Origin of the sequence: Streptomyces sp. SudanB52_2052 (assembly GCF_964272415.1) — a bacterium.
In the GTDB taxonomy this organism is placed as follows: domain Bacteria; phylum Actinomycetota; class Actinomycetes; order Streptomycetales; family Streptomycetaceae; genus Streptomyces; species Streptomyces olindensis.
In genome coordinates, this window is sequence record NZ_OZ186796.1 from 6,481,272 (window position 1) to 6,537,880 (window position 56,609).

Sequence of the window (56,609 nt, forward strand, 5' to 3'; positions counted from 1 at the left end):
TCCCGGTGGCGCAGCGGGATGAACCCCGAGGGGTCGGGGCCGGCGCCGTACCCCTCGGGGAAGCCGGGTGGCGGGGGATCGACCAGCAGCTCGGTCACCGGGCGGCCGACGGTGTCCTCGGCCGTCCAGCCCAGCAGCAGCCGGCCGCCCTCACTCCAGCCGCTCACCACGCCGTCCGGGCCCACCACGACGACGGCAGTGGGGGAGTCCTGCTTGTCGGCCATCTCCACGCGCCACGCCTCCGTCCGGACGGCCGTGCCCCTCGGGGCCGGATTCCAGCGGTTGCTTCCAGCGTAGATCGGCCCCCGCTCCCCGGCGCCCCGGCCGGTGCGTGGCCGGAGGAGCCGCCCTCGCTCAGTAGCCGTAGATCATCTTGTAGGCGACCTCCGGGAGGAACTGCCCGGCCGAGGAGCCGGCTCCGACGCCGCAGTTGCCGTCGGACTCGCCCGGCACCTTGATCCACAGGAGCATCTCGGCGCCTCCGCCCAGCTGGGTGGGGGTGCCGATACGGCGGCCTGAAGGGTTGCACCACTGGCCGTTGGAGCCGTTGCCGTTGCGGCTGGTGTCCACGACGAACGGCTTGGTGTAGCCGTACCGGGCACTGAGTTCCCTGTTGACGGCGGCGCCGTACGCGGTGTTCTCGGCCGTGGTCAGGTAGTTGGAGACGTTGAGCGAGAAACCGCGGGCCTGCCGGAGGCCGGCTCCGTGGAGGCGCTGGGCCATGGTCGCCGCGCTCGCCCAGGCCGGGTTGCCGGCGTCGAGGTAGACCCAGGTGTTCGGGGCCTGACGGTTGAACTCGGCGAGCGCGCCGGTGAGCATGCCCCTGCGTTCGTCGATCTGGGCCTGGGTCATGCAGCCGTAGTCCCCGAGGGAGTCCGGTTCGAGGACGACGACGGCCGGGCGGCCCGCGATCCCGCCCGCGAACTGGGCGATCCAGTTCGCGTAGGCGGACGGCGAGGACGCTCCGCCCGCCGAGTGCCCGCCGCAGTAGTCGCGGTTGTAGATGTTGTAGGCGACGAGGACGGGCAGCTTGTCCCGGGCGTCCGCGGCGCCCACGTACGCGCCGGTGGCGGTGCCGATGGTGCCGCTCCAGGAGCCGAACCAGCGGGCCGTCGGGGTGTTGGCGATGGAGGCGTTGATCGCGGATGCCCGGCCGTCGCCGGGGTTGGCGGCGACCCACCGCTTCGCACTGGAGTCGGGGTCCGCGTAGAACCCGTTGGTCATGGTCGTCGGGTCGGCCGCGTGGGCGGACGGGGCGGCGGTGAGCAGGAGCGGCAGCGAGGAGAGTGCCGCCGCCAGGGCGAGGAGTCTGCGGCGCATGACGGGTACCTCGGCTTTCTGACAGGGGTGCGTCCGAAGGTCGGTGAGTGGGACGGGAGCGCTCCCATGAGAAGAGCTCCTCGCGCTCGGTCGGTCAGAGTCGGTCGGGGATTGATGGGTCCATGACACGCTCAGGGCGGTCGAGTGCCCGGGCAACCTGGATGATAGGAGGCCCGGGGTACCCGTCAATACCTCTCGCATTATTCGGTCTGGCCCTCGAAACATTCGAAGGCCAGGACCGCGCCTACCGGCTGGGGGAGGCCGTCACTTCCCTCAGCACCTGTGTGAAGGACCGGCCCCACTCCGCCACCGTCTCCGCCCTGAACAGGTCCGTCGAGTACTCGAACGTCACCGTGATGGTGTCCGCCTCGGGGGCGATCACCACGTAGAGCTCGTTGCGGGCGACGCCCTCGGCGGGGAGGGCCCGGACGGTCGTCCGGGTGTCCTGGAGGTTCAGGGTGGGGGGCTCTGTGGTGATGACCGTGAACAGGACCGTCGGGAACAGGGAGTCCGCCAGGTCGGGTGCGACCAGGGAGACCACGTCCGTCAGGGGGAGTTCCTGGTGGTCCAGGGCCGTGAAGAGGGTGGTGCTCAGTTGGTCGACGAGGGCGGGGAAGGAGTCGGCCTCGGACAGGCGGGCGCGCAGCAGTACGGCGTCGCCCAGGATGCCGACGATGTCCGAGCGGTCGTGGCGGACGCGGTTCGCGCTGGACGCGGCCAGGACGATGTCGCTCCGGCCGCCGCACAGGGTGCCCAGCCAGGTGGCGAACGTGGCCGCCAGGACCGTGTAGGGCGTGGTGCCGAGGCGGGTCGCCGTGGCGGTGAGGCGGGCCGGGGTGTCGTCGTCGATCGTCCAGGTGTGCAGGGCGCCGCGGCCGGACAGAGCGCGGGGACGGGGGTGGTCGTAGGGGAGGGGCGGGCGCAGGGGGATGCCGTCCAGTTCCGTGCGCCAGAAGTGTTCCAGGGTTTTCCGGCGGTCGTCCGGCAGGGCGTGCTCCGCGCGGGCGAAGTCGGTGAACTGGGCTGTGGGGGCGGGGAGTCGCGGGGGCGTGCCGGTTCGGTGCGCGTGGTACAGGTCCGCCAGGTCGCGCCTGATGATGCCCAGGGACCAGCCGTCGCAGACCGCGTGGTGGAAGACCGTGACCAGGACCCAGCGGTCCGGTGCGACGCGCGCCAGACCGAAACGGAACAGGGGCGGCTGGTCCATCGTGAACGGGACGGACACCTGCTCGCGGCACCAGCGGTCCAAGGCCTCCTCCGGGTCGCCGGCGTGCGCACGGAGGTCGCTCACCGGCAGGGACACGGGGACTTCGGCCAGCACCTCGACCTCGTACCGTCCGTCCTGCCGGCGCACCGGCCTGCCGCGCAGCGCGTGATGGCGTGCCACCAGGTCCGTGAGCGCCCGGTGCAGGGCGCCGGGGTCCAGGTCGCCGTGCAGGTCCACGCGGTGGGCGATGTTGTAGACGCTCGGGTCGGCGAGCGCGTGGTGGCGGCGCCACAGACGGCGCAGGGTGGACGGCATCGGAGCGGTGTCCACGACCCGGGCGCGGTTGGCGATGCCCCGGATCGTCGGGTCCAGGAAGAACTCCGCCATCGTGAGGTCGACGTCCGCCGCCTCCCGCATCCGGTTCAGCAGCCTGATCGCGCTGAGCGAGTGGCCGCCGAGTTCGAAGAACGGTGTCGTGACCGGGACCGGCCGGGTGTCCAGTTCCTCGCACCACAGGTCGTGCAGGGTCCGTTCCAGGGCCGTCGCCGGCTCCGATCGTGAGGGCGCCGCCGAGCCGTCCGAGTCGTCCCCGGGTTCCGGCAGGGCCGTGCGGTCCAGCTTGCCCGAGGCGTTCACCGGGAGGCGGTCCAGGGTCACCCAGCGGCGGGGGACCAGGTGGTCGGGGAGCCGGGCCGCCAGCGCGGCGCGGACAGCGGGTCCGGACGTGCCGTCGTCCAGGACCACGTACGCCACCAGCTCGGTGTCGCCGTGGCGGTCGCGGCGCGGGAGCACCGCCGCGTCCCGGACGGCCGGCAGTGCCGTCAACGCCGCCTGGACCTCGCCCGGCTCCACCCGGTGGCCGCGGACCTTGACCTGGTCGTCGGCCCGGCCCCGGTACTCCAGGGTGCCGTCCGTACGCCAGCGGCCCAGGTCGCCCGTGCGGTACAGCACCCCGCCCTCGCCGTCGTCGAGGAACGCGGCGGCCGACTCGGCGGGGCGGTCGTGGTAGCCGTGCGCCACCGGTACGCCGCCCACGTGGATCTCGCCGACCGCTCCGACCGGCACCGGCCGGCCCGTGCCGTCCAGGAGGCGGATCCGGGCTCCCGGCACCGGCGTGCGATCGGGGGCCACTCCTCACCGGCCGGATCGACGCGGTGGGACGTGACGATGATCGACGTCTCCGTGGGGCCGTACTGGTTGTGGAGCGCGCAGTGCGGGTGCGTGCTGAGGAAGCGGCGGAAGGCCGGCGTGAGCTGCAGGGCCTCGCCCGCCGAGAACAGCTCGCGCAGGGACGGCAGTTCGGGGGCCGTCTCCATCAGGTACTTCAGCGGCGTGCAGGGCATGAAGAGCCGCTGCACCTCATGGCGGCGTACCGTCTCGGCCACCGCCGCCGGGTCGTGCCGTACGGCGTCGTCGACGAGGACGAGTGCCGCCCCCGAGGCGAGCGTCGTGAAGATCTCCTGGACGCTCACGTCGAACGCCGGGGATGTCCACTGGAGGGTGCGCAGCGCCGGGTGGCGGCTCAGGTGCTGCCGGACCAGGTTCGCCGGGCCGCGGTGGGGTACGACGACGCCCTTCGGCCGACCGGTGGAGCCCGAGGTGTGGATGCAGTAGGCCGGGTCCTGCGGGCCGGCGCCGTCCGCGAGCGGGGTCGACGGGAGGGTGTCGTCCACCGACTCCACGAGCTGGACGGGGAGTTCGAGGTCCGGGCGGTCCGTGGCCTCGGAGGTGAGGAGGAGTACCGGTTTCGTGTCGGCGAGGAGCAGGGAAAGGCGCGGGGCGGGCAGGGACGGGTCCAGCGGGACGTAGGCCGCTCCCGTCTTGAGCACCGCCAGCAGGGCCGTGATCAGTCGCGGGCCCCGGGGCAGCAGGACCGCCACGCGCTGTCCGCGGTGCGCGCCGCGGGTGCGGAGCAGGTGGGCCAGGCGGTTGGCCGCCGCGTCCAACTCCGCGTAGGACACCCGGCCCTCGTCGCCGAGGAGCGCCACGGCGTCCGGCGTGCGGCGCGCCTGCCGTTCGAACAGGCCGTGCAGGGTACCGGGGCCGGCCAGGTCGGTGTCCGTCCCGGTTTCCGTCCCTTCTCCGGTGTGCTCCAGACGGGCCAGTGCGGTGCGGTCGGCCGCCGTGAGGGCCGTCAGAGCCGCGAGTGGGGCGTCCGGCGTGTCCAGCGCCCGGCGCAGCACCTGCTCGACGTAGTCCACGAAGCGGCGCACCGTGGCCTCGTCGAACAGGGCCGTGTCGTACTCGACCATGAAGCGGACGCCGCCCGGATGGCGGGTGAGGTAGACGCTCAGGTCGAACGGGGCGCGGTCGCTCGGGACGTCGAGCAGGGTGGAGGTGACGCGGGGCGGGTCGAACTCCGCCTCGCCCTCGTTCTCGTACTCCACCATCACCTGGAACAGCGGGTTGCGGCCCGGGTGGCGACGCGGGTTGAGGGCGCTGACCAGTTCGTCGAAGGGGACGCCGCTGTGCTCGTACGCCGCGGTGCTGCTCGCGCGGACCCGGCCCAGCAGGGTCGCGAAGTCCGGGTCGCCGCTGAGGTCCAGGCGCAGCGGGACCGTGTCGAGGAAGAGGCCGACGTGGTCCTCGGCACCGGTGGGGCGGGACGCCACCGCCGTGCCGATCACCACGTCCCGCTGCCCGCTGAACCGGCCGAGGACCGCGCCGATCGCGCCGGTCAGCGTCATGAAGAGGGTGGCGCGCTGCCCGGCCGCCCACTTCTGCAGGCCGTCGGCCAGGTCGGCGTCCAGGGCGTGGGTGAGGCTCGCGCCCGCTCCCGTCCTGACCGGGGGGCGGGGGCGGTCGGTGGGCAGGGTCAGTTCGGGTGCGTCGGCGAGGTGGTGCCGCCAGAAGTCCAGGGACGCGGGGTCCGGCGGAGCGGCCGCCGGCAGTTCGGGCAGCGGTCGTGGTTCGGGACCTCCGCCCCGCCGGGCGCGGTAGTACGCGGCGAGGTCGCGGGCCAGCACGGCCGTGGAGGAGGAGTCGAAGACGATGTGGTGGGCGAGGAGGAAGAGCAGGTGGCGGTCGGGGGACAGGCGCAGCAGCCGGGCCGCGACCAGGGGGCCCGAGGACAGGTCGAGTCCGTGGTCCGCCGCGAGCACCGACCGCAGGGCGGCCTCCTCCGTCGCACCCGTGTGATCCTCCACGGGGCAGTCCAGCGGCATGCGGTCGCGTATCTCCTGGTAGGGGACACCGTCCGTGTCGCCGAACACCGTGCGCAGCGCCGGGTGCCGGTCAGCGACCCGGTCCAGCGCCCAGCGCAGGGCCGGGACGTCCAGCGGGCCCTCCAGGCGGATCGCCTTCGGCTCGTGGTACATGGCGGTGCCGGGGTGCAGTTGCTCCAGGAACCAGATGCGGCGCTGGGCGGGGGTGAGGGGCGCCCGGCGGGGGGCCGAGGGGGCCGGAGGCCTTGTCCGGTGAGTGGCCGGGGCGCTGCCCGCGGCCCCCGAAGGGGCCGGTGCCGCCCTGCGGACCCGGTCCAGGACCGGCAGCGCCCCCAGCACCTTCTCCTTCGGCACGCCGAAGTCCACGAAGCAGGCGATCTCGTCCGCTCCCGCGGCCAGCAGACGCCGTACGGTCTCCGCGGCCGTGCGCTCGTCGCCGATCAGGGCGCGGGAGTCGCAGTAGCGCTCGTAGGCCCGCCCGAGGAGGAACTCCACGTCCTCCTCCGGGGTGTTCTCCAGGTCCACCCGGAAGCCGAGACTGTTGGTGACCTGGTCGAAGAGGGAGAGCGAGGAACGCAGATACGACAGGAACGGCCGGTACGCCTCGGCCCGCGCCCGGTCCGCGTCCTCCTCGAGGTAGGTGTGCACGAGCACCACCACCCGCCCGGCCGCCGGGTCGAGACCGTGCTCGGCACGGCAGCGCCGGTACAGGGCGATGTTCTCGGCCAGTTGCTCCACCGTCTGCGTCATCAGGTTGGTGACCACGCCGAGGTCCTCGGCGGCCGCCCGGCGGTAGCTGTCCGGGTTCCCGACGACGGCCACGTACATCGGCGGGCTGTCCTGGACGGGGCGGGGGTGCAGGCGGATCTCGACGGGGGTGCCGTCGCCCGCCGTGGTCTTCAGCGGCTCGCCCGACCAGAGGTGCCGTACGGTCTTCAACTGTTCGTACATCACCTCGCGGTGGCGGCCGAAGTTCTGCGGGGCGAGCGCGAAGTCGGTGGCGTGCCAGCCGCTCGCGAAGCACAGGCCCGTCCGGCCGCCGGAGATGTTGTCGACGACCGACCACTCCTCGGCGACCCGGGCGGGATGGTGCAGCGGCAGGACGACGGACCCGGCGTGCAGCCGGACCCGGCTGGTCCGGGCGGCGAGGGCCGCGGCCAGTACGGAGGGGTTCGGGAACAGCGCCCCGAAGGAGTTGAAGTGCCGCTCGGGGAACCACAGGGCGTGGAAGCCGTGCCGGTCGGCGAAGTCCGCGGCGGCCATGATCAGGCCGTACTTGTCGTGGTCGCCGTCCTGGGGGTAGTCGCCGAAGAAGTAGAGGCTGAAGTCGGTGTTTCCGGCGGGTGAGGTGGAGGGGACGGGGGCTGGGGCGGTGCTGACGGCCGGGGTGGTGTCGACGGCCGGGGTCGTGTCGAGGGCGGTGGGCTCGGGCGGTGGTGTCGCGGTGGCGGTCGTCGCGAGGACGTCGAGCTGGCGGGTGATCATCTCGCCGACCTGCTCGACGAGTTGTCCTGCCAGTTGCAGCTGCTGTCCGAAGAGGGCGGTCAGGCCTTGGGTGGACTCCTGCGCGGCGGCGGGCGCCACTGATGGCCGGACCACGGGCTCCGCGACCACCGTTGCCGATTCCTGAACCACCGTCGCCGCTTCCTGGACCACCGTGTCCGAGGCGCGGCCCACCGGCCGCCCGTCCCCCCGCAGCTCCCCGACCCGCTCCGCCAGCCTCCGTGGTGTGTCCGCCGTGTCGAAGACCTCGCGGACCGGGACGCGGACGCCGTACCGCTGCTCCAGTTCCGTCGTCATGCCCATCAGGGACAGCGAGTCGGCGCCCAGTTCGAAGAACGAGCTGTCCGGTGCGACCTCGGCGAGCGTCCGGCCGAGCTTCTCCGCCGTCAGCTCCCGGACGGTCTCCAGGACGTCGAGAAGCTCACCGTCCGCGGAGCTCTCGGGCCGCTCGGGAGCCGCGACCGGCACAGCGGCCTCGTACGGCACCTCGTACGGCACCCTGCGCCGGCGCAGCGGATGCCCCGGCAGCGGGACCCGGCCCCCGTCCGTGACGAGCGCCCGCCAGTCCAGGTCGGCGCCCCTGGCGTACAGCGAGCCGAGGGCCGTCAGGAAGCCGTGCGCCTGCTCGGCGGCCCCGTCCCCGTCGCCCTGCCCGCTCAGCCAGCGGCTGTCGGGTACGCAGTGCCGGCCGAGGCCGGTGAGCGTCCGCCCGGCGCCGAGCTCCACGAAGTCGCGGCAGCCCTGCTCCACCGCCGCCTCCATGGCGAGGTCGAAGCGGACCGGCTGCCGGGCCTGGCGGCAGAGGTGGTCGGCGTCGACCGTCCAGCCCGGCCGGCGCAGCTCACCGTCGGCCGTGGTCACCAGCGGGGTGTGCAGCGGGCGGTACGTCACCTCGCGTGCCCGGGCGCGGAACTCGTCCAGCGCGCTGTCGACGTCCGCCGAGTGGAACGCCCGGTCGACCGGCAGCGCACGCCACCGCAGACCCTCCTGGTCGAACAGCCGCGCCGCCTCCTTGAGTGCCTGGGGCGAGCCGGAGAGCACCTGGGCCCGGGGGCCGTTGACCGCGCCGAGCTCCGCACCGCACGCCGAGGCGACGCGCTCGGCGGTGGCCCGGTCGGCCCGGACCGCGAGCATGCCCCCGGCCGGGCAGCGGAGCTGCATCAGACGCCCGCGCCAGGCGGTGAGGCGCAGCCCGTCCTCCAGGGTCAGGGCGCCCGCCGCGTACAGGGCGGCGTACTCGCCGACGCTGTGGCCGAACAGCAGTTGGGGCCGTATCCCGGCCGCCCGCCAGGCATCCGCCAGCGCCGCCTGATGGGCGAAGAGGGCGGCCTGCGCGGTTTCGGTGGGCCAGGGCCCGTCGGCCGCGGGGGAACCGGCCGTACCGGGAGCGGCCAGCAGCGGGGCGAGCAGGCCGCCGCCGAACTCAGCGGCGTGGAGCGCCTCGCACCGGTCGAGCGTGGCCCGGGCGGCGGGGCTCACGGCGTACAGGCCGCTCGCCATGCCGGGGCGGGCGGTGCCCTGGCCCGCGCAGGCGAAGGCGACCGGGCCGACAGGGGCCGGCGTGAGGCGTGCCGCCGCGCTCGGTTCGGCGTGGCGGTGTTCCTCCAGCGCGCGGGCGAGGTCGCCGGCCGTGCGGCCCGCCACGGCGAGGCGCGCCGGGCGGTGCGGCCGGCCGAGGGCCAGGGTGGCGGCCACGTCGGCGGCGGGAAGGTCCGGGTGGGCCAGGAACCGGTCACGGAGGCCGGCCGTCAGTTCGTCCAGGGCCTCGGTGTCGCGGGCCGACACGGGGACGAGGGCGGGCAGTTCGGGCACCGGGCGGGGCCGAGGCGGCGGGGCCTCCTCCAGGACCACGTGGGCGTTGGTGCCGCCGACGCCGAGCGCGCTGACGCCGGCCCGGCGGGGCACGCCGTCCGGGACCGTCCAGGGCCGCAGCTCCGTGGCGAGCGTCAACCGGCCGTCGTGCAGGGGGAGGTCGGGGTTGGGTCGGGTGAGGTGGGGTGTCGGTACCAGGGTGCGGTGGCGGAGCATCAGGACCGTCTTGATGAGCCCGGCCATGCCCGCGCAGCTGTCGAGGTGCCCGATGTTCGGCTTCACCGAGCCCACGGCGCAGGAGCCGCCGCGGTCACCGCCGTCCGAGCGGAGTGCCCGCGCCAGCGCCGTGAGTTCGACGGGGTCGCCGAGCCGCGTTCCCGTGCCGTGCGCCTCCACGTAGGAGATCGTCTCCGGCGGTACGTCCGCCCGGCGCAGGGCCTGGCGCACGACGTCGGCCTGGCCCTCGACGCCGGGGGCGCTGAAGCCGACCTTGGCGGCGCCGTCGTTGTTGACCGCCGAGCCGAGGATCACCCCGTGCACGGTGTCGCCGTCGGCCAGCGCCCGGTCGAGGCGCTTGAGCAGCACGGCGGCCACGCCGTTGCCGCCGACGGTCCCGTCGGCCTCCGCGTCGAAGGCGCGGCACCGCCCGGTGGGCGACAGGATCGACCCGGGGTGGCTGTGGTAGCCGGTCTGCTGCGGCAGGTGCACGGCGGCGGCGCCCGCCAGCGCCAGGTCCGCCTCACCGGTCACCAGCGCCTGGACCGCGAGGTGCACCGCGACGAGGGACGTCGAGCAGGCCGTCTGCACGCCGATGGCCGGCCCGGTGAGGCCGAGCCGGTAGGCGACCCGGGTGGCGAGGAAGTCCGGCTCCTGCCCGATGGCCGACTGCATGCCGGCGGCCGGGTCCGCGGGGTCGTACGGCGAGCCGGTCGCGGACTGCTGGTGGTCGTAGAGGTTCATGCCCGACCCGGCGAACACCCCGACCCGGACGCCCGGCGCGGTCGCCGCGTGGCCGCCGTCCTCCAGGGCCTCGTGGCAGCACTCCAGGAACAGCCGGTGCGCGGGGTGCGTGAGCCCGGTCTCCTTGGGGCTCATGCCGAAGAAGTCCCCGTCGAACTCCTCGACGCCGTCGAGGACCCCGGCGACGGGCACGAGGCCGGGCGCGCGGCGCTGCTCCCGGGTGAGGCCTGCCGCCTGGAGCTCCCGCTCGCCGAACACCCGGACGCTGTCCACGCCGTCCCGCAGGTTCGCCCAGAACCCGTCCACCGAGTCGGCGCCGGGGAAGCGCAGCGACAGCCCGATGACGGCCACGCGGCGGTCGGTGGAGCCGTCGTCGCCCCGCCTCTCGGGCACGGTCACGCGGCGGTCGGGGGAGCCGTCGTCGTCCCGCGTCTCGGGCACGGCCGCCGCCGTCGTGCCGCCCGCGAGGTGTGCGGCGAGCGCGGCGGCCGTCGGGTGCTCGAAGAACGCCGTCTGGGCGACCGGTGTTCCCAGGCGCTCGGACAGCCGGTTCCGTAACCGCACCACCAGCACGGACGTCAGGCCGAGTTCGTAGAACGGCACGTCCACGTCGACCGGGCGGCCCAGCACGGCGCCCAGTTCCTCCCGGACGGCACGGGTCACCGCGTCGGCGTCCCGGTGCAGCCGCTTCGGAAGCTCGGCGCGCCGCACCTTGCCCGCCGGTGTCCGCGGGAACTCGTCCTCCGGGACGGGCAGCACGTACGCGGCGGTGAGCCGGAGGCGGGTGAACAGCGCGGCCCTGACCTCCGCGGCGATCCGCGGGTCCTCGTCGGCGCCGCGGCTGACGAAGAACACGGCGAGTTCCTCCGTGCCCCGCTCGGCGTCCGGGATGCCGCAGGCGGCGACCTCGCCCTGCCGGACGCCGTCGACGGCGGTGGCGGTCTCCTCCACCTCGTGGCAGTACACGTTGTGGCCGTTGAGGATGATGACGTCCTTGCGGCGGCCCGTGATGACGACCTGGCCCTCGTCGAGGAAGGCCAGGTCGCCCGTGTCCAGCCAGTCGCGTCCGGCCGGGTAGGCGGCGGCGTCCGCCTCCGGGTTGTTCACGTAGCCGGGGGTGAGCCGCGCGGGCGAGTGGACCTGGAGCCGGCCGATCCGGCCCGGCGGGGCGAGGTCGCCGCGGTCGTCGACGATGCGCAGGGTGACGCCGTGCGCGGGCGAGCCGGAGGCGACGAAGGTGACGCAGTCCGCGTCCGGGGCGTCCTCGGCGGCCCGGAGCAGATCGCCGCCCAGGCTGCTCTTGAGCAGGCGGTGCACGGTGCCCGGCCGGTTCAGCCGGCCGTAGGTGACGGCCGTGACCGTCTCGGCCATGCCCCACACCGGGGCGATGTGCTCCTCGCGCACGCCGAACGGGGCCGTCGCGTCGAGGAAGCGGCGCAGCACCGGCAGCACCACCCGCTCGCCCCCGCACAGCAGGGACTTCAGGCCGCTCAGGTCCCAGTGGCGGCCGGGCCGCTCGGCGAGCGCGTCGGCGACCAGCCGGTAGGCGAAGGTCGGGGCCCAGCTGTGCCGCGCCCGGTGTTCGTGGAGGAGGTCGAGCCAGCGCAGCGGGTCGGCGAGGACCCGGTCGGTGGGCGCGTGCACGTTGGTGCTGCCGGTGAAGACGGCGAGCACGTGGTAGAGCAGGAAGGCGCCGCTGTGGTCGACGGGAAGCCAGTTGACCAGGGTGTCGTCCGGGCGGACGTCGAGGACGCGGCGGCTGCTCGCCGCGAAGTCCGCGAGCCCGGCGTGCGTCAGCCGCGCGGCCTTCGGGACGCCGGTGCTGCCGGAGGACAGCATCAGCAGGGCCGTGTCGGACGGGTCCGGCTCGACGTGGTCGTCCGCGGGCGGCGCGTCCAGGCAGTCCCGGGCGAGGGCGACGCGCGGCGCGGGCGTGGCACCGGCGAGCGCCGCCGCGCCGGGCGCGTCGGTCAGGACGAGCGGCCCGTCGAGTAACGCGCAGGCCTGCCGCAGCCGTTCAAAGGCGGGGGAGCCCGGCGCGGGATGCTCGGCGATGGCCACCGGGAGGGCGCCGCCGAGCACACAGGCCCAGAAGGCGGGGAAGAACTCGTCCAGGGGCAGCCCGCACAGCACCACCGGATCGCCGCGCCGCACCCCTCGGGCGCGCAGGCCGGTGAGCATGCGGCGGGCCGCGTCCAGCAGTTCGGGGTACGACCGTGAGCCGGTCGTGCCGTCGGCGGCGACGGTGACGACGGCCCCGCCGGGTGCCGACCGGGCGGCGCCCAGCAGCGCCCGTACGGCGTCGACCGGATCGTCCTGCGTGCGCTCGGGCTCAGGACCCGTGCAGATGGCTTGCCCCCGTAGACGTTCCATGCGTGTTCTCTCCCGTCTCTCCGCTGGTGGACGAACGATCCTCGGCCTTGCGTGTGTGGTGCCTTCGTACGGTGAGCAGCAGCAGAACCAGCGCCCCGCACGCCGCCGCCCCGTGGAAGGCCCCCACGACGGTCAGTGCGGGCAGGGCTTCGAGGGCGGCCGCCGCGGCCACCGTGCCCAGGGCGAACCCGGACTGCTCGGCGGTCGCGGACAGCCCGAAGAGCCGGCCGCGCTGCCGGTCGGGGGCCGCCTGGAGCCGCGAGGTGTAGACGATCTCGGTCCAGCCGTCCGCGAACCCCGCTGCCACGGCCGCCGCCATCAGGGCCGGGGCGGGCAGCCCGGTGAACGCCACCACGAAGCAGAACGACATCGCGCAGGTGCCCGCGGCGAAGGCGCGCTCGCCCCACGACGTGCCGCGCGACCGGCGTTTGAGGACCTGGTGGGCGAGCAGGGTGCCCACGGCCCACGCCGACCAGAACCGGGTCATGAACACCGCCGGTTCGGACGGCTCGGCCGCGTGCGCCGCCAGCGGCAGCGCCACGTTGTGCGACGCGGACGCCAGGGCGTCCAGGCCCCGCAGCGCGATCAGCCCGAGCAGCGGCCCGGCGAGGCCCGCCACCCGGCGCCGCAGCCGCCCGCCGCGGACCGGTACGGGCTCGCTCCGCTCCCCGGCCGGCGGGTCGTCCTCGCCGGTGGAGTCGGTGCGCGGCCGGAGCACCAGCACGGCGGCGCCGGACACCGCGAAGCTCGCCGCGTTGACGGCGAACGCGACGCCGAACCCGCCGAGGGCGATGACCGGCGCGGCCGACGCGAAGCCCAGCACTGTGGCGACGGACCGGGCCGTGACCAGCACGCCGTTGGCCCGCGCCCGGTCGTCCTGCCCGACCATGACCGGGACCGCGCTGCGCAGGGCGACGTTGAAGAGCGTGTTGCCCGCGCCCAGCACGACCACCGCGCCGAGCAGCACGACCAGCGGTGTGCCGGAGGACCAGAGCGCGAGCAGCACCATGGCGAGCGTCTGGGCGAGGTCCGTGGCCATCATGACCGTGCGGCGCGTGACCCGGGCCGTCAGGGCCCCGGCGGCGAGCCCGGCGGTGACCCCGGACAGCAGCCGTACGGCCATGACCACGCCCACGCCCCAGGCGGTGCCGGTGACCTCGTACGAGAACAGGCTGAGCGCGATCAGGTTGAGATAGGTCCCGTAGGCCGACACGGCGTGCGCGACCACCAAGGACCGGAACCGCCAGTCCACCCCCGTCACCGGACTCCTCGACCTGTTGGGCCAGTGTCAGCCGCCCGGCGGCCCGGGCAGCGCGTTCGATCATTGCAGAGGTGTTCGACCGGCGGGTGAAAACACGTCTGATCGCAGGTCAGGGGCTGTCCGCGGCAGAGCGCGGCCGTCAACTCGGGGTCCGCGAGCGCCGCGTCACCCGCTCCAGATGGCGGGCGAACACCTCGCGCGCGTCCGGCGTCAGGGTCCGCAGCGCCACCAGCGCCGTGACGGCGACGTCGCACAGCTCCGACTGCACGTCGTCCCAGGTGTGCGTCACGCCCTTGCGGGGGTTCTGGCCGGTCGCGCCGATGACGGCCTCGGCGACCTCGCCGACCTCCTCGTTCAGCTTCAGGATGCGCAGGAGCACGCCGTCGGGGCCGTCGATCGGGCGGCTGTTGTCGAGCCACTCCCACAGGGCGTCGATGGAGGCCCACAGCTCGGGCCCGGGCGGGGCGTGATCGCTCAGCGGGGCGTGATCGCTCAGCGGGGTCTGATCGCTCATGGGGGCAGCCTGTCACGGGGGTCTGACAACGCCCCGGGGCCGCCCGCGACCCCCTGCTCCCGGCCCTCCTCCTCCAGGTACTCCCCCTACTCCGGGTACTCCCCCTACTCCAGGTACTCCTCCTCGAACAGCGGGTCCTGCTCGCCTTCCTTGGCCTGGCGCAGCCGCCTGGCACGCGCCCCCACCACCAGCGCGGTCCCCGCCGCCGTCGCCGCGAACGCCACCGGGATCATCCAGCTCCGGTTCACCGCGTGCCCGAGCGCGTGGTCCAGGGAGAGCCGCCCGGGGCCGGTGACGGCCAGGCCGGCGGCCGTCAGACCGAGCGTCGCCGCGTACTCGTAGCCGCCGCTCTGGTTGAAGAACCCGTTCGGGGCGTGCACCGCCGCGGCCCCCGCCATCGCCCCGGCCGCCGCGGCCCCGGCGGCCGGTGTGGCCAGGCCCAGGGCCAGCAGCGCGCCGCCGCCGGTCTCGGCGAGACCCGCCGCCGTGGCGCTCGCCTTGCCCGGGGCGTAGCCCACGGACTCCATGAACTGCCCGGTGCCCTCGATGCCGTGTCCGCCGAACCAGCCGAACAGCTTCTGTGTGCCGTGGGCGGCCAGCACACCGCCCGTCCCCAGCCGGAGCAGCAGCAGGCCCAGATCACGTCGGTGGTAACGCCTCACGTCGTCTCCCGGAGCAGACAGCAGGAACAGAAAATGAGCCGACCGCAGGAACAGAGCGGACAGCAGGAAGGAAAACCACTTCTCCTCCTCGCGTTTCCACCGTCGCACTCCTGACACCCCCCGACACCCGGCGGGCCCGCCGGGGACGCCGTTCGGGTGGCACCGGTGGCGGGGCTCGGCGGCCGGTACGAGGCTGACTCGCATGACGATTCAGACCACGCGCCTCAGCGACCCGGCCGTCCGCGCCTTCGTGACCGCCGTGAACAACCGCGACCGCGAGGGCTTCATGGAGCTCCTCGCGCCGGGCGCGACCATGGCGGACGACGGCTCCGACCGCGACCTCGCCGACTGGGTCGACCGGGAGATCTTCTCCTCCCACGGCCACCTGGAGGTCGACAACGAGTCCAACGGCGGCCGTTCCCTCCTCGCCCGCTACAGCAACGACACCTGGGGCGAGATGCGCACCCGGTGGAGCTTCACCGTGGACGAGGACGGCCGGATCACGCGCTTCGAGACCGGACAGGCCTGACAATCACCCCCGCAGGGGGGCTTGTCTTCGAGTGCGCTCCAACTCCTAGCATCCCCGGGCATGGAGATCACACGCCCGCTGGGACGCAGCGGCATCGAGGTGAGCGCCCTGGGCTTCGGCTGCTGGGCCATCGGCGGCGAATGGCAGGGGCTCGACGGGCAGCCGCTCGGCTGGGGCAAGGTCGACGACGAGGAGTCGGTGCGGGCGGTGCGGCGCGCCCTCGACCTGGGCGTCACCTTCTTCGACACCGCCGACGCCTACGGTGCCGGGCACAGCGAACGCGTCCTCGGCCGGGCCCTCGGCAAGCGCAGGGCCGACGCCGTCGTCGCCACCAAGTGGGGCAACGTCTTCGACGAGGAGACCCGGACCCTCACCGGCAGCGACGACTCCCCGGCCCAGCTGCGCCGCGCCCTGACCGCGTCGCTGCGCCGGCTCGGCACCGACTACGTCGACCTCTACCAGTTCCACCTCTCCGACGCCGGCCCCGAGCAGGCCGCCCTGCTCCGGGACGAGTGCGAGAAGCTGGTCGGGGAAGGGCTGATACGCGCCTACGCGTGGAGCACCGACGACCCCGCGCGCGCCGCGGTGTTCGCGCGGGGGCCGCACTGCGCGGCCGTGCAGCACGCCCTCAACGTCCTCCAGGACGCGCCCGCGATGCTCCGGCTGTGCGAGGAGGCGGGCCTGGCGAGTATCAACCGCAGTCCGCTCGCCATGGGGCTGCTCACCGGGAAGCGCCGGGGCGGGCAGCCGCTGGAGGCCGGGGACATCCGCAGCAGGCCCCCGGCCTGGCTCCAGGGGTTCGGGGACGGCTCCGGCGCCGACCCGGAGTGGGTCGCCCGCGTCGACGCCCTCAGGGAGGTCCTCACCAGCGAGGGCCGCACGCTCGCCCAGGGCGCCCTGGCCTGGCTGTGGGCGCGCAGCCCGCGCACGATCCCCATTCCCGGCTTCCGTTCGGTCGCGCAGGCGGAGGAGAACGCCGGGGCGTTGGAGAAGGGGGCGTTGACCGGCGCGCAGCTGGCCGAGGTCGACCGGCTGCTCGGGCGGTGATCTTCGCGGGCTCTCGGGCGGACGGCCCGTCGACGTGTGCGGCAGTCGTTCCACGCGCACCGGTGCGCACCCCGCGGTCCCACGCGGGGCCCACCCCCACCCGGTGCCGTGGAACGACTGCCGCCTCCCCCCTGGGTGTGGCCTGCGGAAGCCTTCTGCTCCAACTGTGAAGCTTTCGTGTAGACGAGTTGAGCATAAGCGCCCGACCGGCCGCAATGGTGCGGACGTTCATATTCCGCTTGTGTAGGTTGACGGATTGACGACCGTGGGGGCCGCCCTCAGCCGCGTCCGACGTACGGCATGGTCGTCGCGAGTACCGTCGCGAACTGCACGTTCGCCTCCAACGGCAGCTCCGCCATGTGCCGCACCGTGCGGGCCACGTCCGCGACGTCCATCACGGGCTCGGGCGCGACCTCCCCGTTCGCCTGCAGCGCCCCCGTCTGCATACCGGCCGTCATGTCGGTCGCCGCGTTGCCGATGTCGATCTGCCCCACGGCGATCCGGTACGGCCGCCCGTCCAGCGACAGCGACTTGGTCAGGCCCGTCAGCGCGTGCTTCGTCGCGGTGTAGGCCACCGAGTGCGGCCGGGGCGTGTGCGCCGAGACGGACCCGTTGTTGATGATCCGCCCGCCCTGCGGGTCCTGCTCCTTCATCTGCCGGTACGCCGCCTGCGCGCACAGGAACGCCCCGTTGAGGTTGGTGTCCATCACGTGCCGCCAGGCCTCGTAGGGCAGCTCCTCGACCGGGACGCCGCCGGGCCCGAACGTGCCCGCGTTGTTGAACAGCAGGTCCACCCGCCCAAACCGCTCGACGGTCGCCGCGAACAGGCCCGTCACGTCCTCCGGGCGTGAGACGTCCGTCCGTACCGCGAGCGCCGCGCCCTCGGGCGCCAGGGCCGTCGTCTCCTCCAGCGTCTCGACACGCCGGCCCGCCAGCGCCACCGACCAGCCCGCGCGCAGCAGTTCCACGGCGACCGCCCGGCCGATGCCGGAGCCCGCCCCGGTCACCACCGCGATTGAGTTTCCCTTCGCATTCATGGGCCCGCAGCGTACGGGAGGGCCCGGCATGCGGAACTCATCCATCCGTCACGCGAGTGCTGTGTACGTGTCAATCGGGTGTCGTCCCCGGCCACTCCAATGCCCCCTGCAGCCATTCGCCAGGGGAGGACCGGATGACACCCGCAGCACACCCGTCCCAGCACGCCCCCGAACTCCGCGCCGCCGCCCGCCACATCGGCCGCCGCCGCTTCCTCACCACGACCGGCGCCGCCGCCGCGCTGGCCTTCGCGACCAACCTGCCCGCCGTCGGAGTCGCGGCCGCCGCCGAACTCGACGCCGCGCGGATCACCGAGAACCCGTTCACGCTGGGCGTCGCGTCCGGCGACCCGCAGCCCGGTTCGGTGATCCTGTGGACCCGCCTCGCGCCCGCCCCGTTCCAGGCCGACAGCGGACTGCCCGCCGAACGCGTCACCGTCCACTGGGAACTCGCCCACGACGAGCGGTTCCGCCGCGTCGCCCGGCGCGGCACCGCCACCGCGCACCCCGAGTTCCACCACACCGTCCACGTCGAGGTGGACCACCTGGAGGCCGGCCGCGTCTACTACTACCGCTTCCGCGCGGCCCGCTGGACCAGCCCCACCGGCCGCACCCGCACCGCCCCCGACCCCGGCAGCCGCGTGGCGTCCCTCACCCTCGCCGCGGTCTCCTGCCAGGCCTACCACGACGGCTACTACACCCCGTACGCCCACCTCGCCGCCGACGACGTCGACCTCGTCCTCCACCTCGGCGACTACCTCTACGAGTACGCCGTCAACGCGGTCGGCGGTCAGCGCAACTACACCGACCGCACGCTGCCCGACCTGTTCAACCGGGAGACGCTGACCCTGGAGGACTACCGGCTGCGGTACGCCCTCTACAAGTCCGACCCGGACCTGAGCGCCGCCCACGCCGCACACCCCTTCGTCGTCACCTGGGACGACCACGAGACCGAGAACAACTACGCCGACGACATCCCCGAGAACAGCGTCCCGCCGGAGGAGTTCCTGCTGCGCCGCGCCTCCGCCTACCGCGCCTACTGGGAGAACCAGCCCCTGCGCCGGCCGCAGCGCCCCACCGGACCCGACATGCGGCTCTACCGCCGCCTGACCTGGGGCCGGCTCGCCCAGTTCGACGTCCTCGACACCCGCCAGTACCGCTCCGACCAGGCCTACGGCGACAAGGCGCACGTGCCCGGCCCCGAGTCCGACGACCCGGCACGCACCATGACCGGCGCCACGCAGGAACGGTGGCTGCTCGACGGCTGGCGGGCCTCGCGGGCGCTGTGGAACGTCGTACCGCAGCAGGTCCTCTTCGCCCGGCGGCACATGGACGCCACCACCCCGTCCCGGGTGTCGATGGACGCCTGGGACGGCTACAGCGCCTCACGCCGCCGCGTCCTGGACGGCGCGAAGGCCGCCGGGGTCGAGAACCTGATGGTGCTCAGCGGGGACGTGCACTCCGCGTACGCCTTCGACATCAAGGACGACTTCGACGACCCGTCCTCCGCCACGCTCGGCACGGAGATCGTGGCGACCTCGATCTCCAGCGGCCGTGACGGCGCCGACAAGCCCGCCACCTGGGACACCTACATGGGCGCCAACCCGCACCTGAAGTTCTTCAACGGCCGGCGCGGCTACGTCACGGTCGCGCTCGGACGGGACGCGGCACGCGCCGACTTCAAGACCGTGCCGTACGTGACCCGGCAGGGCGCGCCGGTCACGACGGCCGCGTCCTTCGTGACCGAGGTGGGGGACCAGGGGCTCAAGCCGGCGTGAGCTCCGCCGTGAGGTCCCCGTCCGGGGCCTCGCCGGGGTAGCGGACGCCGACGCGGTCCCGGATCGCGTCGAGCGTCCGCATTACGGCGAGCGTGCCGTCGAGCGGGACGAGCGGGGACTCCGTCTCGCCGGCCCGCAGGGCGCGCATCACCTCGGCCGCCTCGTGGCGGAGGCTGTTGCGCGGCCCGTCCGCCGGGTCGGCCGTGAACTCCTCGGCGTCACGGCCGTCCCGGTGCAGCACGAAACGGTCCGGGAAGAAGAAACCGTTCGGAATGTCGATACGGCCCTTCGAGCCGGTGACCGAGGCGGAGGTCGCCGTACCGCCCACGATGGAGCAGTGCACCGAACCGAGAGCGCCGCTCTCCCACGAGAGCACCGCCGCCGTCTGGAGATCGACGCCCTCGTCCGAGAGCACCGCTCGCGCCACGACGTCCGACGGCTCCCCGAGCAGCAGCTGCGCGAACGACACCGGATACACGCCCAGATCGAGCAGCGCGCCCCCGCCCAGCTCAGGGTTCCGCAGCCGGTGCGAGGGCGGGAACGGCCCGGCCAGTCCGAAGTCGGCCTGCACGCTGCGCACTTCACCGATCGCCCCGTCGTCCACCAGCGTCTTCAGCCGCCGCACCAGCGGATTGCAGTACATCCACATCGCCTCCATCAGGAAGCGCCCGTGCTCCCGCGCCAGCGCGACGAGTTCCTCCGCCTCGCGCACGTTCAGCGTGAACGGCTTCTCGCACAGCACGTGCCGCCCGGCCGCCAGACACAGCCCGGCCGCCGCCCGGTGCGCCGTGTGCGGCGTGGCGACGTAGACGACATCGATGTCCTCGTCCCGCGCGAGCGCGTTCCAGTCGCCGTACGCCCGGGGGATCCCGAAGCGTTCCGCGAACGCCTTCGCCGACTCGTCCGACCGGGACGCCACCGCCACGACCTCCGCGTCCGGCAGGTCGACCAGGTCCGCCGTGAACGCGGCCGCGATCCCTCCGGTCGCCAGGACCCCCCACCGCACCGTGTCCGCCGTCATTCCCGCCCCGCCTTCACCTCGGTGACCCCTAGCAGTCCGTACGAGCTGAGAGCATAGGTGGCGATCGACTCGAAAAGGGAGGGACTCATGCCCGAGGGTGGGGCGTCCATATCGAAGACCGCGCAGGGGGCCGCAGCCGGGACGGAGCGGCCCGACCTCACACCGCACCGCCGCACCGGGCTCCTGGTCACCTTCCTCCTCGGCAGCCTGACCGCCGTACCGCCGCTGGCGATGGACATGTACCTCCCGTCGCTGCCGGAGGTCACCCGCGCCCTGCAGGCGCCCGCCGCGACCGTCCAGCTCACCCTCACCGCCTGCCTCGCCGGCATGGCCCTCGGGCAGCTCGTGGTCGGGCCGATGAGCGACCGGTGGGGGCGCCGCCGCCCGCTGCTCGCCGGGCTCGCCGTCTTCGTCGTCGCCACCGTCCTGTGCGCGCTCGCCCCCACCGTCGAACTCCTCGTCGCCTTCCGGCTGGCGCAGGGACTCGCGGGCGCCGCCGCGATCGTCATCGCCCGGGCCGTCGTCCGCGACCTCTACGACGGCATGGCCATGGCCCGCTTCTTCTCCACCCTCATGCTGATCTCCGGGGTCGCCCCGATCGTCGCGCCCCTGATCGGCGGGCAGGTCCTGCGCGTGACGGACTGGCGGGGCGTGTTCGCGGTCCTCACGGTCATCGGCGTCCTCATCGGCGTCCTGGTCTGGACGAAACTCCCCGAGACCCTGCCGCCCGCCGAACGGCACAGCGGCGGCGTCGGCGAGGCCCTGCGCGCGATGCGCACCCTCCTCGCCGACCGCCCCTTCACCGGCTACATGCTCACCGGCGGCTTCGCCTTCGCCGCCCTCTTCGCCTACATCTCCGCGTCCCCGTTCGTCATCCAGGAGATCTACGGCGCCTCCCCGCAGACGTTCAGCCTGCTGTTCGGGGTCAACTCGGTCGGACTGGTCGTCGTCGGCCAGATCAACGGCAAGATCCTGGTCGGCCGGGTCAGCCTCGACCGGGTGCTCGGCATCGGCCTCGCGATCGTCATCACCGCCGCGACCGCGCTGCTGCTGATGTCCCTCGGCGTGTTCGGCGAGGTCGGTCTCGCGCCCGTAGCCGTCGCGCTGTTCGTCCTGATGTCCGCGATGGGCATCACCCTGCCCAACACCCAGGCGCTCGCCCTGATGCGCACCAAGCACGCCGCGGGCTCCGCCTCCGCCCTGCTCGGCACGTCCTCCTTCCTCATCGGGGCGATCGCCTCCCCGCTGGTCGGCGTGGCCGGGGAGGACACCGCCGTCCCGATGGCCGTCGTCCAACTGGCCGCCGCCCTGGTGGCACTGGCCTGCTTCGTGGGAATGTGCCGTCCCTGGAGGGCCCGCGCGAGTGTGGAGGGAGCGGACAGCTGAGCGCACCGAGACTGCGCGACGGCACGCCGGAACGGGCCGGACTCGACCCCGCGGAACTGCGTCGGCTCGTCCGGGAGGTCCACGTCCTCACCACCGGGCAGCGCCCCTGGGCACCGGGCGCCGTGGTGGTCGTCGGACGCGGCCCCGTGGTCGCGGTCGAGGAGGCGGCGGGCTGGGCCGTCCGCTACGCGGCCTACGACGAGGACGCCGACGCCGGCGTGGAACTGCCCCCCGAGGAGCGGGTCCCGATGACCGTCGCCACGCCCTTCGACCTGGCGTCCCTCACCAAACTGTTCACCTCGGTCGCCGCCGTGCAGCAGATCGAGCGCGGCACGCTCGGCATCGACGCGAAGGTCGGGGCGTACCTGCCCGACTTCACGGCGGCGGCCCGGCACGGCATCACCGTGCGGCAGCTGCTCACCCACACCTCCGGGCTGCGCCCCGAACTCCCGCTGTACGACTACGCCGACGACGCGCAGCGGCTCGCGGCACTCCAGGCTGAGGCACCGGCCGGCGCGCCCGGCACGTACCGCTACTCCGACCTGAACATGCTGCTCCTCCAGCACGTCCTGGAACGCGTCACCGGCCGCACGCTGGACGTCCTCTTCCACGACGGCATCACCCGGCCGCTGGGCATGACGGCGACGGCGTTCGGGCCGTGCCCCGGGGCGGCGGCGACGGAGGACCAGCGGCGGCCGTGGGCCAAGTCGGACCGGGGGATGCTGCGGGGCGAGGTGCACGACGAGAACGCGTGGGCGCTCGGGGGAGTGGCGGGCCACGCCGGGCTGTTCTCCACCGGCCGGGACCTCGCGGTGTTCTGCCGCACCCTCCTCGCCGGCGGCTCCTACGGGCCCGCCCGCATCCTCGGTCCCGACTTCGTCGACCTCCTCTTCACCCCGCCCGGCCTCGGCTTCCTGCTCGACCAGCCCTGGTTCATGGGCGACCTCGCGGGCCGCGGCGCGGCGGGCCACACGGGCTTCACGGGCACGTCCCTGGTCCTCGACCCGGCGACGGACACGTTCCTGATCCTCCTCACCAACGCGGTCCATCCCCGTCGGCGGCGTCCGGACAGCGCGCCCAGGGCAGCGGCGGGATCACGGGTGGCCCGGGCGGTGCGGGGGAGGTGACGGGGAGGCCTGGACGTTGCTCCCAGGCAGCAGTGTCCCCGCACCCCGCTCCAGGATTCGGCGACCAGCTTCTTCTCAGCGGTGGCCGTCCGACAACAGGCGTCAGATCTCTGCCGGCGAGCTCAGGATCAGACGGCGGTGCACAGTCCGGCAGGCCCGGACGGGCGAGTCCCGGTGCCGGGCCCTCGTAGAATCGCCGGGTGAACGCCCCCGCACCCCCGGCCGAAACCCTCCGTGCCGCACTCGCCGGTCTGCTCGACGGGCTGCCGCCCCGGCAGGCCGCGCAGGCCGTGGAGCGGCTGATCGCCAGCTACCGCGGGGCCACCCCGACCGACGCCCCGATCCTGAGGGACCGCGCCGACGTCGCCGCCTACGCCGCCTACCGGATGCCCGCCACCTTCGAGGCGGTGCGGTCGGCGCTGGAGGCCTTCGCGGAGGCCGTGCCCGAGTGGGTGCCCGGCGGGCACCTGGATCTCGGCGGCGGCACGGGCGCCGCGGCCTGGGCCGTGAGCGCGACCTGGGGCGGGGAGCGGCCCGTCACCGTGCTCGACTGGGCCGAGCCGGCCCTCGCCCTCGGCCGGGAGATCGCCGCGGCCGACCCGGCCCTGCGGGACGTCCGGTGGCAGCGCGCCCGGATCGGAGCGGCGCTCACCCTGGAGAGCACCGATCTCGTCACCGTCTCCTACGTCCTCAACGAGCTGACGGCCCCCGACCGCGCCGCCCTCGTCGACGCCGCCGCTGCCGCCGCCCGGGCCGTCGTGATCGTCGAGCCCGGCACCCCCGACGGCTACGCCCGCGTCATCGAGGCCCGCGACCGGCTGGTCACCGCCGGGTTCCACGTCGCCGCCCCCTGCCCGCACAGCGCCGCCTGCCCCATCGCCCCGGGCACGGACTGGTGCCACTTCTCCGCCCGGGTCAGCCGTTCCTCCCTGCACCGCCAGGTCAAGGGCGGCTCCCTCGCCTACGAGGACGAGAAGTTCAGCTACGTCGCCGCCGCCCGCTTCCCCGTCGCCCCGGCACCCTCCCGGATCGTGCGGCGCCCGCAGATCCGCAAGGGCCAGGTCCTCCTCGACCTGTGCGAGACCGAACCGTCCCTGCGCCGCACCACCGTCACCAAACGCCACGGCGACCTGTACAAGGCGGCACGGGACGCCGACTGGGGAGACCCCTGGCCGCCCGCCGACCCGGCCGCGTGACCTACCCCCGGCCCGCCCAGCGGTGCAACGCCCCCTCCGCCCACGCCCGGTCGGCGGGGGACAGGTCCGCGATGCCGACGCTGTGGTTGCCGCCCGGCACCCACAGGAGCCGTGAGTCGGCACCCCCGGGACGGAAGTGCTCGGCGACCGAGGGGTCCTGGGCGCCGTTGACGAACAGCATGCGGCTGCCCCGACGGCGGACCCAGCGGTCGATGTCCGGCATGGCCGCGCTGTCGAACACCATGGGGACGTCCCGGGGGACGAAGGTGCGCGCCGCGATGCCGTCGGGGTGGCGCAGCAGGTCCGCCACGTGGCCGGTGGGGATCTCGCCGTACCCCAGCTGCGTGCCGATCTGGTACCAGTACGGGACGTACCGCCGCGCCGCCGTGTCGGCGTACAGGGGCAGCCCCGCCCATGCGTCCAGCCACGCGTACAGCTCGTCGGCCGTCGCCTCCGGGCCGGGGATCGTGGCGACGTCGGCCGGTGTCGCGCGCTGCCAGAACATGAACAGCACGCGCACGACGGCGATCTCGAACGCCTTGTCGGCGCTGCCGACGAGGCGGAAGGTGTCGCCCTTGGCGGCGGCCCAGGCCTCGTAGCGGGCGACCATCTCGGTCCGGCGCAGCAGCAACTGCCGCTGGGCGGCCTTGACGGCCTCGCGGCCGGGAGCGGTGCCGACCGTCTCCAGGAAGCGGAGGTAGCAGGAGTCGTCGCGGTCGTCGGTGTTGTTCGGCGCCGAGTAGACGACCGTGCCGTCCACGTCCCGGGGGTGGAAGCGGCGGTGGTAGACGCTCGTCATGCCGCCCTTGCTGCCGCCGGTGGAGAGCCACGCGCCGGGGTAGAGCCGGCGGAAGAGGCCGACGACGCGGTGGTGGTTGTCGGCGGCCTGGCGGATCGTGAGGTGCGCGTAGCCGGGTCCGGCGGGGAGTGAGGTGCCGAAGTAGCGGTGTTCCACCTGGAGTTGGTTGGCGCCCAGCAGCATCGCCGGTTCGCTCCGCCGCGGTGTGAGGACCGCGTGGTAGCCCGTGCTGAACAGCACCGTGGGCCGGTCGGCGGCGGTGTGGAGCAGGGTGAGGCGCTGCTCGAAGGTGCCCGCCGCGGGGTCCGTGTGGTCGACCGGCTGGCGCAGGCCCAGGACGAAGTGCCGGTACCCGGGCTCGGCGTCCTGCCGTTCCTCGACCAGCCGCAGTCCGGGCAGGGCCCGTAAGGCGTCGGCCACGTCGGTGTTCCCGGTGCGGGCCTTCGCTGCCGCCGCCCGCGCGGGCGGGGCCGCCGCGGTGGCGAGGCCCGCCGCAGGGAAGGCCGTGGCCGCCGCTGAGGTGAGCAGCCGTCGTCTGGTCCATGCGGTCATGAGCCGAGTCCTCCCGGGGGTCCGTGCGGCGGGGGTGCGCCGGTCGCGGGCCGCGACCGCCTCAGTACATCCGCCGCACGCCCCGGGAGGATCCCGCGTGCGGGGGTCCGCTCTCCCTCGCGCGGGGGAGGCTCATGACTCCTCGCCGGCCGTGCCCTCCTCCCGTCCTTCCCGCTGCTGTCGTCGCTCCTGGAGCTTGCGCAGCAGTTCGCGCTTCTGCGCCTGCGGGTCGAGACCGCCGCCGATCCGGCCGGCCCGGCCGCCGCCGCGCAGCGCCTCTCGGCCGAGGTTCCGGCGCGATCCTCCGACGCCCAGCATGTTTCCGGCTCCGCCTCGGGTCATTCCGGGCTCCTTCCCCGACTACCGATACGTGACGAGACGGTGCGTCTCGCCTAGCCTCCACTGTCAGCGAGACGCTCCGTCTTGTCAACCTGATAAGTTCGTCCCATGGCCGTCCAGAAGTCCGAACAGTCCGCACAGTCCGCCCCCGCCAAGTCCGCCCCCGACGCCACCCGGCGCAGTGAGAGGTCCCGCCGCGCCATCTACGACGCCGCCCTCGCCCTCGTCGCCGAGGCCGGCTACCCGAAGACCACCATCGAGGGCATCGCCGCCCGCGCCGGTGTCGGGAAGCAGACGATCTACCGGTGGTGGTCGTCCAAGGCGGACGTGCTGATGGAGGCCTTCCTCGACCTGGCCGAGCAGTCCACGCCGGAGGCGGGGCCGGTGGCGTACACCTTCCCGGACACCGGCGACGTCGCCGCCGACGTCAAGGCCGTCCTGCGCGCCACCGTCGACCAGCTGCGCGACCCGCGGTTCGAGGTGCCGTCCCGCGCCCTGGCCGCCGAGGGCGTCGTCAACGAACAGCTCGGGCGCGAGCTCGTGGCCAAGCTGATGCAGCCCTCACTCGACCTCTACATCGGCCGGCTGCGCGCCGCGCAGGACGCCGGGCAGGTCCGGGCCGACATCGACCCGCGCATCGCCCTGGAGTTCTTCATCTCCCCGCTCGCCCAGCGCTGGCTCCAGCACACCGGCCCGATCTCCTACGAGTACACCGACACCCTCGTCGACTACGCCCTTCACGGCCTCGCGCCGCGCTGAGCGGCCCGGGCCAGCCGGCCCGGCGCGTCCGTGATGACCCCGTCGCAGCCCAGCGCCAGCACCCGGTCCCGCTGCGCGTCCGTCACCACGGTGTGCGCCCACACCCGCGGGATCCCCGAGCGCACCGCCCGCACCAGGTCCGCGTCGCGCGCCCGGTGGTCCACGTCCAGCAGGTCGACGTACGACCGCCAGCGCTCGGGGCGGTCCGTGCGCAGCTGCTCCGCCGAGCGCCACAACTGCGCCAGCAGGCCGAGGCGGTGGACGCGTCGGGCCACCTCCGGGTCGTTGGAGTTCACGAACACCGAGCGGGTCAGGCCGCGGTCCCGGATCAGCGCGGCCAGCCGGTCGATGCTGCGCGGGTCCTTCGCCTCCAGCATCAGCACGATCCGCCCGCCGAAACGATCCAGCACCTCGGCGACGGTCGGCGGCCGCTCCGACCGCCAGCTCCCCGGGAGCCGGTCCATCGGGCGCAGTCGTACGCCCTGCCACTCCCGGGCGTCCAGGCCGCGCACCGCGCCGCCCAGATGGGTCGTGCGGTTCAGGGTCTCGTCGTGGAACACCACCGGCGTGCCGTCGCGCAGCAGCCGCGTGTCGAAGTCCAGCACCTGCGCCGTACCGCGCGCGTAGGCGGTCATCAGCCCCGACATGCTGTTCTCGGGGACCTCGCGGGCGCCCCCGCGATGGGCGACGTAGGTGATCCGGGGGAGTGCCGCCACGGTCAGGGGGCCCGCGCCCCACTCCAGCGGGGCCGGGGCGCGGCCGCCGGGTCCCGTGAGGGTCAGCGAGACCACGGAAGCCGCGGAGGCCAGGCCCGTCAGCGCGATCCTTGTGACCATGGCGACCACGGTAGGACGCCATGTCATGGCAAAGCGGGCAATGACACCCGATGGTGCGCGAAGTGCGCCTCGTCCTGGCGGCATATGCCTCGCCCCACCGGTCCCCGTCTCGGCCCTCCTGCCCCGGATGTGGGCACTGGCCCCCCGGTGCGCGGGAAGATGGGACCATAGGGCATGCTGTTCCGCACGACGGCGAGGCGAGGGGATAGATGAGCGCGGAGTTCGGCGGCCGGACCGGCCTGCAGGGCAAACTCACCCAGTGGCTGCGCGCGGGGCGCCGGCCGAAGGAGACCGCCGGGGACGGCGGCCGTGAGGTCCTGCTGCTCGCCGCCGCCGGCGCGGGACTGCCTCTGGCGCCCGCCGCCCACCCGGCCGGATACCGCTGCTCCTGCGACCGCGTCGGCTGTCCCACCCCGGCCCGGCACCCGGTGTCCTTCGCCTGGCAGACGCAGTCGACCACCGACCGCGCCCAGATCGAGCGCTGGGCCCGCCACCAGCCGCAGGCCAACTTCATCACCGCGACCGGCATGGTGCACGACGTCCTCGACGTGCCCCTCGACGCCGGTCGCGCCGCGTTGGAGCGGCTGCTCTCCGAGGGCGTCGAGGTCGGGCCGGTCGCCGAGAGCGACGACGGCCGCATGCTGTTCTTCACCCTCACGCGCGGCACGCCCGAGGACGAGGACGAGTGGTGGCCCTGCGAGCTGGACTGCCACCCCGAGACGATGGACGAGCACCCCGGGCTGCGCTGGCACTGCCGGGGCTCCTACGTCCTCGTCCCGCCGGCGCGGTTGCCGGGCGAGGACCAGGCGGTGCGCTGGGTGCGCGGGCCCGAGCACGCCCTGCCGGATCCGCTGAGCCTGCTGGAGGTGCTCACGGAGGTCTGCGCCCGGTACGTCGGTGAAGAGGCCGACCCCGCGGGCGCGGGCTGGCCGCTGCGGCACTGAGTCCTCTCGGAACCGGGCCGCGGCCCACCGAACCGTGCGGCCCTCGGCTACGAGCCCTCCGCGGACGTCATGCCCTGGATCCTCCCCAGGATCGTCACCTTGCCCTGCCCCTTCGGGTCCAGCGCGACCTCGTTCGAGACGAACTCCATCATCAGGGACTGCTTGATCTCGCCCTTGGTCAGCGCGAGGACGTCCTTGTTCGGGACGGGGAACGACGTGCCCGTGTGGGCCGTCTGCTTCTCGTAGTGCCGCGTGGTGAAGAACACCAGCGCGCCGCCGTCCGTCGTGCGCAGCGCCAGCGGCGCGTAGTCGCCGTTCGTCAGCGGCTCGTCGATGTACTGGGTGACCAGGCCCGGCTTCTTGGCGTTCTTCTGCCGCAGGGCACGCCACTGGCTGGTGTGCGGGCCGTCCGCGAAGGTCTCCCCGCCGTTCTTCAGGTACGTCGTGTAGGTCTGGCTCAGGCCGCCGGGGTCGGCGGCCAGGTCGGTCGCGTCCACGGGGACCGGCTCGGCCCAGCCGTCGGCGTCCTTCTTGAACGCGGGGACCTTGCCGGGCGCGACGAGCGTCAGGTACGCCACCTGGAACGGGTCGTCCAGGCTGCTGCGGGTGAACACGAGGAGCCAGCGGGCGGTGCCACCCTTGTTGCCGGCTGCGTCGACGAGGAACCAGCGGGGCCAGCCGGCCTTCTTCGGGATCGTGAACTTCGCGTCCGTCAGCTCCAGGGGGGTGTGGTTGGGGTTGCCGTCCGGGTTGTTCGCCTTCCCGGCCTTGAGGCGGGCCGAGTCGATGTCGGCGAGGGCACCGGTGGTGTGCTCGGCGTCCAGGCCGCCGTCGTAGGCCTTGTCGGCCGCGTTGTACGCGGCCGTGAACTCCTCCAGGGCCTTGGCGGCTTCCGCGCGGGTGGTGGACGGGAGGATCTCCCGTTCGCCGTGCACCACCACGCATCCGCTCGCCGTCATCGACAAAGCGGTCACTGACGCTGCTATGAGGGCGCTCCGGGCGGGCCTGCGGAGCGTTCGAGGGTCGCGATCCCTGCTCATCGGGTTCCTTCACCTTCCCCTTTCCGGAGGCGAACCCTACCGGGTGCCTCCGGCGGTCGGGCGGGGGTGGGGTGGCGGGGTGTGGTGGTCACGCCGTGTCGCGTGCCGGGGTCACCGCCGGTGTCCGGCTCGGGGCGAGGAACAGCGCCAGGGTCGGGATCAAGTACAGCAGCCACACCGTCACTTGGAGGGTCGTGGGGTCCGGCTGGAAGTTGAACACGCCCTTCAGGAGGGTGCCGTACCAGCTGTCGGGCGGGATGGCACCGGAGATGTCGAAGGCCTTGTCGCCGAGGCCGGGCAGGAAGTCGGCCTCCTGGAGGTCGTGGAAGCCGTACGCCAGGACGCCCGCCGCGACCACGACCAGCAGCGCGCCGGTGTACGTGAAGAACTTGGACAGGTTGATGCGCAGGGCGCCCCGGTAGAACAGCCAGCCCAGGAGGACCGCCGTGAGCAGGCCCAGCGCCACGCCGAGCAGGGGCTTCGGGGTGCCGTCGCTCGCCGCGTGCACCGACGCCCAGACGAACAGGGCCGTCTCCAGGCCCTCCCGGCCGACCGCCAGGAACGCCGTGGCGACCAGCGCGCCCGTGCCCACCGCGAGCGCCGCGTCCAGCCGGCCGTGCAGCTCCGCCTTCAGGTGCCGGGCCGTGCGACGCATCCAGAACACCATCCACGTCACCAGGCCGACCGCGAGGATCGACAGCGAGCCGCCGAGCGCCTCCTGCGCCTGGAACGTCAGCTCCTGGGAGCCGAATTCGAGGGCGCAGCCGAAGCCGAGCGCTCGTCCGTGGCCGTCACGGCGATCACGTGGTCGCCGTCCGTCGCGCCGCTCTTCTCGGTGCAGCCGGTGACGGCGGTCAGGGCCGCCGCGGCGGCTGTCACGACGGAAACGGGGCTGGCGGGTCGCATGAGAGCTCCAAGGGACAGTTCCGTCGTCCGCCCCGGCTGACCTGTGCGGCCTCGGGCGCCCGGGCGATGCTTGAATGCCCCCGTGACTGACTACGACGTGCTCCGCGTCTTCTGCGGCCCGAACGGCGGATACGGCAACGAACTCGGTGTCGTGCGCGACGGCTCGGCGCTGCCCGAGCGGAACGACCGGCAGGAGCTCGCCGCGAAGCTCGGGTTCAGCGAGACCGTGTTCGTCGACGACCCCGAGCGCGGGGTGATCGACATCTACACGCCCACCTCGCGGCTGCCCTTCGCCGGGCACCCCTGCGTCGGGACGGCGTGGCTGCTCGACGTGCCCGAACTGGTCACGCCCGCCGGAGTGGTCGGCGCCCGGCAGGACGGGGAGTTCTGCTGGATCGAGGCGCGTGCGGACTGGGCGCCGCCGCGCACCCTGCGCCAGTACGCCACCGCCGCCGAGGTCGACGACCTGGCCGTACCGCCGCCGGGGGAATGGGTTTACGCCTGGGCGTGGGAGGACGAGCCCGCCGGGCGGATCCGGGCCCGGGCCTTCCCCGGCCGGGGCGACGGCATCGACGAGGACGAGGCGACCGGGGCCGCGGCCCTGCTGCTCACCGACCGGCTGGGCCGGGCCCTCAACATCACCCAGGGCGCGGGCTCCCAGATCCTCACCGCGCCCCAGCCGGGCGGGTGGACCGAGGTCGGTGGCCGGGTGCACCTCGAACGCTGACCCGGGCGGCGCGCGCCCGTACGGGTGGAACAGCGTGTGTGCGCGGCGGCGAACGGGACCTCCGGGCGTGACCAAGCACCACCGCGAGAGGATTCTCATGCGCATTCGATCCGCTCTGGCCGTAGCCGCCCTGACCGTCTCCGTGACCGCCGTCGGCGTGGCCACCGCCGCCGGCGACGGCCAGGGGCACCGCAAGGACCACCACGTGGCGTGCAGCCCGTACTTCGGTCAGCTCGAGGCCGAGACCGCCGAGACGGAGTGGGGCGGCGCGGTCTGCCACAACGGCCCGTTCGACATCTGAGCAGGACGGACCCGACGCTCTCCGGAGCGGGCACCGGGGCCCTCCCGACGCGTGCGAGGGGCCCCGGCCCGTTCACGCCGACAGCGGGAACTCCTCGCCCAGCGCCTGGAAGACCGCGTTGTTCAGCGCGTAGGCCCGCTTGCACTCAGCGACGACGCGCTGCCGCTCCAGCTCGTCCCCGGGTACCGCGTCCAGCAGCTCCCAGTAATCGCGCTTGAAGGCGGCCGGGTTGGGGATCTCCTCGAAGACGTAGAAGCGGACGCCGTCGCCCTTGCTCGGGAAGCCCCACGTCTTCTCGGCCGTGGCGCGGATGATCTGCCCGCCGGAGAGGTCGCCGAGGTAGCGCGTGTAGTGGTGGGCGACGTAGCCGGCCGGCCAGGTGCGGGCGCACTCGGTGATCCGGTCCGCGTACTCCAGCGTCGCGGGCAGCGCGCTGATGCCCGACCGCCAGCCCGGGCCGCGCAGGTACTCCAGGTCCTGCTCCAGCGAGGCCATCCGGAACAGCTCCGGGCGGACGAACGGCCCGGCCACCGGGTCCGCGGCCAGTTGCTCGGCGCCGGACTCCAGCGCCGTGTACACGAACCACAGTTGCTCCGTGTAGCGCGCGAACGCGTCGACCCCGAGTTTGTGTCCCAGCAGGTCGCTCAGGAAGGTCGAGGCCCTGACCTCCTCGTGCTGCTCGCGGGAAGCGGACCGGATGACGGTCGAGAAGGAATCCATGGGCCCACTTTCTATGGTTAGGCTAACCTAAGTCAATAAGTTTGCCGACTGGTCGTCGGTAACCTTCCCGACGCACTGTCGGTAAAAACCTCAGCAACGGAATCACACAAGGCCACGGAATCACACAAGGCCACGGCATCACACAAGGCGACGGCCCGCCCTCCGAGGAGAGCGGGCCGTCCGACGGTCTGTGTGCGGTCCTACGGCAGCGTGAGGATCTCCGCGCCCGTGTCCGTCACCACCAGCGTGTGCTCGAACTGGGCCGTCCGCTTCCGGTCCTTCGTCACGACCGTCCAGCCGTCGTCCCACATGTCGTACTCGTGCGTGCCGAGGGTCAGCATCGGCTCGATGGTGAACGTCATGCCGGGCTGGATGACGGTCGTCGCGTGCGGGCTGTCGTAGTGGGGGATGATCAGGCCCGAGTGGAAGGACGAGTTGATGCCGTGTCCGGTGAAGTCCCGGACCACCCCGTAGCCGAAGCGCTTGGCGTACGACTCGATGACCCGGCCGATGATGTTGATCTGCCGGCCCGGCTTGACCGCCTTGATCGCCCGGTTGAGGGACTCCCGGGTCCGCTCCACCAGCAGGCGCGACTCCTCGTCGACGTCACCCACCAGGTACGTGGCGTTGTTGTCGCCGTGCACCCCGCCGATGTACGCCGTCACGTCCAGGTTGATGATGTCGCCGTCGCGCAGCACCGTGGAATCCGGGATGCCGTGGCAGATCACCTCGTTGACGCTGGTGCACAGCGACTTGGGGAAGCCGCGGTAGCCGAGCGTCGAGGGGTAGGCGCCGTGGTCGCACATGTACTCGTGCGCCACCTTGTCCAGCTCGTCCGTGGTCACGCCGGGGGCGATCAGCTTCGCGGCCTCCGCCATCGCCCGGGCGGCGATCCGGCCGGCGACGCGCATCGCCTCGATCGTCTCGGGCGTCTGCACCTCCGGCCCGGTGTACGGCGTCGGCGCGGGCTTGCCGACGTACTCGGGGCGGCGGATGTTTCCGGGCACGGAACGGGTGGGGGACAGCTCCCCCGGGACGAGCAGCGACTGGCCAGACATGCCAGCGAGTCTAACCAGCCCCCGTGGGGGAACATGTCGGTGGCGAGAGGAGCTGGTCATGGCCCTGTTCAAGAAGCGGACGGTCGGCAAGCCGGGCGAGTGGTACTACTGCCTGGAGCACAGGAAGGTCGAGGAGGGGCCGGAGTGCCCGGGCAAGGACCGCTTCGGCCCGTACGCGAGCCGCACCGAGGCCGAGCACGCGATGGAGACCGCCCGCGAACGCAACCTCCAGTGGGAGAACGACCCCAGGTGGCACGACGCCCCGGCGGGCGGCCGCGAGGAGAACTGACACACCCGGACGCCCAGGCCCGATGCCGCCCCGGTCGTCCGTCCCGCCCGCACTCCGCGACGCGGTCGCCGTGAGCGACGGGGGACGGACGGCCGCCCGGGCCTGTTGATGGGCAGCCGGTGGGATCGGATGCCCGCCCGGGGGATCCCGCCCGGGGGTATCTCGGGGGTATCGGTGGGTCGGCGGCGGGCTCTGGACACCCCCCTAGTGGTGGGCAGGCGGCGGTGTCGGACGTCCGCCCGGTTCTGCCGGTGGGACCGCAGCGAGCCCCGACGCGCGCCCGGGCCTGCCGACGAGCAGGCGGTGGGGCCGGGGCGCCCCGGGTCATCGGCGGGCTGGCAGGGGGGCCCGGATGCCCGCCGGGGCTACCAGCGGGTCGGTGGTGGGGCCGTCAGGTGTTCTGTCAGTCTCGACAAGCGGTCCCGGAAGCGGCGTCGGCCCCGCGGTGGGGTCGGGAGGGCGTTCTCCCCGGCCGCCGCGCTGACCAGGTGTTGGACCGTGTCCAGGTCCAGCTCCGAGCCGTCCGGGACGGCCAGGGCCTCGTGGGCCATCGCGGGCAGCTCACCCCGGCCGGGGCCGAGGGCCAGGACCGTCGCCCCGGCCCGGCGGGCGTCGGACACCCGCTCCAGGAGGGGCGCGCAAGGAGCCCCGGGGGCCACCACCAGAAGCGTCTCGCCGCGCCGGGCCGCCTCCAGCCGGCCGAGACCCACCGCCAGATGCGCCGGGTCCGAGGGGCGCGCGTCGTGCCGTACCAGCGTCGGGGCCAGCTCCGGCATGCCCGACCAGGCGGCCTCGTCCACCAGATGCGCCGCCAGGTGCCACGGCTCGTACTCCGGCGTGCCGACCAGCAGCAGACCGCCCCCGTGCGACATCACCGAGCCCCGCAGCGCCCCGGCGAACCGCCGCGTCGCCCCCAGCCACTCCGTCCCGGCGAGCACTTCCCGCAGCAGCGCCACCCGTACCGCATCCATACGACCGCATCCTGCCCGAACCGGTCACTCGTGACGTGGAGTTCACCACCCATTCGCCCGGCCTGGGTAGGCAGACCGGTCACCCGTTCCGTCGTCGAACGACCGGAGGAACCCGCCGATGACCGAGACAAGCGTCCCCTTCCGCGCCGGCCGGGAGGGGTACGCCAGCTTCCGTATCCCCGCCGTCGTCGCCACCGTCCCCCACTCTCGGCTCCGCTCGAGCGGGGGCACCCCCATCGGCACCCTGCTCGCCTTCTGCGAGGGCCGGGTCGGCTCCCGGGACGACTTCGGGAACATCGACGTCGTACTGAAGCGCTCCACGGACGGCGGCCGCACCTGGGGCCCGCTCCAGGTCGCCGCGCGCAACGGCGACGCCCTCGCCGGCAACCCGGCCCCCGTCGTCCTCCACACCGGCCGCGTCGTCCTCGTGCACGTACGCAACGCGGCCCTCGCCACCGAGGACGCCATCCGCCGCGGCAAGGTGGCCGCGGCGGACGGACGCCGCGTGTGGGTGCAGCACAGCGACGACGAGGGCCTGACGTGGTCGGCGCCGCGGGAGATCACCCAGGAGACCAAGAAGCCGCAGTGGCGCTGGTACGCCACCACCCCCGGGCACGCGATCCAGCTGAGCACCGGACGGATCGTCGTCCCCGCCAACCACTCCCTGCCGCCCACCGGCACCGACAACGGCACGGAGGGCAGTTACAACGGCGGCCACTGCCTGCTCAGCGACGACGAGGGTGCCACCTGGCGCATCGGCTACGTCGACGACAACACCGACGGCTACATCAACGCCAACGAGACCACCGCCGCCGAACTCCCCGACGGCCGCGTCTACTTCAACACCCGCAACGACTCCCCCTCGCCCGGCACCCGCGCCGACGCCCACTCCGCCGACGGCGGGCAGACCCTGCTGAAGCCCTTCCGTCCGCAGGCGGGCCTGTCCGCCCCCGTGTGCCAGGCGAGCGTCCTCCAACTCCGCGACCCCGACGTGCTGCTGTACTCCGGGCCCGCCGACCCGGGCTTCCGCGCCCTGATGACGATCCGCGCCTCCATCGACGGCGGCACCACCTGGTACCCGGCCCACACGGTGGACGGACTGCCCGCCGCCTACTCCGACCTGGTCCGCGTCGACCCGGACACCGTCGGACTGCTGTACGAGACCGGCGACTTCAGCGCCTACGAGACGATCACCTTCCGGCGGGTGCCCGTGACGGAGCTGACCTGAGCCGGTCGGGGCGGGACCGCGGTCGTAGAGTCGGGGCCATGACCTCTACCGACAGTGCTGCCACCGACCGCGCCCAGAAGGCCCCCGCCAAGGACCCCTGGGACCTGCCCGACGTCTCCGGACTCGTCGTCGGGGTGCTCGGCGGGACCGGACCCCAGGGCAAGGGCCTCGCCTACCGGCTCGCCAAGGCCGGGCAGAAGGTGATCATCGGCTCCCGGGCCGCCGACCGCGCGCAGGCCGCCGCCGAGGAACTCGGCCACGGCGTCGAGGGCGCCGACAACGCCGAGACCGCGCGCCGCAGCGACATCGTGATCGTCGCCGTGCCCTGGGACGGCCACGGCAAGACCCTGGAGTCCCTGCGCGAGGAACTGGCCGGCAAGCTCGTCGTCGACTGCGTCAACCCGCTCGGCTTCGACAAGAAGGGCGCCTACGCCCTCAAGCCCGAGGAGGGCAGCGCCGCCGAGCAGGCCGCCGCCCTGCTGCCGGACTCCCGGGTCACGGCCGCCTTCCACCACCTGTCGGCCGTCCTGCTCCAGGACCCGGAGATCGACGAGATCGACACCGACGTCATGGTGCTCGGCGAGGTGCGCGCCGACGTGGAGATCGTCCAGGCCCTCGCCGGGCGCATCCCCGGCATGCGCGGCATCTTCGCCGGGCGGCTGCGCAACGCCCACCAGGTGGAGTCGCTGGTGGCGAACCTGATCTCCGTGAACCGCCGGTACAAGGCGCACGCCGGGCTCCGGGTCACCGACGTGTGAGCCGCTGAGGCGCATGGGGGACACTGGACGGCACCAGCAGTGCCCGCAGTGTCCCCCGACAGGAGTCGACCGAGATGCCCCGCCTTGCCCTCTACGCCCTGATCGTCTGTGTCCTCTCCGTGGCCGCGGCCGTCGTCTCCTTCACCCGGGGCAGCTTCCTGGGCATCGTGTGGGTGCTGCTGGCGGGCCTGTCGTCCAACATGTGCTGGTACTACCTCAAGCGCGCCAGGCAGCAGAAGTCCGTCACGGGCTGAGCCGTCACGCGCCGAGCCCTCAGGGCGCGGCCGAGCAGAACTCGTTCGAGCCCTGCCAGAAGCGGTACAGCTCCTGACCGCAGTAGGTCTCGACGTCGCTGATCCCGAGCGACTTCAGGATCGAGTCGATCACGTCGAAGAACACGCCGTTCACCGCGGGCAGCCACAGCAGCGCGAACACGAACAGCAGGCCGAACGGCGCGAACGGCTCCACCTGGCGCCGGATGTTGTACGACAGCCACGGCTCGATCACGCCGTAGCCGTCCAGGCCGGGCACCGGCAGGAAGTTCAGCAGCGCGGCCGTCACCTGGAGCAGCGCGAGGAACGCCAGCGCGAAGCGGAAGTCGCTCGGCACGCCGTCCAGCGCGTCCAGCCAGAACGGGGCCGTGCAGACCACCGCGAACAGCACGTTCGTCAGCGGGCCGGCGGCCGAGATCAGGCTGTGCTTCCAGCGGCCCCGGATCCGCCCGTGCTCGATGAACACCGCGCCGCCGGGCAGGCCGATCCCGCCCATGATCACGAAGATCACCGGCAGCACGATGCTGAGCAGCGCGTGCGTGTACTTCAGCGGGTTCAGGGTCAGATAGCCCTTGGCGCCGACCGAGATGTCGCCGCTGTGCAGGGCCGTGCGCGCGTGCGCGTACTCGTGCAGGCACAGCGAGACGATCCACGCCGCCGTCACGAACAGGAACACGGCGACCCCGGGCTGCTCGGCGAACCCGGTCCAGGTCGCCCATCCCGTGACCGCCGTCACGGCCAGGATCCCGACGAAGACGGGACTGATCCGCCGCTCGCTGTGGCGGCTGGTCGCGGTGGTCATGGGACTCCCTGCACTCTCGAACACGCGGTGGGACGGCCCGACCGTACCGGGCGCAGGGGGAAAACGTCTCGCGCGGGGCGGTCGGTTCCGGGGAGGGTGGGCGCATGGGGCTCTGGCACGTGATCTACGAGGACTGGCAGATGGAGTGCTGCGGCACACCGTTCTCGGTGGGGGACGAGGTGAGCTGGCCCCTGCTCCTGGAGGACGCGGACCACGTGTTCGGCGGCGGCTGGCACGACCAGCTCAGCAAGGTGTGCGGGCCGGTGGAGGACGTCGGCGGCGTCCGGGTCGTGCGGGAGGAGACCGGCCTCACGGTCGCCCTGGGCGCGGACCCCGACGACGAGGAGGACCGGCGGCCGAAGCCGGGGGACCGGATCCGGTCCGTCGGGCTGCTGTCCGTCGAGCGGCACGGCGCGCGGTGGCCGGAGGTCCGCGGCCGGGTCCGGGCCGTGCAGGTGCTGTCCCAGGCCTACGCCGAGACCGCGCCCGGCTCGCGCACGTGGGAGCCGGTGGCGGGGGAGCGGCGGCTGCGGCTGGTGGAGCGGTGCGCCGGGCGGTTCGCCGCGGGCCCGGAGGAGCAGGGGCGGCAGTGGAGGGAGTCGGGGGTGGTGGTCACCCTGGAGGTGCCGGGCACGGACTCCTGGCTCTCCCACGCCCTCCGCGAGGCCCGGTGGATCCCCCACCAGGGTGCCGGGCCCGGCACGGAGACCGAGGGCCTGCCGGCGGCTGAACTGGCGGGCCTGCTGGAGAAACTGAGCACGGTGACGGCCCCGCCGCGGGACCGGGGCCGACCGAGGCGGCGGCATGGGTGAGGGGCGGGCGCGAGAGGCCCGGGGGTACCCCTCGGCCCGGCCGCCTGCGACACGAGCCTGCCGACGCCCGTCGCACCGTCGGGCCGTCGTGACCGTCCCCACGTCACCGGAGACAATGGACCCCGTGCGCTACCGCATCCTCGGCACCACACAGGCGCTCCGCTCCGACGGCACGGCCGTCCCGGTCGGCGGGGCGCGGCTGCGTGCGTTGCTGACCGTGCTCGCCCTGCGGGCGGGCCGCACCGTGCCCGTGGCGCTGCTCGTCGACGAGGTGTGGGACGGCGATCCGCCCGCCGACGCGCCGGGGGCGCTGCAGGCGCTGGTCGGACGGCTGCGGCGGGCGCTCGGGGCGGACGCGGTCGCCTCCGCCGAGGGCGGGTACCGGCTCACGGCCGCCCCCGACGACATCGACCTGCACCGGTTCGAGCGGCTGGCCGGCGAGGGGCTGCGAGCCCTGGCCGACGGCGACCCCGCCAAGGCGGCCGTGGTCCTCGACGACGCCCTCGCCCTGTGGCGCGGCCCGGCCCTGGCCGACCTGCCCGACCGTGCCGCCGAGGCGGCCCGCTGGGACACCCGCCGCCTGGACGTGCTGCGGGCCCGCCACACCGCCGCCCTCGCCCTCGGTCAAGCCGAGCAGTCCCTGCCGGAACTGACCGCCCTGTGCGACAGCCACCCCCTGGACGAGCCCCTCCAGGCGCTGCGCCTGCGCGCCCTGCGCGACGCGGGCCGCACCGCCGAGGCCCTCGCCGCCTACGAGGACGTACGACGCCTCCTCGCCGACCGGCTGGGCACCGACCCGGGACCCGAACTGCGCGCGCTGCACACCGACTTGCTGGACGCCCCGGGCCCGGGCGGCTCCCCGGTGGCCCACCGGGCAGCGGTGCCCCCGGAGTCCCCGGTCGCCCCCGCCCCCGGCAACCTCCGCGCCCGCCTCACCTCCTTCATCGGCCGGGAGACCGACATCGAGACCATCCGGGCGGATCTCACGGCGGCCCGCCTGGTCACCCTGCTCGGCCCCGGCGGCGCCGGGAAGACCCGCCTGTCGCAGGAGGCCGCCGAGGCCGTGCGGCACGCCATGCCCGGCGGGGTGTGGCTGGCCGAACTCGCCCCCGTCGACGACCCCGCCGCCGTCCCGGAGGCCGTGCTCACCGCCGTCGGCGCCCGCGAGACCGTGCTGTACGGCGCCGGCGCCGAGGGCATCCGGGCCGCCGTCGCCGACCGGCTCGACGACCCCGTCGATCGGCTAGCCGAGCACTGCTCCCGCCCCGACATGCTGCTGATCCTCGACAACTGCGAGCACGTCGCCGACGCCGCCGCCCGGCTCGCCGAGGAACTGCTGGCGCGCTGCCCCGACCTCACCGTCCTCGCGACCAGCCGCGAACCCCTCGGCGTGCCGGGGGAGTTACTGCGCCCCGTGGAGCCACTGCCCGAGCCGGTCGCGCTGCGTCTGCTCGCCGAGCGGGGCGCGGCGGCCCGGCCCGGCTTCCGGATCGAGGACGACCCCGAGGCGTGCGCCGAGATCTGCCGCCGCCTGGACGGCCTGCCCCTGGCCATCGAACTCGCCGCCGCCCGGCTGCGGATGCTCACCCCCCGCCAGATCGCCGACCGGCTCGACGACCGCTTCCGCCTCCTCACCTCCGGCAGCCGCACCGTCCTGCCCCGCCAGCAGACCCTCAGAGCCGTCGTCGACTGGTCCTGGGACCTGCTCGACGAGGACGAACGGGACGTCCTGCGGCGGCTGTCGGTGTTCTCGGGCGGCTGCGACCTGCCCGCCGCCGAGGCGGTGTGCGGACCGGTCGCCCTGGAGGCGCTCGGCTCGCTCGTCGACCGCTCCCTGGTCGTGGCCGCGCCGCCCGGCGAGCAGGCCGACGGCGAGATGCGCTACCGGCTGCTGGAGACCGTCGCCGAGTACGCCGCCGAGCGGCTGGACGAGTCCGGGCGGCGCGCCGAGGCCGAGCGCGCCCATCTGACGTACTTCCGTGAACTCGCCCGCACCACCGACCCGTTGCTGCGCGGCCCCGGCCAGCTCGCCGCCATGCACCGGCTGGAGCGGGAGTACGAGAACCTGCGCACGGCCCTGCGGCACGCCGTCGCCCTGCGCGACGAGCAGGAGGCGCTGTGCCTCGCACTGTCCCTCGTCTGGTACTGGCAGATGCGGGACCTGCGCATCGAGGCCCGCAACTGGTGCCGCGAGGTCATGGCCCTCGGACCCGACCCGTTCACCGAGCCCGTCCGCCCCGCCGCCCCCGTCTGGCAGCGCTGCACCGACGCGCCGCCGCCGATGACCGGGGAGGTCCTGTGGGAGGCCCGGCGCGGGATCCACCTGGCCCACCTCGCCTGCATGGACACGGAACTGGAGGCCTGGCAGAACCCCCGGTCCCAGCAGAAGCTGCGCGCCATCGCTGCGACCTACGAGCCCGGCCTGCCGCAGAACTGCCGCCTGCCCGGCCTGCTCTGGTTCTTCGCCGTGATGCTCACCGGCGAGATGGACCGGCTGCGGATCATCGTCGACGCGTCCATCCGCACCTGCCGGGAGACCCCCGGTTTCGCCTGGGAGCTGGCCTCCGCCCTCCAGATGCGGGCCAACTTCCTCGCCAACCGCACCGACTGGGCGGGCGACGCCGCCCGCGACGCCGACGAGTCGCTGGAGATCTACCAGCGCCTCGGTGACGCCTGGGGCACCGCCGAGGCGCTCTCCGCCCGCGCCGAGGCCCACGAACGCCGGGGCGACTACGCCCTGGCGGCCGCCGACTACGAGGCGGCCATCGCCCACGCCGAACACCTCGGCGCCCGCGCCCAGGCCGCCGTCCTCACCGCCCGGCTCGGCAACGCCCTGCTGGAGGCCGACGAGGGCGAACGCGGCGAGCGGCTGCTGCGCGAGGTGATCGCCCAGCACGAGGACACGCACAGCGAGGCCATGCCCGCCGCCCGCCTGTTCCTCGCCGGCTGGCTCGGCATGACGGGCCGCGTTCCCGAGGCGCGCGAGCAACTGCGGCGGCTGCGCCAGGACTTCCGTATCGCCCACTTCATCGTCTTCGACGCGTACATCCTCGGCGCGGAGGGGTGGCTGGACGCCGTGGAGGGACGGTACGAGGAGTGCCTGGACCGGATCCGCGGGGCGCTCGAGCGGGCCGCCGACCCGCTCTCGGCGGCCATCGCCCCCCATATGCGCGCGGTGTACCTGACCATCGCCGCGGGGTCCCTGGCCGGCCTCGACGGCGGGCACCGGGCCCGGGACGCCGCCCTGTGCCTCGGCGCGGCCGACGCCCTGCTGCCGCCGGGGCACGTCGCCCCGCGGCAGGAGCGCGAGGCACGCGAGCAGGCGGAGCGGCGGACGCGGGCGGTGCTCGGCGACACGGCGTACGAGTCCGCGTACACGGAAGGCGGCGGCCTCTCCCCCGAGGAGGCCACCGCCCTGCTCTGACGCGGATCCGTCCGGCCCGGTCAGGCCTTCGTGCGGAACTTGTGGATCGCGATGGGCGCCATCACCGCCGTGATCGCCACCGACCAGCCGAGCGTCACCCACAGGTCGTGCGCGACCGGCCCGCCCACCATCAGACCGCGCGCGGCGTCCGCCAGCGTCGACAGCGGGTTGTAGTCGGTGAACGCCTGCAACCAGCCGGGCATCGACGTCGTCGGCGCGAAGATCGACGAGCCGAACTGGAGCGGGAACAGCACCAGGAAGCCCATCGCCTGCACGGACTGCGCGTTCTTCAGGATCACGCCCAGGGTGAGGAACACCCACATGATCGACGAGGCGAACGCCGTGGACAGCGCCACGGTCGCGAACAGCCCCGGCCAGTCGGTGATCTCGAACCCGACCGCGACGGCGACGATCATCAGCACCGCGGTTGCGAACAGCATCCGCAGAAGCTCCACCGAGATCTTCGCGAACAGCACCGAACCACGCCCGATCGGCAGGGACCGGAAGCGGTCCATGACACCGGAGTTGAAGTCCTGGCTGAAGCCGGTGCCGACGCCCTGGGACAGGGTCATGCTCATCATCGCGATCATGCCGGGGATCACGTACTGCACGTACCGGTCCTGCCCGCCGCCCAGCGCCTGCCCGATCGAGCCGCCGAAGACGAACACGAACAGCAGGGTGAAGATGACCGGCATCAGCAGCGCGTCGGCCATCGACTCCGGGTCCTTGCGGATCCACAGCAGATTGCGGCGGATCAGGGCCCCGGTGTGACGGAGGTGGCCGCGCAGCGGGATACGGGCGTCCGTCTCGGCGTCGTGGACGGTGACGGCGCTCATACGGCGGCCTCCTGAAGGTCTTCGGCGGGCATGGCGTCCTGCGGGGCACTGGCGCGATGGCCGGTGAGGGACAGGAACACCTCGTCCAGGCTGGGCAGTTCGGTGGTGATGGAGGACAGCGTGATACCGCGCGCGGTGACGGCGCCGACCACGGCGGTCAGCTGCTCGTCGCTCAGGATCGGCACGAGGACGTCACCCCGGTCGGTGTCCACGGTCGTGGTGGCGAGCCCGGTGATCCCCAGCTCGTCCAGCGCGGCGGCGAGGGGCCGCAGCTGCGTCGGATCGGCGGGTCGGACCCGCAGCGCCCGGCCGCCGACCTTCGCCTTCAGCTCCTCGATGGCGCCGCCGGCGATGACCTGGCCGCGGTCGACGACCGTCAGCTCGGAGGCCAGTTGCTCGGCCTCCTCCATGTACTGGGTGGTGAGCAGCACGGTGACCCCGTCGCCGACCATGCGCTTGACCTCGTCCCACACCTCGTTGCGGGTGCGCGGGTCGAGCCCGGTGGTCGGCTCGTCCAGGAAGAGCACGGCCGGTGCCCCGATCATCGAGGCGGCCAGGTCCAGCCTCCGCCGCATGCCGCCGGAGTACGTAGCCGCCGGCCGCTTGGCCGCCTCGGTGAGCGAGAAGCGCTCCAGCAACGCGTCGGCCCGGGTGCGGGCGTCCTTGCGGGGCAGGTCGAGCAGCCGCCCGATCATGTAGAGGTTCTCCCAGCCGGAGAGCTTCTCGTCCACGGAGGCGTACTGCCCTGTCAGGCCTATGACCCGCCGCAGCTGCCGGGGCTGCCGTACGACGTCGTACCCGGCCACGGTCGCCTGCCCCGAATCGGGCTGCAGCAGGGTGGACAGGATCCGCACCAGGGTGGTCTTCCCGGCCCCGTTCGGCCCGAGCACCCCCATCACGGTGCCCTCCCGCACGTCCAGGTCGACCCCGTCCAGTGCCCTGGTCTCCCCGTAGTGCTTCACCAGCCCCCGCACGGTGACCGCGGCGCCGCCGGTTCGTGTGTCGATTCGCGTCATGCCGACGACGGTGTCAGCGCGCACCGACAAACCACCGACAGACCACTGACAGGGGGTCGTCGGCACCGACAGCCCACCGACACCCCGTTCCACCAGGGCCAAAAAGGGAACAGCCCCGCCGACGGGGGAAGATCGGCGGGGCTGCTGGTACCGCAGTGGCTCAGTGGACGGAGTGTTCCTCCTGCGGGAACGTTCCGCCGACCACGTCCTCGGCGAACGCCTTCGCCGCGTTCCCCATGACCTCACGCAGGTTCGCGTACTGCTTCACGAACTTCGGCACGCGCCCGCCGGTCAGCCCGAGCATGTCGGTCCACACCAGCACCTGCGCGTCCGTCTCGGCCCCGGCACCGATCCCGACGGTCGGGATGTGCAGCACCCGCGTCACCTCGGCCGCGAGCTCCGCCGGAACCAGCTCCAGCACCACCGCGAAGGCACCCGCGTCCTGCACGGCCTTCGCGTCCCGCAGCAGCTGCTGGGCCGCCTCCTCGCCGCGGCCCTGCACGCGGTAGCCCATCGCGTTGACGGACTGCGGGGTCAGCCCGATGTGCGCCATGACCGGGATGCCGGACTCGACGAGCAGCCGGATCTGCTCGTGCGACCGCTCGCCCCCCTCCAGCTTCACGGCCTGCACGCCCGCCTCCTTCACCAGCCGGGTCGCCGAGCGCAGCGCCTGCACCGGACCCTCCTGGTAGGAGCCGAAGGGCAGGTCGCCGACGATCAGGGCGCGCGAGGTGCCCCGTACGACCGCCGCGGACAGCATGGTCATCTCGTCGAGGGTGACGGGCACGGTCGTCTCGTACCCCAGGTGGCAGTTGCCCGCCGAGTCGCCGACGAGCATGACCGGGATCCCGGCCTCGTCGAAGACGGACGCCGTCATCGCGTCGTACGCGGTGAGCATGGGCCACTTCTCGCCCCGCTCCTTGGCGGCGGCGATGTCCCGCACGGTGATGCGGCGGGCGCTCTTGCCCCCGTACAGCGCCTTGCCGCCGTCGGAGGGCTTCTGCTGAGCGTTCTGGGCAGCCGGAAGCTGCGTCATTGCACGGCTCCTCACACGTCATCTCGAGGCGCCCTGACGGCGTCCCCGGACCACGTCCATGGTGGCACCTCGTGCCATGCACGGCTAGGGGAGCCCCTGAGAGTTCGACTTCCGCGGTCCCCATGTGCGCGTTTCGTCACAGAGCGCGCTTTCCGCGGCCTTGATCGGAACTCCCCGCGGCGACTCGAACGTCATCGCCCCCGTACGGCCGTCGAGGGACGGCGGGAACGGAACGGATCATCCCCTAGGGTCGTAGACACGGGGGCGATGGTGTGCACGGCAGGCAGTGAGGCGACGGTATGGCGCAGCAGGCGTACATGACGGAGACGGACAACGGCGGCTCGGGGCCCGAGCACCGGGGGACCCGGCTTCGGCGCCTGTTCGACCGGCTGCTGGGACCCTGGCGGGGCGACCCACGGATCTGGCGGCGCGGACTGCTCGTGGCCACGTGCGCGGTGCTGCTGGCCGTGGTCATGGTCCTGCACTCGCGCATCCCGAACACGATCGGCAACCTGGGCAGCCTCGTCGAGACGTTCCTGCCCTGGCTGGGGCTCCTCGTGCCGGTGCTGCTCCTGCTCGCCGTCCTCCGCAGGTCGGCGACCGCGCTGATCGCGGTGGTGCTGCCGGCGCTGGTCTGGCTGAACCTCTTCGGCGGCCAGCTCACCGACAAGACCGCGGCCGGCGGCGACCTCACCGTGGCCACGCACAACGTCAACGCCGACAACCCCGACCCGGCCGGCACCGCCCGTGACGTGGCCGCCTCCGGCGCGGACGTCCTCGCCCTGGAGGAACTGACGGCGACCGCCGTGCCGACCTACGAGAAGGCGCTCGCCTCGACGTACCGCTACCACTCGGTGCAGGGCACGGTCGGGGTGTGGAGCAAGTACCCGCTGACCGACGTACGGGCCGTCGACCTCGACATGGGCTGGACGCGCGCGATGCGCGCCACCGTGACCGCCCCGGCCGGCCAGGTCGCGGTCTACGTCGCCCACCTGCCGTCGGTGCGCGTGAAGATGGAGGCCGGGTTCACGGCCCGGCAGCGCGACCGGAGCGCCGACTACCTGGGCCACGCCATCGCCCGTGAACCGCTGAAGAACGTCGTCCTGCTCGGCGACCTGAACGGCACCATGAACGACCGCGCGCTCAACGCCGTGACCTCCCAGATGCGTTCCACGCAGGGCGCGGCCGGCAGCGGCTTCGGGTTCAGCTGGCCGGCGTCGTTCCCGATGGCGCGCATCGACCAGATCATGGTCAGGGGCCTGACGCCGGAGAGTTCCTGGACCCTCCCGCAGACGGGCAGCGACCATCTGCCCGTCGCGGCCCGTGTGAAGGTCGCCACAAGCGGTTCCTGAAAACCGCAGGTCAGGGCAGTTCGGCCAGGATCCGGCCACTGCGGGTTCACCTCGCGGAATAGTGCGGCTGCGAGACTTTGTTCCGTACTTGAACATACGACGTACGGATCTCCACGCAAGTCTCGAAAGGTTCTTCATGCCCCTGGCCCTGCTCGCCCTCGCCGTGGGTGCCTTCGGCATCGGCACCACCGAGTTCGTGATGATGGGGCTGCTGCCCGATGTCGCGGACGACCTGCACATCTCGATACCCGCCGCCGGCCATCTGGTGTCGGCGTACGCGCTCGGCGTCGTCATCGGCGCCCCGCTGCTGGCCGCGGTCACGGCCAAGATGTCCCGCCGCACCGTCCTCATCGCGCTGATGGGACTCTTCGTCGTGGGCAACGCCCTGTCGGCCCTCGCGCCCGACAACGGCTGGCTGCTGGCCGCCCGCTTCCTGAGCGGACTGCCGCACGGCGCCTTCTTCGGCGTGGGCGCCGTCGTCGCGACGAACATGGTCGCCCCCGAACGCAAGGCGCGCTCGGTCTCCCTGATGTTCCTCGGCCTGACGGTCGCGAACGTCGCGGGCGTTCCGGTCGCGACCCTCATGGGGCAGCACTTCGGCTGGCGGGCGACCTTCCTCGGTGTCAGCGCCATCGGCCTGGCGGCGATCGCCGCGCTCGCGTTCCTCATCCCGCACGACCACGAGCACGCCACCGCCAAGGGCCTGCGCGGCGAACTCGCCGCCCTGCGCTCCGTCCCGGTCTGGCTCTCCCTCGGTACGACGGTGGCGGGCTTCGGCGCCCTCTTCGCGGCCTACAGCTACATCACGCCGATGCTCACGGACGCCGCAGGCTACGCCGACGCCAGCGTCACCCTGCTGCTGGCGCTGTTCGGCGTCGGCGCCACCGCCGGCAACCTGCTGGGCGGCCGCCTGGCCGACCACTCCCTGCGCGGCACGCTGTTCGGCGGCCTGACCTCACTGGTGGCGGTGCTGGCGCTGTTCCCGCTGCTGATGCGCACGGAACTCACCGCCGCCGTCGCGGTGATCCTGCTCGGCATGGCGGCCTTCGCCACCGGTTCCCCGCTCCAGCTGATGGTCATGGAGAAGGCCTCCTCGGCCCCGTCCCTGGCCTCCTCGGCCAACCAGGCCGCCTTCAACCTGGCCAACGCCGGCGGCGCCTGGATCGGCGGACTCGCCCTGGCCGCGGGCTTCGGCGTCACCTCCCCGGCTCTGGCCGGAGCGGCCCTGGCCGTCCTCGGCCTGGGCGTGGCCTCGCTGGCCGCCGTGGTGGACCGGCGCCGGGCTCCGGTCACCGGGCGCGAGCGGATCGTGGCGAGCCATGTCCCGCAGGAGGCGGAAGCCGTGCACCACTGACCGACGGCGCGGCGACACCACACCCGGGCGGCAGCCCGTAGGGAGAGTCCTACGGGCTGCCGCTCCGTTTGTGGGGGCGCCGTGGGGAGCCGGGTGGGGCGCCGCGGCTGTCGACGGGGCTGTCGCCGGGGCCGGTTCGCACTCCCCGTCGGGCGTCGAGGCGGCGGCCTCTCGCCGCGCCGGCTCCGCGAGGCGGCCCCCCACCGCGCCCGCACTGCCTAACGCGACGTCAAGGCCGCGACGAGGCCGTCCAGTCCGTCGAAACACCCGTCGAAGGCGTCGGAGGCGGCCGGCGGATCCCCGGCCGGGCGCCGCACGTAGGCGGTCCGCATGCCCACCGCCTGCGCGCCCCGCAGGTCCCAGGCATGGGCGGCCACCATCAGGACGCGCTCGGCCGGGCAACCGGCGCAGTCCACGGCGAGTCGATACACCTCCGGCGCCGGCTTGTACGCCAGGACGGACTCGGCGGACAGGGCCTGGTGCCAGCGCAGCCCGGCATGGGCGTTGAGCCGCAGCAGGGCGGCACGGCTCGCGTCGGAGAGCCCGAGCACGGGGAACCGCCGCGCGAGCCGCTCGAGACCGGCGACGGAGTCGTCCCAGGGGGACAGCCGCCGACCCGCCGTGGCGAGCCGGGCGACGGCCGCGGGATCGGTGACTCCGGCCTCGTCGGCCACGCGTCGGGCGGCCTCGGCGTCGAGGACCCCGGTGCCGGCGTACGGGCGGAGCCCTTGCCGGACGCGTTCCTGTTCCTGCTCGCCGTGCCGCCGCCACACGGCGAGGAGTTCGTCGACGGCCGCGTCGTCGGACGCGGGTGCCGCTTCGCGGATCGCCGCGCGCAGGCCGCCCGGTTCGTCGACCAGCGTTCCGAGGACGTCGAAGACGACGACGTCGATGTCCAGGTCGAGACCGGTGCCGATCTCCGAGCCGCTGTCACGGGTCTCGCCCACGCGCCCTCCCGTTCGCCGTGTCGTCACTGCCTGAGCCGGTGACGTCGATGGTGTCAGCGACCGTGTCACCGGTCAAGGAGGTGACGCGCACGCAAGCGGAAGAACGCATACCCGTTGCAGCGGTGATCTTGCGTTGCGTAATGTCCCCGAGAATGAGCAGTCAGATACCGCCGACCTTCGTGCTGGTCCACGGTGCCTTCGCGAACTCCTTCTCCTTCGCGCCCCTCCAGGCCGAACTCGGCCTCCTCGGGCACCGCTCGGTCGCCGTCGACCTGCCCGGCCACGGTTTCGGGGCGACCTACCCGCGCGCCTACCAGGCACCGCAGGACCTCGAAGGCCTCGCCATCGCGCCCGGCTCGATCAAGGGCGTCACCCTCGCCGCCAACGCCGCGCACCTGATCGGGATCCTGGAACGGGCCAAGGAGAACGGGCCGGTGATCCTGGTCTCCCACAGCCGCGGCGGCGTCGCGGCCACCGCCGCGGCCAACGCCCGGCCGGACCTCATCGACCGCATCGTCTACGTGGCGGCCTGGTGCCCGGTCGCACTGGACGTCGGCGACTACTACGCCGAGCCCGAGATGGCCACCGTCGACGCCGCGTCGCTGGGTCTGGCCATGGTCGGGAACCCGGCCGAACTCGGCCTGCTGCGCGTCAACTTCCGCACCGCCGACCCGAAGGCCCTCGCGGCGTTCAAGGCGGCCTTCCTCGCCGACGGCACCGACGACGAGTTCCTGACCTTCCTCAACACCTTCCAGCCCGACGAGAACCTGGACGTCGGCACCTCCGCCGACCGGGCGCAGGCCGCGACCTGGGGCCGCATCCCGAAGACCTACGTACGCCTGACCGGGGACGCGAGCCTGCCGCTCGCCCTCCAGGACCGGCTGATCCGCGAGGGCGACGCGCTGACCCCGGACAACCCGTACGACGTCCGCACCCTCGAAGGCAGCCACCTGAAATGGCTGACCGACCCGGCACCGGCGGCCCGGGTCCTGGGGGAACTGGCCGGGCTTCCGGGCCGGGACGCCTGATCGCGAGCGGGACACTCGGTCAGGATTCGAGAAGCCGGTTCCCGGGACCGCGGCTAGCGTCGCAGCCATGACTTCCATCGCATCCGTCACCCTCGAGGTGGCCGACCCCGCGGCCGCCGAACGCTTCTACAGCACCGCCTTCGGCCTGGGCGGCCAGGTGCGCCTGCGGGCCTCTCAGACCCCGTCCACCGGCTTCCGCGGGTTCACGCTGTCGCTCGTCGTGGCTCAGCCGGCCGACGTCGACGCCCTCGTCGACGCGGCCGTGGCGGGCGGCGCCACGACGCTGAAGCCCGCCGCCAAGTCGCTCTGGGGCTACGGCGGCGTCGTCCAGGCCCCGGACGGGACGATCTGGCAGGTCGCCTCCTCGTCGAAGAAGAACACCGGCCCGGCGACCCGGCGGTTCGACGAGCTGGTGCTCCTGCTCGGCGTCGAGGACGTGAAGGCCAGCAAGCGGTTCTACGTCGAGCACGGCCTGCCGGTCGGCAAGAGCTTCGGCGGCAAGTACGTCGAGTTCGCCACCGAGTCGGCTCCCGTCAAGCTGGCGCTGTACAAGCGCCGCGGCCTGGCCAAGGTCGCCGGCGTCTCGCCCGAGGGCACCGGCTCGCACCGGCTCACGATCCACGGCGACACCGGGCCGTTCACCGACCCGGACGGGTTCGTCTGGGCGACCGCCTCGGAGACGGCGTCGCTGTGACCGGTGACGCCGGCGTGCACCGGCAGCGGCGAGAGGGAGCCGCGCCCGCCACCGCCCGCACGGTCGGTGGCGGCGGGGGCGGGCGCACGGGCGAGGGGCCCGCGGCAGCGGTCAGACCGACTCCCGCCACCCGTTCGTGATCGGCAGCCGCCGGTCCTTGCCGAAGCCCTTCGCCGAGATCTTCGTACCCGGCGGGTACTGCCGCCGCTTGTACTCGGCCGTGTCGACCATGCGCAGCGTCTTCGTGACCAGCTCCCGGTCGTAGCCGGCCGCCACGATCTCGTCCGCGCCCCGGTCGCGGTCCACGTACAGCTCCAGGATCGCGTCCAGCACCGGGTAGTCCGGCAGTGAGTCCGTGTCGACCTGGCCCGGGCGCAGCTCCGCGCTCGGGGGCTTGGTGATGGAGTTCTCGGGGATCGGCGGGGTCTGGCCGCGCTCCCGGGCGGCCCGGTTGCGCCACTCGGCCAGGCGGAAGATCGACGTCTTGTACACGTCCTTGATGGGGCCGTACGCGCCGACCGAGTCGCCGTAGAGCGTGGAGTAGCCGACCGCCAGCTCCGACTTGTTGCCGGGCGCCAGGACGATGTGGCCCTCCTGGTTGGAGATCGCCATGAGCAGCGTGCCGCGCAGGCGGGACTGGAGGTTCTCCTCCGCCAGGCCCGTCAGCCCCAGCGAGCCCATGTACGCGTCGAACATCGGCTCGATGGCGACCGTGCGGTAGTTCAGGCCCGTGCGGCGGGCCAGCTCGGCGGCGTCGTCCTTGGAGTGGTCCGAGGAGTACTTCGACGGCATCGACACGCCGTACACGTTCTGCGCGCCCACCGCGTCGCACGCGATCGCCGCGACCAGCGAGGAGTCGATACCGCCGGACAGGCCGATCAGGACCGACTCGAAGCCGTTCTTCGCGACGTACGCCCGCAGGCCCACGACCAGCGCCGAGTAGACCTCCTCGTCGTCGTCCAGACGGTCCGCGTAGCCGCCCGCGAGCTCCGGCTCGTACGGCGCGACCGGCTCCTCCGAGAGGACCACCCGGTCGATGCGCAGGCCGTCGTCCACCACGCCCGTGGGGGCGTCCGCCGACGCCGCCGGCAGGTCCAGGTCCAGGACCACGCAGCCCTCGGAGAACTGCGGGGCCCGCGCCACGACCTCGCCGTCCTTGTCGACGACGATCGAGTCGCCGTCGAAGACCAGCTCGTCCTGGCCGCCGATCATGGCGAGGTACGCCGTGGTGCAGCCGGCCTCCTGGGCCCGCTTGCGGACCAGCTCCAGACGCGTGTCGTCCTTGTTGCGCTCGTAGGGGGAGGCGTTGATCGAGACCAGCAGGCCCGCCCGCGCCGAACGGGCGGCGGGGACGCGGCCGCCGTCCTGCCAGAGGTCCTCGCAGATGGCGAGGGCGACGTCCACGCCGTGGACGCGCAGGACCGGCATGCTGTCGCCGGGCACGAAGTAGCGGAACTCGTCGAAGACGCCGTAGTTCGGCAGGTGGTGCTTGGCGAAGTTCAGGACCACGTCGCCGCCGTACAGCACCGCCCCCGCGTTCTGCGGAGCGCCGGCCGGCTGGCCGTACTTCGGCTGCGCGGTCTCGCAGCGGTCGAGATAGCCGACGATGACCGGCAGCTCACCGAAGCCCTCCTCGGCCAGGCGGGCGGCGAGACTCTTCAGCGCCGCGCGGGAGGCCTCCACGAAGGACGACCTGAGGGCCAGGTCCTCGACGGGATACCCGGTCAGCGCCATCTCCGGGAACGCCACGAGATGCGCTCCCTGCTCGGCGGAGTGCCGGGTCCAGCGGACGATCGACTCGGCGTTCTGGGCGAGGTCGCCGACGCTCGAGTCGATCTGGTTCAGGGCGAGACGTAGTTGAGGCACGCGCCCAGTGTAATCGTCAGAGCGACGCAATGGGGTGGTGTGGGTCACCCCACACCACCCCGTTCCCCTTGCGGAGGTCAGCCGGCGGAAGTCAGCGGCGCCGGTACGACTCCACGTAACCGTTCGCGGGCGTGCCCACGCCGGTGACGTCGTCGTAGCCCTTGACGGCCTGCAGCGAGCTGTCCTTGCCCAGGCTGCGCACGGACGTGGCCAGTCCGCCCGTGGCGTCGTAGCCGTTCACGAAGTCGACGCGGGCCACGGCGAGGCCGGAGCCCGTCGGGTTGTCGGTGACGTCGTGGTAGACCTTCGAGCCGGACTTCGCGTAGATCGCCGGGTTGGCGAAGCCGATCGGGGTGCCGCCGCGGGCCTCCTGGGCCAGGGCCTGGATGGCCGCGATGGTCGGCGCGGCGAGCGAGGTGCCGCCGATGCGGTACTCGCTGTACGCCTGCGTCCTGCCGTCCGGCATGGTCTGGGTCTGGCCGACCAGGAAGCCGGTGTTCGGGTCGGCGATGGCCGCGATGTCCGGGACGACCCGGTTGCCGTCCGCGCTGTTGGCCTTCGCCAGCGCCTCCGGCACCACACCCTGCTGGTACGAGGGCTCGGCGACCGTCTTGCTCGTGCCGCCGCCGGCGCCGGAGGTGAAGGCGCCGGGGAAGTCCGTCCAGCTCTTGCCGTCGGCCGACAGGTTCGCCTTCTCGGTGCCCCAGCCGGTCTCCCACAGGTACGTGTCGTCCTTGCCGACGGCCAGCGAGGTGCCGCCGACTGCGGTGACCCACGCCGAGTTGGCCGGGGAGTCGACCTGCTTGGTCCCGGAGCTGGCGACCTCGTCGCCGTCGTCGCCGGAGGAGAAGTAGAAGCCGATGCCCTCGACCGCGCCCAGCTGGAAGACCTGGTCGTAGGCGGCCGCGAGGTCGGGGGTCTGGGCGGCCTCGACCTCGCCCCAGGAGTTGGAGACGATGTCGGCCAGGTGGTGGTCGACGACCTTGCCGAGCGCGTCGAGCAGGTCGTTGTCCATGCAGGAGGCGGCGCCCACGTAGGTGACGCCCGCGGCCGGTGCGACCGCGTGCACGGCCTCCACGTCCAGGGTCTCCTCGCCGTACCAGCCGGCGGCCGAGCAGGCCTTGGTGTTCGTGTACTTCGTGGGCAGCACCTGGCGCAGCTGGCCGGTCTTCCACGCCGCGTCGCCGTGCTTGCCGGCGTAGGTCCCGGCGTCGTAGGCGATGGTCGGGGAGGCGTACGCGTCCGTGATGGCGACCCGGACGCCCTTGCCGGTGCGGGTGCCCGCGCCGTAGGCGGCCCGCAGCTGCTTGCCCGTGTAGCCCTTGATCGCGTACGGGATCTTGCCGCCGTACGCGTCGGGCAGCGTGCTCGCGGTGTTCGAGCCGTAGTACGAGGAGAAGGGCCCGGCGTTGCGGAACACGGTGTCCGGCGGCGGCAGCCGGTCGTCGTGCGTGGCCATGTGGGGCGCGTTGTCCAGGCCGGTCACGGTCAGCACGGCGTCGGCGAGGTTCGCCGGCACGGAGGCGGTGCTCGCCGGCGCGCGGTAGGTCCGGGCGCCCTTGGCGAAGTTGTGCAGCTGGGTGCCGAACGCCTTCTCGGCGGCGGCCACGTCACCGGTGACGGAGACGTAGTGCCGCGTGACGCCCGTGACCTTCAGGCCGGCGGACGTGAGCCAGGCCTTCACGGCGGCCACCTGGGCCTTGGTCGCGCCGAAGCGGGACTGGGCCTGCCGGGCGGTGAGGTACTTGCCGTAGGAGGCCGACTTCGGGTCGGAGACGGCCTTCGCGTACGCGGCGAGGCCGGCGGCGTCCTGGCCGGCGAGGTAGACCCGGGCCGAGACCTGGGCACTGTCGGAGGTGGCGCCCTGGTCCGCCTTGGCCGTGGCCCACGCGGGCCTGGTCCCGGCCAGCAGGTCGCGGAGCGGGTGGTCGGCGGCGTGCGCCGCGGGTATGCCGAGCGCCAGCGCACCCGCGAGCATCGGCAGTGTCGCCGCCACGCTCACCCCGGCGCGCACCTTGGCGCGGTTGGATCTCATGGAACCCCCTGTGCGGTTCGTCGCGAGTGGATCACTCGACGGTCGCCACTCTTTCGACGAACCGTTCATGCAAGGGGAATGCGCAGCCCAAGAAGCGCTCTACCGAAGCCAAGAAGAGCCCAAGGAGCCGATGCGCAGGGCGATTTGGGGCTTACGCCCGGCGAACGCCCCACGTCCTGCGCGCTACGGACGCGGCGCGGCACCCCGCGCCTTGAGCAGGTCCGCCATCAGGCCGATCTCCGACTGCTGCGCGTCCACCATGCCCTGCGCGAGCCGCTTCTCCACCCCGACCCGGCACTTCTCCACGCAGCCCTCGGCCATGTGGATGCCGCCCTTGTGATGGTCCGTCATCAGCTGGAGGTAGAAGACCTCCGCCTGCTTCCCGCTGAGCTCGCCGAGCTTCTTCATCTCGGTGTTGGTCGCCATGCCCGGCATCAGCGCGCCGTCCTTGCCGGAGGCCATGTCGCCCATGCCCATCCAGGTCATCGGCGGCTCGGAGGACACCTTGGGCAGGCCCCACAGGTCGAGCCAGCCGAGCATCATGCCGCGCTGGTTGGCCTGGGTCTGCGCGATGTCGTACGCGAGGCGCCGCACCTCCTCGTCCTTCGTGCGGTCGCGCACGATGTACGACATCTCCACGGCCTGCTGGTGGTGCACCGCCATGTCCCGCGCGAACCCGGCGTCGGCGGACTCGGCGGAGGGGGTCGTACTGCCGCCGTCGTCTCCGGCGACGGCGTAGGTGATCGCGCCGGCCGCGACGAGCGCCGCCGCCGCGGCCCCCGCGATCAGAGCCACGTGCCTCACTGCGAGAGCCCGTTCGTGCAGGCGGCACCGGGCTCGGGCGTCTGCTCGCCCTGGACGAACTTCTCGAAGAACTTGTCGACGTTCGGGTCGTCCGCGCCCGTCACCGTGCGCTGATGGCCCCACGCCGAGAGCATGATCGGGTCCTTCTGGTCGTCCATCGGGCTCATCAGCGTGTACGGCGTCTTCTTCACCTTCGCCGCGAGCGCGTCGACGTCGGACTTCTTGGCGGCGGCGTTGTACGTCACCCACACCGCGCCGTGCTCCAGCGAGTGCACGGCGTTGGTGTTGTTGATCTCCTTGGTGTAGACGTCGCCGTTGCAGTTCATCCACACCTGGTTGTGGTCGCCGCCGACCGGCGGCTCGGTCGCGTACTTCACGGCCTTGGTGACGTGGTTGCGGGAGAGCTTGCCCTCCCAGGTCTTCACGCCGTCCTTGCCGGTGACGAACTTGCCCTTGCCCGAGGAGTCGCTCGCCGCGGTGTCGCTGCCGTTGTCGGACTGGGACTGCACGAGCACGACGCCGCCGACGACCAGGCCGCCGACGATCACGACGCTGGCCGCGATGGTGAGGATGCGGTTGCGGCGCTCACGGGCCTGCTCGGCGCGCCGCATCTCCTCTATTCGCGCCTTGCGTGCCGTGCTGCTCTTCTTGGCGGAGCCCATGAGAAGTCCTTCGCGGGGGAAAGATGGGACGGTCGGGTGGCCTGATCGTAATGGGGGAGGCGGGGCGCCTCGTAGGGCGGCCGCGGGAATGGGCCGAATCGATACGGCACCGACAGCAGCCCGACAGCTTCGGAAGGCCTGGGTCCGGATAATTTGAACCGCAGATTCCCATTATCTACGCTGCGGGCATGCGGCTGCTGCGCTCCACCGACCTGGCCCTGCGGGTCCTGATGCGGCTCGCCGTCGCGGGCGAGTCGAGTCCGACGACCCGGGAGGTCGCCGAGGGCATGGGCGTGCCCTACACCCACCTGGCGAAGGTGGTCGCCGAGCTCCAGCACATGGGCCTGCTCGCCGCCCGGCGCGGCCGGGGCGGCGGCCTCACGCTCACCGAGCGGGGCCGCACGGCCTCCGTGGGCGCCGTGGTCCGCGCCTTCGAGGGCGACGGCGACGTCGTCGACTGCGAGGGCCCCACGCCGTGCCCCCTGAACTCCGCCTGCCGGCTGCGCGGCGCCCTGCGCCGGGCCCAGGAGGCGTTCTTCGCCTCCCTGGACCCGATCACGGTGGCGGACATCGCGGCGGAGCCGACCGGGGCACTGCTGCTGGGCATCTCGCGGGCGGCCGGCCCTTCGGGCCCCTGAAACGGCCGGTCCTCCGGGCCGTCAGGCCTGTCCCGCCAGCCACAGGTCCGGGCCGAAGACCTCGTAGTGGATGTCGGCGGGTGCCACGCCCTTGGCGATCAGCTGGGAGCGGACCGCGCGCATGAAGGGCAGCGGGCCGCACAGGTACGCGCGCGTGGTCGGGGCGAGCGGGACGTCGGCGAGGTCGACGAGGCCGGAGCGGGTGCCGGCCGGGGCGTCCTGCTCGTACCAGAGGTGGACGGCCGAGTCCGGCAGCTTGGCGGCGTAGGTCTCGTGGTCGGTGCGCAGGGCGTGGGTGCCGGGTGAGCGGTCGCCGTGGACGACGGTGACGGGGGCGCGGTGGCCCGAGTCGGCGAGGTGGGCCAGCATCGCGGTGATCGGGGTGATGCCGATGCCCGCCGAGGCCAGCAGCAGGGGCGTGTCGAGGCCGGCGTCCAGGACGAGGTCGCCGTACGGCTCGGACAGCTCCAGGACGTCGCCCACCTCCACGCGCGCGTGGAGGTGGTGGGAGACCTCGCCGTCGGGGGCGCCGCCGCCCCGCACGCGTTTGACGCTGATCTGCCTCAGGGCCGGGCCGGGTGCCCCGGAGAGGCTGTACTGCCGGATCTGGCGGGCGCCGTCCGGGAGGGCGACGCGGACGGAGACGTACTGGCCGGCGAGGAACTCCCGCACCGGACCGCCGTCGGCGGGCCGCAGCCGGAACGTGGCGACGTCCGGGGTCTCGGCGACCCGCTCGACGACCTCCCAGGGCCGCCACGCGGGCCCGCCGCGCTCCTCGCCCAGCCGCTTCTCGACGGCGATCAGGGCGTTCGCCATCAGCCAGTAGACCTCGTCCCAGGCGGCGGCGACCTCGGGCGTGACGGCGTCGCCCAGCACGTCGGCGATGGCGGCGAACAGGTGCTCGTGGACG

45 protein-coding genes and 3 pseudogenes (2 of these 48 cut by a window edge) are annotated in these 56,609 nt (G+C 73.2%); 21 read left to right on the forward strand and 27 right to left on the reverse strand.

What is annotated here, in order from left to right; all coding sequences use genetic code 11:
• The 6 genes and pseudogenes from ACSUPV_RS29015 to ACSUPV_RS29040 all read right to left on the reverse strand — a co-directional run.
• Positions 1-224 carry the 5' portion of a SpoIIE family protein phosphatase gene (locus ACSUPV_RS29015; RefSeq protein WP_436949953.1) on the reverse strand. 2,230 nt of this gene lie to the left of the window's left edge, so 224 of the gene's 2,454 nt are visible here — the first part of the coding sequence; the start codon lies at positions 222-224; its stop codon lies beyond the left edge, outside the window.
• 130 nt (positions 225-354) lie between these two features.
• Positions 355-1,320 carry a glycoside hydrolase family 6 protein gene (locus tag ACSUPV_RS29020; RefSeq protein ID WP_037763089.1) on the reverse strand — a complete coding sequence of 322 codons (966 nt, stop codon included), beginning with the start codon at positions 1,318-1,320 and terminating at the stop codon, positions 355-357.
• A 244-nt stretch (positions 1,321-1,564) separates the two neighbouring features.
• Positions 1,565-12,339, reverse strand: a pseudogene (locus ACSUPV_RS29025) (amino acid adenylation domain-containing protein).
• Positions 12,299-13,591 carry an MFS transporter gene (locus ACSUPV_RS29030; protein WP_436949954.1) on the reverse strand — a complete coding sequence of 431 codons (1,293 nt, stop codon included), beginning with the start codon at positions 13,589-13,591 and terminating at the stop codon, positions 12,299-12,301. Before ACSUPV_RS29030 ends, ACSUPV_RS29025 begins: the two are co-directional and overlap by 41 nt.
• A 148-nt stretch (positions 13,592-13,739) precedes the next feature.
• Positions 13,740-14,114 carry a MazG-like family protein gene (locus tag ACSUPV_RS29035; RefSeq protein ID WP_436948861.1) on the reverse strand — a complete coding sequence of 125 codons (375 nt, stop codon included), beginning with the start codon at positions 14,112-14,114 and terminating at the stop codon, positions 13,740-13,742.
• Between the two features lie 104 nt (positions 14,115-14,218).
• The gene (locus ACSUPV_RS29040; RefSeq protein ID WP_031113883.1) at positions 14,219-14,776 is read right to left on the reverse strand and encodes a DoxX family protein; all 558 of its coding nucleotides are present in this window, start codon (positions 14,774-14,776) and stop codon (positions 14,219-14,221) included.
• Between the two features lie 202 nt (positions 14,777-14,978).
• Here ACSUPV_RS29040 and ACSUPV_RS29045 point away from each other — a divergent pair, with 202 nt between their 5' ends.
• Positions 14,979-15,305: a hypothetical protein gene (locus ACSUPV_RS29045; protein WP_031113885.1), complete on the forward strand. Its 327-nt coding sequence runs from the start codon at positions 14,979-14,981 to the stop codon at positions 15,303-15,305.
• A gap of 60 nt (positions 15,306-15,365) precedes the next feature.
• Positions 15,366-16,352: an aldo/keto reductase gene (locus ACSUPV_RS29050; RefSeq protein ID WP_031113886.1), complete on the forward strand. Its 987-nt coding sequence runs from the start codon at positions 15,366-15,368 to the stop codon at positions 16,350-16,352.
• A 278-nt stretch (positions 16,353-16,630) separates the two neighbouring features.
• Here the strand turns inward: ACSUPV_RS29050 and ACSUPV_RS29055 are convergent, their stop codons facing one another.
• Positions 16,631-17,389: an SDR family oxidoreductase gene (locus tag ACSUPV_RS29055; protein WP_436948862.1), complete on the reverse strand. Its 759-nt coding sequence runs from the start codon at positions 17,387-17,389 to the stop codon at positions 16,631-16,633.
• A gap of 134 nt (positions 17,390-17,523) precedes the next feature.
• Here ACSUPV_RS29055 and ACSUPV_RS29060 point away from each other — a divergent pair, with 134 nt between their 5' ends.
• Positions 17,524-19,164 (forward strand): alkaline phosphatase D family protein, encoded by a 1,641-nt coding sequence (locus ACSUPV_RS29060; protein WP_436948863.1) that lies wholly within the window; start codon positions 17,524-17,526, stop codon positions 19,162-19,164.
• Here the strand turns inward: ACSUPV_RS29060 and ACSUPV_RS29065 are convergent.
• Entirely contained in the window at positions 19,151-20,185 is a 1,035-nt protein-coding gene (locus tag ACSUPV_RS29065; RefSeq protein WP_436948864.1) for a Gfo/Idh/MocA family protein, read from the reverse strand. The two genes, ACSUPV_RS29060 and ACSUPV_RS29065, sit on opposite strands and share 14 nt — an antisense overlap.
• Before the next feature lie 87 nt (positions 20,186-20,272).
• Here ACSUPV_RS29065 and ACSUPV_RS29070 point away from each other — a divergent pair, with 87 nt between their 5' ends.
• From ACSUPV_RS29070 to ACSUPV_RS29080, 3 genes are all read left to right on the forward strand, one after another.
• The gene (locus ACSUPV_RS29070) at positions 20,273-21,571 is read left to right on the forward strand and encodes a multidrug effflux MFS transporter (RefSeq protein WP_436948865.1); all 1,299 of its coding nucleotides are present in this window, start codon (positions 20,273-20,275) and stop codon (positions 21,569-21,571) included.
• On the forward strand, positions 21,523-22,698 hold the full coding sequence (locus ACSUPV_RS29075) for a serine hydrolase domain-containing protein (protein ID WP_051648898.1): 1,176 nt from the start codon (positions 21,523-21,525) through the stop codon (positions 22,696-22,698). Before ACSUPV_RS29070 ends, ACSUPV_RS29075 begins: the two co-directional genes overlap by 49 nt.
• Before the next feature lie 200 nt (positions 22,699-22,898).
• Positions 22,899-23,894 carry a small ribosomal subunit Rsm22 family protein gene (locus ACSUPV_RS29080; protein ID WP_031113895.1) on the forward strand — a complete coding sequence of 332 codons (996 nt, stop codon included), beginning with the start codon at positions 22,899-22,901 and terminating at the stop codon, positions 23,892-23,894.
• Between the two features lies 1 nt (position 23,895).
• Here the strand turns inward: ACSUPV_RS29080 and ACSUPV_RS29085 are convergent, their stop codons facing one another.
• Complete coding sequence (locus ACSUPV_RS29085; protein WP_436948866.1) at positions 23,896-25,245, reverse strand: S28 family serine protease; 1,350 nt, start codon at positions 25,243-25,245, stop codon at positions 23,896-23,898.
• Positions 25,246-25,377: 132 nt separating this feature from the next.
• Entirely contained in the window at positions 25,378-25,587 is a 210-nt protein-coding gene (locus tag ACSUPV_RS29090; protein ID WP_359790589.1) for a DUF6243 family protein, read from the reverse strand.
• 105 nt (positions 25,588-25,692) lie between these two features.
• Here ACSUPV_RS29090 and ACSUPV_RS29095 point away from each other — a divergent pair, with 105 nt between their 5' ends.
• Positions 25,693-26,343 carry a TetR/AcrR family transcriptional regulator gene (locus tag ACSUPV_RS29095; RefSeq protein WP_031113899.1) on the forward strand — a complete coding sequence of 217 codons (651 nt, stop codon included), beginning with the start codon at positions 25,693-25,695 and terminating at the stop codon, positions 26,341-26,343.
• Here ACSUPV_RS29095 and ACSUPV_RS29100 read toward each other — a convergent pair.
• Positions 26,322-27,179, reverse strand: a complete 858-nt coding sequence (locus ACSUPV_RS29100) for a glycerophosphodiester phosphodiesterase (RefSeq protein WP_382611355.1) — start codon at positions 27,177-27,179, stop codon at positions 26,322-26,324. The two genes, ACSUPV_RS29095 and ACSUPV_RS29100, sit on opposite strands and share 22 nt — an antisense overlap.
• Positions 27,180-27,388: 209 nt before the next feature.
• Between ACSUPV_RS29100 and ACSUPV_RS29105 the strand changes: the two genes are divergently transcribed.
• On the forward strand, positions 27,389-28,123 hold the full coding sequence (locus ACSUPV_RS29105) for a bifunctional DNA primase/polymerase (protein WP_031113902.1): 735 nt from the start codon (positions 27,389-27,391) through the stop codon (positions 28,121-28,123).
• Positions 28,124-28,170: 47 nt separating this feature from the next.
• Here the strand turns inward: ACSUPV_RS29105 and ACSUPV_RS29110 are convergent, their stop codons facing one another.
• From ACSUPV_RS29110 to ACSUPV_RS29120, 3 genes and pseudogenes are all read right to left on the reverse strand, one after another.
• Positions 28,171-29,163, reverse strand: coding sequence for a hypothetical protein (locus tag ACSUPV_RS29110; RefSeq protein WP_382611352.1), 993 nt, complete (start codon positions 29,161-29,163; stop codon positions 28,171-28,173).
• Positions 29,126-29,941 (reverse strand): annotated as a pseudogene (efeU, locus tag ACSUPV_RS29115) (iron uptake transporter permease EfeU); the annotation flags it as partial. The pseudogene efeU and the gene ACSUPV_RS29110, both read right to left, overlap by 38 nt.
• Positions 29,938-30,069: pseudogene (locus ACSUPV_RS29120) on the reverse strand (iron uptake system protein EfeO); the annotation flags it as partial. The pseudogenes efeU and ACSUPV_RS29120, both read right to left, overlap by 4 nt.
• 82 nt (positions 30,070-30,151) lie before the next feature.
• On the opposite strand from ACSUPV_RS29120, the gene ACSUPV_RS29125 reads away from it, so the two are divergent.
• Positions 30,152-30,796 carry a PhzF family phenazine biosynthesis protein gene (locus ACSUPV_RS29125; protein WP_031113905.1) on the forward strand — a complete coding sequence of 215 codons (645 nt, stop codon included), beginning with the start codon at positions 30,152-30,154 and terminating at the stop codon, positions 30,794-30,796.
• A 97-nt stretch (positions 30,797-30,893) separates the two neighbouring features.
• Positions 30,894-31,097: a hypothetical protein gene (locus ACSUPV_RS29130; protein ID WP_382611349.1), complete on the forward strand. Its 204-nt coding sequence runs from the start codon at positions 30,894-30,896 to the stop codon at positions 31,095-31,097.
• Between the two features lie 72 nt (positions 31,098-31,169).
• Here ACSUPV_RS29130 and ACSUPV_RS29135 read toward each other — a convergent pair whose 3' ends face one another.
• The gene (locus tag ACSUPV_RS29135; protein WP_359790596.1) at positions 31,170-31,817 is read right to left on the reverse strand and encodes a heme oxygenase (biliverdin-producing); all 648 of its coding nucleotides are present in this window, start codon (positions 31,815-31,817) and stop codon (positions 31,170-31,172) included.
• A 200-nt stretch (positions 31,818-32,017) separates the two neighbouring features.
• The gene (gene map, locus ACSUPV_RS29140) at positions 32,018-32,875 is read right to left on the reverse strand and encodes a type I methionyl aminopeptidase (protein ID WP_031113909.1); all 858 of its coding nucleotides are present in this window, start codon (positions 32,873-32,875) and stop codon (positions 32,018-32,020) included.
• Between the two features lie 58 nt (positions 32,876-32,933).
• Here map and ACSUPV_RS29145 point away from each other — a divergent pair, with 58 nt between their 5' ends.
• Positions 32,934-33,164: a hypothetical protein gene (locus ACSUPV_RS29145; protein ID WP_031113910.1), complete on the forward strand. Its 231-nt coding sequence runs from the start codon at positions 32,934-32,936 to the stop codon at positions 33,162-33,164.
• 365 nt (positions 33,165-33,529) lie between these two features.
• Here the strand turns inward: ACSUPV_RS29145 and ACSUPV_RS29150 are convergent, their stop codons facing one another.
• Positions 33,530-34,135 (reverse strand): hypothetical protein, encoded by a 606-nt coding sequence (locus tag ACSUPV_RS29150; RefSeq protein WP_037763115.1) that lies wholly within the window; start codon positions 34,133-34,135, stop codon positions 33,530-33,532.
• A 118-nt stretch (positions 34,136-34,253) separates the two neighbouring features.
• Between ACSUPV_RS29150 and ACSUPV_RS29155 the strand changes: the two genes are divergently transcribed.
• The 3 genes from ACSUPV_RS29155 to ACSUPV_RS29165 all read left to right on the forward strand — a co-directional run bounded on the left by ACSUPV_RS29155 (position 34,254) and on the right by ACSUPV_RS29165 (position 36,375).
• Positions 34,254-35,363, forward strand: coding sequence for a sialidase family protein (locus tag ACSUPV_RS29155; protein WP_436948867.1), 1,110 nt, complete (start codon positions 34,254-34,256; stop codon positions 35,361-35,363).
• Between the two features lie 38 nt (positions 35,364-35,401).
• Entirely contained in the window at positions 35,402-36,121 is a 720-nt protein-coding gene (npdG, locus tag ACSUPV_RS29160; RefSeq protein ID WP_031113917.1) for an NADPH-dependent F420 reductase, read from the forward strand.
• A 74-nt stretch (positions 36,122-36,195) separates the two neighbouring features.
• Positions 36,196-36,375 (forward strand): hypothetical protein, encoded by a 180-nt coding sequence (locus tag ACSUPV_RS29165; RefSeq protein ID WP_031113918.1) that lies wholly within the window; start codon positions 36,196-36,198, stop codon positions 36,373-36,375.
• 19 nt (positions 36,376-36,394) lie between these two features.
• Here the strand turns inward: ACSUPV_RS29165 and ACSUPV_RS29170 are convergent, their stop codons facing one another.
• Positions 36,395-37,195, reverse strand: coding sequence for a site-2 protease family protein (locus ACSUPV_RS29170; RefSeq protein WP_031113919.1), 801 nt, complete (start codon positions 37,193-37,195; stop codon positions 36,395-36,397).
• A 104-nt stretch (positions 37,196-37,299) separates the two neighbouring features.
• On the opposite strand from ACSUPV_RS29170, the gene ACSUPV_RS29175 reads away from it, so the two are divergent.
• Both ACSUPV_RS29175 and ACSUPV_RS29180 read left to right on the forward strand, forming a co-directional pair.
• Complete coding sequence (locus ACSUPV_RS29175) at positions 37,300-38,007, forward strand: DUF6578 domain-containing protein (protein WP_359790598.1); 708 nt, start codon at positions 37,300-37,302, stop codon at positions 38,005-38,007.
• Positions 38,008-38,122: 115 nt separating this feature from the next.
• Entirely contained in the window at positions 38,123-41,431 is a 3,309-nt protein-coding gene (locus ACSUPV_RS29180; RefSeq protein WP_436949955.1) for a BTAD domain-containing putative transcriptional regulator, read from the forward strand.
• 20 nt (positions 41,432-41,451) lie between these two features.
• Here ACSUPV_RS29180 and ACSUPV_RS29185 read toward each other — a convergent pair whose 3' ends face one another.
• The 3 genes from ACSUPV_RS29185 to panB form a co-directional block, all read right to left on the reverse strand.
• A complete protein-coding gene (locus tag ACSUPV_RS29185) occupies positions 41,452-42,267 on the reverse strand; it encodes an ABC transporter permease (protein WP_359790600.1) in 816 nt (271 codons plus the stop codon).
• Entirely contained in the window at positions 42,264-43,283 is a 1,020-nt protein-coding gene (locus tag ACSUPV_RS29190; RefSeq protein ID WP_436948868.1) for an ATP-binding cassette domain-containing protein, read from the reverse strand. The genes ACSUPV_RS29185 and ACSUPV_RS29190 overlap by 4 nt, the downstream gene beginning before the upstream one ends.
• 160 nt (positions 43,284-43,443) lie before the next feature.
• Positions 43,444-44,319: a 3-methyl-2-oxobutanoate hydroxymethyltransferase gene (gene panB / locus ACSUPV_RS29195; protein WP_436948869.1), complete on the reverse strand. Its 876-nt coding sequence runs from the start codon at positions 44,317-44,319 to the stop codon at positions 43,444-43,446.
• Positions 44,320-44,618: 299 nt separating this feature from the next.
• Here panB and ACSUPV_RS29200 point away from each other — a divergent pair, with 299 nt between their 5' ends.
• Together ACSUPV_RS29200 and ACSUPV_RS29205 are read left to right on the forward strand one after the other, a co-directional pair.
• Positions 44,619-45,671, forward strand: a complete 1,053-nt coding sequence (locus ACSUPV_RS29200) for an endonuclease/exonuclease/phosphatase family protein (RefSeq protein WP_031113931.1) — start codon at positions 44,619-44,621, stop codon at positions 45,669-45,671.
• Between the two features lie 136 nt (positions 45,672-45,807).
• A complete protein-coding gene (locus tag ACSUPV_RS29205; RefSeq protein WP_031113932.1) occupies positions 45,808-47,025 on the forward strand; it encodes an MFS transporter in 1,218 nt (405 codons plus the stop codon).
• 218 nt (positions 47,026-47,243) lie between these two features.
• Here ACSUPV_RS29205 and ACSUPV_RS29210 read toward each other — a convergent pair whose 3' ends face one another.
• A complete protein-coding gene (locus ACSUPV_RS29210) occupies positions 47,244-47,972 on the reverse strand; it encodes a haloacid dehalogenase type II (protein ID WP_382611337.1) in 729 nt (242 codons plus the stop codon).
• A gap of 152 nt (positions 47,973-48,124) precedes the next feature.
• Here ACSUPV_RS29210 and ACSUPV_RS29215 point away from each other — a divergent pair, with 152 nt between their 5' ends.
• Together ACSUPV_RS29215 and ACSUPV_RS29220 are read left to right on the forward strand one after the other, a co-directional pair.
• Positions 48,125-49,000: an alpha/beta fold hydrolase gene (locus ACSUPV_RS29215; protein WP_031113935.1), complete on the forward strand. Its 876-nt coding sequence runs from the start codon at positions 48,125-48,127 to the stop codon at positions 48,998-49,000.
• Positions 49,001-49,067: 67 nt separating this feature from the next.
• On the forward strand, positions 49,068-49,694 hold the full coding sequence (locus tag ACSUPV_RS29220) for a glyoxalase (protein WP_031113937.1): 627 nt from the start codon (positions 49,068-49,070) through the stop codon (positions 49,692-49,694).
• 111 nt (positions 49,695-49,805) lie between these two features.
• On the opposite strand, the gene ACSUPV_RS29225 is transcribed toward ACSUPV_RS29220, so the two are convergent.
• The 4 genes from ACSUPV_RS29225 to ACSUPV_RS29240 form a co-directional block, all read right to left on the reverse strand.
• Positions 49,806-51,560: an NAD+ synthase gene (locus ACSUPV_RS29225; protein WP_359790606.1), complete on the reverse strand. Its 1,755-nt coding sequence runs from the start codon at positions 51,558-51,560 to the stop codon at positions 49,806-49,808.
• 91 nt (positions 51,561-51,651) lie between these two features.
• Positions 51,652-53,595, reverse strand: a complete 1,944-nt coding sequence (locus tag ACSUPV_RS29230; protein WP_436948870.1) for a S53 family peptidase — start codon at positions 53,593-53,595, stop codon at positions 51,652-51,654.
• 183 nt (positions 53,596-53,778) lie between these two features.
• The gene (locus ACSUPV_RS29235; RefSeq protein ID WP_037763141.1) at positions 53,779-54,399 is read right to left on the reverse strand and encodes a DUF305 domain-containing protein; all 621 of its coding nucleotides are present in this window, start codon (positions 54,397-54,399) and stop codon (positions 53,779-53,781) included.
• The gene (locus ACSUPV_RS29240) at positions 54,396-55,061 is read right to left on the reverse strand and encodes a DUF3105 domain-containing protein (protein ID WP_031113943.1); all 666 of its coding nucleotides are present in this window, start codon (positions 55,059-55,061) and stop codon (positions 54,396-54,398) included. Before ACSUPV_RS29240 ends, ACSUPV_RS29235 begins: the two co-directional genes overlap by 4 nt.
• A gap of 188 nt (positions 55,062-55,249) precedes the next feature.
• Here ACSUPV_RS29240 and ACSUPV_RS29245 point away from each other — a divergent pair, with 188 nt between their 5' ends.
• Positions 55,250-55,699, forward strand: coding sequence for an RrF2 family transcriptional regulator (locus tag ACSUPV_RS29245; RefSeq protein WP_382611321.1), 450 nt, complete (start codon positions 55,250-55,252; stop codon positions 55,697-55,699).
• 21 nt (positions 55,700-55,720) lie between these two features.
• Here ACSUPV_RS29245 and ACSUPV_RS29250 read toward each other — a convergent pair whose 3' ends face one another.
• Positions 55,721-56,609 carry the 3' portion of a globin domain-containing protein gene (locus tag ACSUPV_RS29250; RefSeq protein WP_436948871.1) on the reverse strand. Its footprint extends 299 nt past the window's final position, so the window shows 889 of its 1,188 coding nt (coding positions 300-1,188); the start codon falls outside the window, past its right edge; the stop codon is at positions 55,721-55,723.

Coding starts and splice junctions, on each gene's coding strand:
- ACSUPV_RS29020 (WP_037763089.1), bottom strand. CDS start 1,320: ATGCGCCGCAGACTCCTCGCCCTGGCGGCGGCACTCTCCTCGCTGCCG.
- ACSUPV_RS29035 (WP_436948861.1), bottom strand. CDS start 14,114: ATGAGCGATCAGACCCCGCTGAGCGATCACGCCCCGCTGAGCGATCAC.
- ACSUPV_RS29045 (WP_031113885.1), top strand. CDS start 14,979: ATGACGATTCAGACCACGCGCCTCAGCGACCCGGCCGTCCGCGCCTTC.
- ACSUPV_RS29050 (WP_031113886.1), top strand. CDS start 15,366: ATGGAGATCACACGCCCGCTGGGACGCAGCGGCATCGAGGTGAGCGCC.
- ACSUPV_RS29055 (WP_436948862.1), bottom strand. CDS start 17,389: ATGAATGCGAAGGGAAACTCAATCGCGGTGGTGACCGGGGCGGGCTCC.
- ACSUPV_RS29060 (WP_436948863.1), top strand. CDS start 17,524: ATGACACCCGCAGCACACCCGTCCCAGCACGCCCCCGAACTCCGCGCC.
- ACSUPV_RS29065 (WP_436948864.1), bottom strand. CDS start 20,185: ATGACGGCGGACACGGTGCGGTGGGGGGTCCTGGCGACCGGAGGGATC.
- ACSUPV_RS29070 (WP_436948865.1), top strand. CDS start 20,273: ATGCCCGAGGGTGGGGCGTCCATATCGAAGACCGCGCAGGGGGCCGCA.
- ACSUPV_RS29085 (WP_436948866.1), bottom strand. CDS start 25,245: ATGACCGCATGGACCAGACGACGGCTGCTCACCTCAGCGGCGGCCACG.
- ACSUPV_RS29090 (WP_359790589.1), bottom strand. CDS start 25,587: ATGACCCGAGGCGGAGCCGGAAACATGCTGGGCGTCGGAGGATCGCGC.
- ACSUPV_RS29095 (WP_031113899.1), top strand. CDS start 25,693: ATGGCCGTCCAGAAGTCCGAACAGTCCGCACAGTCCGCCCCCGCCAAG.
- ACSUPV_RS29100 (WP_382611355.1), bottom strand. CDS start 27,179: ATGGTCACAAGGATCGCGCTGACGGGCCTGGCCTCCGCGGCTTCCGTG.
- ACSUPV_RS29105 (WP_031113902.1), top strand. CDS start 27,389: ATGAGCGCGGAGTTCGGCGGCCGGACCGGCCTGCAGGGCAAACTCACC.
- ACSUPV_RS29110 (WP_382611352.1), bottom strand. CDS start 29,163: ATGAGCAGGGATCGCGACCCTCGAACGCTCCGCAGGCCCGCCCGGAGC.
- ACSUPV_RS29130 (WP_382611349.1), top strand. CDS start 30,894: ATGCGCATTCGATCCGCTCTGGCCGTAGCCGCCCTGACCGTCTCCGTG.
- ACSUPV_RS29135 (WP_359790596.1), bottom strand. CDS start 31,817: ATGGATTCCTTCTCGACCGTCATCCGGTCCGCTTCCCGCGAGCAGCAC.
- map (WP_031113909.1), bottom strand. CDS start 32,875: ATGTCTGGCCAGTCGCTGCTCGTCCCGGGGGAGCTGTCCCCCACCCGT.
- ACSUPV_RS29145 (WP_031113910.1), top strand. CDS start 32,934: ATGGCCCTGTTCAAGAAGCGGACGGTCGGCAAGCCGGGCGAGTGGTAC.
- ACSUPV_RS29150 (WP_037763115.1), bottom strand. CDS start 34,135: ATGGATGCGGTACGGGTGGCGCTGCTGCGGGAAGTGCTCGCCGGGACG.
- ACSUPV_RS29155 (WP_436948867.1), top strand. CDS start 34,254: ATGACCGAGACAAGCGTCCCCTTCCGCGCCGGCCGGGAGGGGTACGCC.
- npdG (WP_031113917.1), top strand. CDS start 35,402: ATGACCTCTACCGACAGTGCTGCCACCGACCGCGCCCAGAAGGCCCCC.
- ACSUPV_RS29165 (WP_031113918.1), top strand. CDS start 36,196: ATGCCCCGCCTTGCCCTCTACGCCCTGATCGTCTGTGTCCTCTCCGTG.
- ACSUPV_RS29170 (WP_031113919.1), bottom strand. CDS start 37,195: ATGACCACCGCGACCAGCCGCCACAGCGAGCGGCGGATCAGTCCCGTC.
- ACSUPV_RS29175 (WP_359790598.1), top strand. CDS start 37,300: ATGGGGCTCTGGCACGTGATCTACGAGGACTGGCAGATGGAGTGCTGC.
- ACSUPV_RS29180 (WP_436949955.1), top strand. CDS start 38,123: ATGGACCCCGTGCGCTACCGCATCCTCGGCACCACACAGGCGCTCCGC.
- ACSUPV_RS29185 (WP_359790600.1), bottom strand. CDS start 42,267: ATGAGCGCCGTCACCGTCCACGACGCCGAGACGGACGCCCGTATCCCG.
- ACSUPV_RS29190 (WP_436948868.1), bottom strand. CDS start 43,283: ATGACGCGAATCGACACACGAACCGGCGGCGCCGCGGTCACCGTGCGG.
- panB (WP_436948869.1), bottom strand. CDS start 44,319: ATGACGCAGCTTCCGGCTGCCCAGAACGCTCAGCAGAAGCCCTCCGAC.
- ACSUPV_RS29200 (WP_031113931.1), top strand. CDS start 44,619: ATGGCGCAGCAGGCGTACATGACGGAGACGGACAACGGCGGCTCGGGG.
- ACSUPV_RS29205 (WP_031113932.1), top strand. CDS start 45,808: ATGCCCCTGGCCCTGCTCGCCCTCGCCGTGGGTGCCTTCGGCATCGGC.
- ACSUPV_RS29215 (WP_031113935.1), top strand. CDS start 48,125: ATGAGCAGTCAGATACCGCCGACCTTCGTGCTGGTCCACGGTGCCTTC.
- ACSUPV_RS29220 (WP_031113937.1), top strand. CDS start 49,068: ATGACTTCCATCGCATCCGTCACCCTCGAGGTGGCCGACCCCGCGGCC.
- ACSUPV_RS29230 (WP_436948870.1), bottom strand. CDS start 53,595: ATGAGATCCAACCGCGCCAAGGTGCGCGCCGGGGTGAGCGTGGCGGCG.
- ACSUPV_RS29240 (WP_031113943.1), bottom strand. CDS start 55,061: ATGGGCTCCGCCAAGAAGAGCAGCACGGCACGCAAGGCGCGAATAGAG.
- ACSUPV_RS29245 (WP_382611321.1), top strand. CDS start 55,250: ATGCGGCTGCTGCGCTCCACCGACCTGGCCCTGCGGGTCCTGATGCGG.